This is a genomic window from Limosilactobacillus fermentum (genome assembly GCF_013394085.1).
Lineage (GTDB): Bacteria > Bacillota > Bacilli > Lactobacillales > Lactobacillaceae > Limosilactobacillus > Limosilactobacillus fermentum.
This window is the reverse complement of sequence record NZ_CP040910.1, coordinates 1449411-1504048: the sequence shown is the minus strand read 5'-3', so window position 1 is coordinate 1504048 and position 54638 is coordinate 1449411. Positions and strand designations below refer to the sequence as shown.

49 protein-coding genes, 11 tRNA genes, 3 rRNA genes and 2 pseudogenes (1 of these 65 only partly in view) are annotated in these 54638 nt (G+C 49.4%); 53 read left to right on the top strand and 12 right to left on the bottom strand.

From position 1 onward, the window contains the following. Window positions 1–894: 894 nt before the first annotated feature. Window positions 895–2148 (top strand): LTA synthase family protein, encoded by a 1254-nt coding sequence (locus FG166_RS09660; RefSeq protein ID WP_262350942.1) that lies wholly within the window; start codon window positions 895–897, stop codon window positions 2146–2148. 128 nt (window positions 2149–2276) lie between these two features. Further along, a complete protein-coding gene (locus FG166_RS07560) occupies window positions 2277–3173 on the top strand; it encodes a YihY/virulence factor BrkB family protein (protein ID WP_080543057.1) in 897 nt (298 codons plus the stop codon). 180 nt (window positions 3174–3353) lie between these two features. Here FG166_RS07560 and FG166_RS07555 read toward each other — a convergent pair whose 3' ends face one another. Then, on the bottom strand, window positions 3354–3569 hold the full coding sequence (locus FG166_RS07555) for a DUF2922 domain-containing protein (protein WP_003684127.1): 216 nt from the start codon (window positions 3567–3569) through the stop codon (window positions 3354–3356). A gap of 35 nt (window positions 3570–3604) precedes the next feature. Then, window positions 3605–3811 carry a DUF1659 domain-containing protein gene (locus FG166_RS07550; RefSeq protein ID WP_003684128.1) on the bottom strand — a complete coding sequence of 69 codons (207 nt, stop codon included), beginning with the start codon at window positions 3809–3811 and terminating at the stop codon, window positions 3605–3607. A 93-nt stretch (window positions 3812–3904) separates the two neighbouring features. Here FG166_RS07550 and recX point away from each other — a divergent pair, with 93 nt between their 5' ends. The 27 genes and pseudogenes from recX to FG166_RS07425 all read left to right on the top strand — a co-directional run bounded on the left by recX (window position 3905) and on the right by FG166_RS07425 (window position 29547). Further along, window positions 3905–4723: a recombination regulator RecX gene (recX, locus tag FG166_RS07545; protein ID WP_003684129.1), complete on the top strand. Its 819-nt coding sequence runs from the start codon at window positions 3905–3907 to the stop codon at window positions 4721–4723. A 169-nt stretch (window positions 4724–4892) separates the two neighbouring features. Next, window positions 4893–5546, top strand: coding sequence for a sugar transferase (locus tag FG166_RS07540; protein WP_003684130.1), 654 nt, complete (start codon window positions 4893–4895; stop codon window positions 5544–5546). An 11-nt stretch (window positions 5547–5557) separates the two neighbouring features. Then, a complete protein-coding gene (locus tag FG166_RS07535; RefSeq protein ID WP_035431232.1) occupies window positions 5558–6319 on the top strand; it encodes a DUF4422 domain-containing protein in 762 nt (253 codons plus the stop codon). 10 nt (window positions 6320–6329) lie between these two features. Beyond that, window positions 6330–7553, top strand: a complete 1224-nt coding sequence (locus FG166_RS07530; protein WP_003684135.1) for a hypothetical protein — start codon at window positions 6330–6332, stop codon at window positions 7551–7553. Further along, complete coding sequence (locus FG166_RS07525) at window positions 7528–8145, top strand: YveK family protein (protein WP_004563039.1); 618 nt, start codon at window positions 7528–7530, stop codon at window positions 8143–8145. The genes FG166_RS07530 and FG166_RS07525 overlap by 26 nt, the downstream gene beginning before the upstream one ends. A 114-nt stretch (window positions 8146–8259) precedes the next feature. Continuing rightward, a complete protein-coding gene (gene glf, locus FG166_RS07520; protein WP_003684138.1) occupies window positions 8260–9381 on the top strand; it encodes a UDP-galactopyranose mutase in 1122 nt (373 codons plus the stop codon). A gap of 2 nt (window positions 9382–9383) precedes the next feature. Then, window positions 9384–10802 carry a flippase gene (locus FG166_RS07515; RefSeq protein WP_003684139.1) on the top strand — a complete coding sequence of 473 codons (1419 nt, stop codon included), beginning with the start codon at window positions 9384–9386 and terminating at the stop codon, window positions 10800–10802. A 9-nt stretch (window positions 10803–10811) separates the two neighbouring features. Then, window positions 10812–11870, top strand: coding sequence for an acyltransferase (locus FG166_RS07510; protein WP_003684140.1), 1059 nt, complete (start codon window positions 10812–10814; stop codon window positions 11868–11870). A gap of 145 nt (window positions 11871–12015) precedes the next feature. Next, a pseudogene (locus FG166_RS09785) lies at window positions 12016–12087 on the top strand (KxYKxGKxW signal peptide domain-containing protein); the annotation flags it as partial. Window positions 12088–12576: 489 nt separating this feature from the next. Next, window positions 12577–13866 carry a glucosaminidase domain-containing protein gene (locus FG166_RS07505; protein WP_306387723.1) on the top strand — a complete coding sequence of 430 codons (1290 nt, stop codon included), beginning with the start codon at window positions 12577–12579 and terminating at the stop codon, window positions 13864–13866. 136 nt (window positions 13867–14002) lie between these two features. Beyond that, window positions 14003–14275: a KxYKxGKxW signal peptide domain-containing protein gene (locus tag FG166_RS07500; protein WP_003684147.1), complete on the top strand. Its 273-nt coding sequence runs from the start codon at window positions 14003–14005 to the stop codon at window positions 14273–14275. Window positions 14276–14469: 194 nt separating this feature from the next. Further along, window positions 14470–14940 (top strand): peptidoglycan recognition protein family protein, encoded by a 471-nt coding sequence (locus FG166_RS09650; RefSeq protein ID WP_003684149.1) that lies wholly within the window; start codon window positions 14470–14472, stop codon window positions 14938–14940. A gap of 247 nt (window positions 14941–15187) precedes the next feature. Next, a pseudogene (locus FG166_RS09780) lies at window positions 15188–15256 on the top strand (KxYKxGKxW signal peptide domain-containing protein); the annotation flags it as partial. Window positions 15257–15658: 402 nt separating this feature from the next. Continuing rightward, window positions 15659–16783, top strand: coding sequence for an NlpC/P60 family protein (locus FG166_RS07490; RefSeq protein WP_003684155.1), 1125 nt, complete (start codon window positions 15659–15661; stop codon window positions 16781–16783). Window positions 16784–16925: 142 nt separating this feature from the next. After that, complete coding sequence (locus FG166_RS07485) at window positions 16926–17489, top strand: hypothetical protein (RefSeq protein WP_003684156.1); 564 nt, start codon at window positions 16926–16928, stop codon at window positions 17487–17489. A gap of 89 nt (window positions 17490–17578) precedes the next feature. After that, the gene (locus FG166_RS07480; protein WP_003684159.1) at window positions 17579–18511 is read left to right on the top strand and encodes a glycosyltransferase family 2 protein; all 933 of its coding nucleotides are present in this window, start codon (window positions 17579–17581) and stop codon (window positions 18509–18511) included. Further along, window positions 18511–19620, top strand: coding sequence for an AI-2E family transporter (locus FG166_RS07475; protein ID WP_003684161.1), 1110 nt, complete (start codon window positions 18511–18513; stop codon window positions 19618–19620). Before FG166_RS07480 ends, FG166_RS07475 begins: the two co-directional genes overlap by 1 nt. An 88-nt stretch (window positions 19621–19708) precedes the next feature. Beyond that, the gene (locus FG166_RS07470) at window positions 19709–20686 is read left to right on the top strand and encodes a glycosyltransferase family 2 protein (protein ID WP_035431237.1); all 978 of its coding nucleotides are present in this window, start codon (window positions 19709–19711) and stop codon (window positions 20684–20686) included. Between the two features lie 218 nt (window positions 20687–20904). Beyond that, window positions 20905–22485 carry a peptide chain release factor 3 gene (locus FG166_RS07465; RefSeq protein ID WP_003684164.1) on the top strand — a complete coding sequence of 527 codons (1581 nt, stop codon included), beginning with the start codon at window positions 20905–20907 and terminating at the stop codon, window positions 22483–22485. Between the two features lie 17 nt (window positions 22486–22502). Continuing rightward, window positions 22503–23555: a glycosyltransferase gene (locus FG166_RS07460; RefSeq protein WP_003684167.1), complete on the top strand. Its 1053-nt coding sequence runs from the start codon at window positions 22503–22505 to the stop codon at window positions 23553–23555. 17 nt (window positions 23556–23572) lie between these two features. Beyond that, window positions 23573–24481, top strand: coding sequence for a glycosyltransferase family 2 protein (locus FG166_RS07455; RefSeq protein WP_035431241.1), 909 nt, complete (start codon window positions 23573–23575; stop codon window positions 24479–24481). A 45-nt stretch (window positions 24482–24526) separates the two neighbouring features. After that, entirely contained in the window at window positions 24527–26272 is a 1746-nt protein-coding gene (locus FG166_RS07450) for a hypothetical protein (RefSeq protein WP_003684172.1), read from the top strand. 27 nt (window positions 26273–26299) lie between these two features. Then, the gene (rfbB, locus tag FG166_RS07445; RefSeq protein WP_003684174.1) at window positions 26300–27232 is read left to right on the top strand and encodes a dTDP-glucose 4,6-dehydratase; all 933 of its coding nucleotides are present in this window, start codon (window positions 26300–26302) and stop codon (window positions 27230–27232) included. A 109-nt stretch (window positions 27233–27341) separates the two neighbouring features. Next, on the top strand, window positions 27342–27719 hold the full coding sequence (locus tag FG166_RS07440; RefSeq protein WP_003684176.1) for a GntR family transcriptional regulator: 378 nt from the start codon (window positions 27342–27344) through the stop codon (window positions 27717–27719). Next, window positions 27706–28566 (top strand): ABC transporter ATP-binding protein, encoded by an 861-nt coding sequence (locus tag FG166_RS07435; RefSeq protein ID WP_003684178.1) that lies wholly within the window; start codon window positions 27706–27708, stop codon window positions 28564–28566. Before FG166_RS07440 ends, FG166_RS07435 begins: the two co-directional genes overlap by 14 nt. A 12-nt stretch (window positions 28567–28578) precedes the next feature. After that, a complete protein-coding gene (locus tag FG166_RS07430) occupies window positions 28579–29277 on the top strand; it encodes a hypothetical protein (RefSeq protein WP_003684180.1) in 699 nt (232 codons plus the stop codon). Window positions 29278–29403: 126 nt separating this feature from the next. Continuing rightward, the gene (locus FG166_RS07425; RefSeq protein ID WP_003684182.1) at window positions 29404–29547 is read left to right on the top strand and encodes a hypothetical protein; all 144 of its coding nucleotides are present in this window, start codon (window positions 29404–29406) and stop codon (window positions 29545–29547) included. 307 nt (window positions 29548–29854) lie between these two features. On the opposite strand, the gene FG166_RS07420 is transcribed toward FG166_RS07425, so the two are convergent. The 4 genes from FG166_RS07420 to FG166_RS07405 all read right to left on the bottom strand — a co-directional run bounded on the left by FG166_RS07420 (window position 29855) and on the right by FG166_RS07405 (window position 33570). Continuing rightward, window positions 29855–31096 (bottom strand): carboxylate--amine ligase, encoded by a 1242-nt coding sequence (locus FG166_RS07420; RefSeq protein WP_003684184.1) that lies wholly within the window; start codon window positions 31094–31096, stop codon window positions 29855–29857. An 81-nt stretch (window positions 31097–31177) separates the two neighbouring features. Then, window positions 31178–32062: a DMT family transporter gene (locus tag FG166_RS07415; protein ID WP_003684185.1), complete on the bottom strand. Its 885-nt coding sequence runs from the start codon at window positions 32060–32062 to the stop codon at window positions 31178–31180. Then, window positions 32052–32840, bottom strand: coding sequence for a pyrroline-5-carboxylate reductase (gene proC, locus FG166_RS07410; protein ID WP_003684186.1), 789 nt, complete (start codon window positions 32838–32840; stop codon window positions 32052–32054). Before proC ends, FG166_RS07415 begins: the two co-directional genes overlap by 11 nt. Window positions 32841–32850: 10 nt before the next feature. Beyond that, entirely contained in the window at window positions 32851–33570 is a 720-nt protein-coding gene (locus FG166_RS07405; protein ID WP_003684188.1) for a MucBP domain-containing protein, read from the bottom strand. A 155-nt stretch (window positions 33571–33725) separates the two neighbouring features. Between FG166_RS07405 and FG166_RS07400 the strand changes: the two genes are divergently transcribed. Next, a complete protein-coding gene (locus tag FG166_RS07400) occupies window positions 33726–34319 on the top strand; it encodes an ECF transporter S component (protein ID WP_003684189.1) in 594 nt (197 codons plus the stop codon). A gap of 286 nt (window positions 34320–34605) precedes the next feature. Here FG166_RS07400 and FG166_RS07395 read toward each other — a convergent pair whose 3' ends face one another. The 4 genes from FG166_RS07395 to FG166_RS07380 all read right to left on the bottom strand — a co-directional run bounded on the left by FG166_RS07395 (window position 34606) and on the right by FG166_RS07380 (window position 39934). Continuing rightward, window positions 34606–36033 (bottom strand): nicotinate phosphoribosyltransferase, encoded by a 1428-nt coding sequence (locus tag FG166_RS07395; protein ID WP_003684191.1) that lies wholly within the window; start codon window positions 36031–36033, stop codon window positions 34606–34608. Continuing rightward, window positions 36026–36601 (bottom strand): cysteine hydrolase family protein, encoded by a 576-nt coding sequence (locus tag FG166_RS07390; protein WP_003684192.1) that lies wholly within the window; start codon window positions 36599–36601, stop codon window positions 36026–36028. Before FG166_RS07390 ends, FG166_RS07395 begins: the two co-directional genes overlap by 8 nt. A gap of 126 nt (window positions 36602–36727) precedes the next feature. Further along, window positions 36728–37435: an NUDIX hydrolase gene (locus tag FG166_RS07385; protein WP_003684196.1), complete on the bottom strand. Its 708-nt coding sequence runs from the start codon at window positions 37433–37435 to the stop codon at window positions 36728–36730. 252 nt (window positions 37436–37687) lie between these two features. Further along, complete coding sequence (locus FG166_RS07380) at window positions 37688–39934, bottom strand: ATP-dependent Clp protease ATP-binding subunit (protein ID WP_003684198.1); 2247 nt, start codon at window positions 39932–39934, stop codon at window positions 37688–37690. Between the two features lie 227 nt (window positions 39935–40161). Between FG166_RS07380 and FG166_RS07375 the strand changes: the two genes are divergently transcribed. From FG166_RS07375 to FG166_RS07275, 21 genes are all read left to right on the top strand, one after another. Beyond that, window positions 40162–40350 (top strand): hypothetical protein, encoded by a 189-nt coding sequence (locus FG166_RS07375; protein WP_015639290.1) that lies wholly within the window; start codon window positions 40162–40164, stop codon window positions 40348–40350. Window positions 40351–40479: 129 nt separating this feature from the next. Then, entirely contained in the window at window positions 40480–40746 is a 267-nt protein-coding gene (locus FG166_RS07370; RefSeq protein WP_035431250.1) for a phosphocarrier protein HPr, read from the top strand. A 1-nt stretch (window position 40747) separates the two neighbouring features. After that, window positions 40748–42478 carry a phosphoenolpyruvate--protein phosphotransferase gene (gene ptsP, locus FG166_RS07365; protein WP_003684205.1) on the top strand — a complete coding sequence of 577 codons (1731 nt, stop codon included), beginning with the start codon at window positions 40748–40750 and terminating at the stop codon, window positions 42476–42478. A gap of 215 nt (window positions 42479–42693) precedes the next feature. Then, entirely contained in the window at window positions 42694–43911 is a 1218-nt protein-coding gene (locus FG166_RS07360; RefSeq protein WP_035431252.1) for a glycosyltransferase family 4 protein, read from the top strand. Beyond that, a complete protein-coding gene (locus FG166_RS07355; RefSeq protein ID WP_003684207.1) occupies window positions 43904–44929 on the top strand; it encodes a glycosyltransferase family 4 protein in 1026 nt (341 codons plus the stop codon). Before FG166_RS07360 ends, FG166_RS07355 begins: the two co-directional genes overlap by 8 nt. A 1-nt stretch (window position 44930) precedes the next feature. Then, entirely contained in the window at window positions 44931–45950 is a 1020-nt protein-coding gene (locus FG166_RS07350) for a lysylphosphatidylglycerol synthase transmembrane domain-containing protein (RefSeq protein WP_003684209.1), read from the top strand. A gap of 333 nt (window positions 45951–46283) precedes the next feature. After that, window positions 46284–46532 carry a DUF1797 family protein gene (locus FG166_RS07345; protein WP_003684211.1) on the top strand — a complete coding sequence of 83 codons (249 nt, stop codon included), beginning with the start codon at window positions 46284–46286 and terminating at the stop codon, window positions 46530–46532. Between the two features lie 392 nt (window positions 46533–46924). Next, window positions 46925–48500 (top strand): 16S ribosomal RNA (locus tag FG166_RS07340). Between the two features lie 89 nt (window positions 48501–48589). Then, window positions 48590–48663: transfer RNA gene (locus FG166_RS07335), tRNA-Ile, on the top strand. A gap of 4 nt (window positions 48664–48667) precedes the next feature. Next, a tRNA-Ala gene (locus FG166_RS07330) sits at window positions 48668–48740 on the top strand. 152 nt (window positions 48741–48892) lie between these two features. Then, a 23S ribosomal RNA gene (locus tag FG166_RS07325) occupies window positions 48893–51813 on the top strand. 65 nt (window positions 51814–51878) lie between these two features. Beyond that, window positions 51879–51995: ribosomal RNA gene (gene rrf, locus FG166_RS07320) — 5S ribosomal RNA — on the top strand. Together the 16S, 23S and 5S rRNA genes with 11 tRNA genes alongside form the textbook arrangement of a ribosomal RNA operon. 5 nt (window positions 51996–52000) lie before the next feature. Continuing rightward, window positions 52001–52092 (top strand) — tRNA-Ser (locus tag FG166_RS07315). Between the two features lie 5 nt (window positions 52093–52097). Further along, window positions 52098–52169 (top strand) — tRNA-Glu (locus FG166_RS07310). A gap of 6 nt (window positions 52170–52175) precedes the next feature. Next, window positions 52176–52248: transfer RNA gene (locus FG166_RS07305), tRNA-Val, on the top strand. Between the two features lie 34 nt (window positions 52249–52282). Then, a tRNA-Phe gene (locus FG166_RS07300) sits at window positions 52283–52355 on the top strand. A 5-nt stretch (window positions 52356–52360) separates the two neighbouring features. Next, window positions 52361–52443, top strand: a tRNA-Tyr gene (locus FG166_RS07295). A 9-nt stretch (window positions 52444–52452) separates the two neighbouring features. Next, a tRNA-Trp gene (locus tag FG166_RS07290) sits at window positions 52453–52523 on the top strand. A gap of 17 nt (window positions 52524–52540) precedes the next feature. Further along, window positions 52541–52615, top strand: a tRNA-His gene (locus FG166_RS07285). 60 nt (window positions 52616–52675) lie between these two features. Beyond that, window positions 52676–52746, top strand: a tRNA-Cys gene (locus FG166_RS07280). Window positions 52747–52756: 10 nt separating this feature from the next. Then, window positions 52757–52840, top strand: a tRNA-Leu gene (locus FG166_RS07275). 149 nt (window positions 52841–52989) lie between these two features. On the opposite strand, the gene FG166_RS07270 is transcribed toward FG166_RS07275, so the two are convergent. Next, the gene (locus tag FG166_RS07270; protein WP_003683584.1) at window positions 52990–53370 is read right to left on the bottom strand and encodes a hypothetical protein; all 381 of its coding nucleotides are present in this window, start codon (window positions 53368–53370) and stop codon (window positions 52990–52992) included. 16 nt (window positions 53371–53386) lie between these two features. Further along, window positions 53387–53536 carry a hypothetical protein gene (locus FG166_RS07265; RefSeq protein WP_003683586.1) on the bottom strand — a complete coding sequence of 50 codons (150 nt, stop codon included), beginning with the start codon at window positions 53534–53536 and terminating at the stop codon, window positions 53387–53389. A 147-nt stretch (window positions 53537–53683) separates the two neighbouring features. On the opposite strand from FG166_RS07265, the gene FG166_RS09775 reads away from it, so the two are divergent. Then, window positions 53684–54004, top strand: a complete 321-nt coding sequence (locus FG166_RS09775) for a DMT family transporter (RefSeq protein ID WP_003683588.1) — start codon at window positions 53684–53686, stop codon at window positions 54002–54004. A 264-nt stretch (window positions 54005–54268) separates the two neighbouring features. Beyond that, window positions 54269–54638: the 5' portion of an ABC transporter substrate-binding protein gene (locus tag FG166_RS07255; protein ID WP_003683590.1), read on the top strand. It continues 452 nt past the right edge of the window; only the first 370 of its 822 coding nucleotides appear in the window; the start codon lies at window positions 54269–54271; its stop codon lies beyond the right edge, outside the window.

Here is a 54638-nt window from a genome sequence, read left to right as displayed (position 1 = left end):
GGAGGGATCTACAGTAGCCTTGTTTTGGCAGGACTGCCTTTATTGCGGAGCCATTATGTTGGCTTTGCCGCTGGCCACGTCGGTAATCTGGGCTTGAAGATCCTTTTGGTAGCGATCATTGCGGGTGCCGTTATGGCGGTCGGATTCGTGGCTAATTGGTGCTTAAGAAGGCTCTTTTCATCTTTAGCGATCACCCAACATTACGAGCGGTGGGTTGAGGAGCTGCCGTCCCACTTGATGGGGTGGCCAGCGTGGCTGAAGAAGTTTTGCCATCGTCACTGGCCAGCGTTGACGGCGGTCGGGGCCTCATATCTACTAGCGATTATCGGTTTATGGTTAACGTTCTCAGGCCTTGCATTAGGACCTGCTAATCCCGAGTACAATAGCTTTAGTTACCAAGTTTTGAACCGCCAGGGAACCCTAATTTTTACCACTATTTTGATTTGGCTGTTCTTTAAAATCCTACAATCGATTACAAGCAAGTACTGGTTGTCGCTTTGTCTGACAAGTGGTCTTATGTTGGTCTTTTTTATCGCCGATCACATTAAGTTAGGATTGCGTGATGAGCCAATCCTTCTGGCCGATGTAACTTCTGTTCAGACCTTTGGAGAAATTCTTAAGTTTGTTAGCGTTTGGGTGGTGATTGCTGGAGTTGCAGGGGTACTCCTTTTAGTTATTATCGGTTTGATCCTTGACCATAGGTATCGAGTTCCTAGCCCGAATGTCAAGCGTCGATTACTTTGGACGGTACTAACGGTCTGTTTCTTTGGGAGTAGCGCTCTATGGAATCACACTAATTCTAGAATTAGTTCATTTCTTACTGGATTAGGTAATTACCCGCTCTTTTACAGCCAAATAGAAGGAGCACACCAGAATGGTCCAATTATCCAGTTTATGAACAACATTGACGTTACCGTGATGGAAAAGCCAGCCGGCTATTCAAGAGCCCGGATGGAAAAGATTGTTAAGGAATATCAAGTGGTGGCAAAGGAGATAAACAAAGATCGGAAAAATTCGCTGTCGTCGCAAACAATCATGTTTAACCTGAGTGAAAGCTTCTCTAACCCCAAGCGGGTGCCGGGAGTTAAGATCAAGGGAAACCCGATCCCATATATTCTTTCCCTGAAGAAAACGACCACTAGTGGCCTGATGATGTCCTCAGGTTACGGTGGGGGGACGGCCAATATGGAATACATGACCTTAACCGGGTTGGCAACGGCTAACTTCTCGTCAACCATGCAAACTCCATTTTCGCAATTGGTTCCTGGTTTAGCTAGAAACTGGACCTTTAATAAGCTCTTTAATTACGCAGTTAGTGTTCACCCTTATCAAGGTATTTTTTATAGCCGGATTACAGCTTATGCTAAATTTGGCTTTAATCGTTTTTACTACTTAGGTAGCAAGTACAAGATTACGGATCAAAAACGGATTAAAAATAACCCATTTCTCTCTGATGAAACAGCTTATACTAATGCCCTTCGGCAACTTAAAAATGACGAGAGTGGAACTTTTATTAACTTAGTTACAATTCAAAATCATATGCCGTATATGACTACCGATTATAAAAACTACTCCAAGTGGCTCCCAACTTCGGTAAGTGAAGGGACAGATAAGGGGACGGTTGCAACGTATACAACGGGGCTTACCTACACCGACAAAGCAGTTAAGCAGTTCATCAAGCAGATTAACAAGATCCAAAAGCCAATCACGGTTGTCTTCTATGGTGACCATCTGCCGGGGATTTACAACAACAGCATGGCAAAGGATGGGACCAAGCTGCATGAAACGGATTACTTCATCTACTCCAACACCTACGCCCGTGAACACGGTGCCCGGACTTTGACCAGTAACACTAAGGTGGTTAGCCCGAATGACTTCATGGCGATGGTAGCGGAACAAACTAATTCCAAGGTCACGCCATACCTTGCTTTGATGACAAAGGTATATGAGGACTTACCAGCCGTTTCCATTAACACTGGTCAAAACAATAGTACTGCTAGCCTCCAGTTCACAAACAGTAAGGGGCAAGTGGTTAAGTACAGCCAGTTAACTAAGAAGCAAAAACGACTCTGGCAAGATTACAAGCTGGTTCAATACGATTTGACGGCCGGTAAGCAGTACCTGTACCAGTTGCACATGATGAAGTAGGAAAGTGAGCGGAATCGTCAAGAAATAATGCACAGCTAGAAAGACAAAAGAGTTCCTCACGGGAGTTCTTTTTGTTTTCGCCGTTAGAAACTGCTAAAATGGGCCTATTAACGTGTGGGAGGGCCATGATGAAATTTATTGGCACCAAATTGAAGCGCTTTGTGACGGTCTTTGCCGAACACTTCCAAATGGCGCAAGTAACAACTTCGGCGGCCGTGCTGGCCTACTATACCTTACTTTCCATTTTCCCGGCGGTGCTAGTGGTGGGAAACCTCTTACCGATGCTGGGGTTAGATGCAAAAACGGTCCTCCCGTATCTGCAATCGGCAATCCCTAGTTCGGTCTACCAATTTATCCGGCCGATCATTTTTGATTTCTTACGCCGGGGGAGTGGGGGGATCCTGACTACCGGGGCCTTGGTGGCCCTGTGGTCAACTAGCCAAGGAATTGCGGCCTTTCAACGCTCCGTCAACGGTGCCTATGGGGTGGCTAAGAACCAAAATCCGATCATTAACCGGGTCCTGTCCTTTATTTGGATGATCATCGTCATCATGATTATCTTTGCCTTAGTGATTATGTATGGGCTCGGGGAACAGGTGCTAGAAGCCTTACAGCCAATCTTGCACTTCCCAATTAATTACGTCACCCTCTTTAGTAGCCTGCGGTGGCCAGTGACCTTTGGCGGGCTCTTTATCTTCTTAACCCTGCTCTATTACTTCGTTCCTAACGCCCGGGTGCGCCTGCGGTACGTGGTAATTGGCGCCCTGGTTGCCACCTTGCTGTGGATGGGCCTATCGCGCCTCTTCTCCTATTACGCCGTCGTATTCGCCCAACGGTTAAATTCCTACAAGACGATCGGGGCCTTCATTTTGATGATGATGTGGTTGGACTTTTCCGGGATGATTGTGATGATCGGGGCGATTGTCAACGCTACCTGCCAGGTGCTGGTGGATGGACCAGTTAGCCAACGCCCCTACTTTTGGCAGTGGGTTCATGAACGAATCAAAAAAGCGGGTGGGAAATAACCTACTCGGCAGGTCGTATGACTAAGCTAGGACGAACGGTTAGTGCAGTATGCACTGTTCTTCGGCCGTACTTAGGCACTAGACCTGCGGTTATTTTCCACATTTCCTGCCTAACTTTCGTGAATACAGCAAAAGGCTAGGAGAAAACACGGTTTTCTCCTAGCCTCTGGTCGTTAGCAATTAAGCAAAGAGTACTTCTTCGTCGGTGTTGACCACCTTAGCGGAAACGGGCGTGACGAACAGATCTTCTTCGCCCTTCTTAAACAGCTTTAGGTTGGCGATCTGGGTCATGGCTTGGCGAACGGTTGCTTCGTCCAGTTGGCCATTGGCGTAGTTGATCTTCAAGATGTGCGTCTTGTTCAGGCTGCCCTTGTAGGTGAGGTTTAAGGTCTTCATTTAAGTACTTCCTTTCGGTTGGCTAGTGGTTATGGCTATTCGTTAGTTAAAGTCGTGGCGGTCGTCAGGGTGGCTTCTTGGACGGTACCCCCGGCTAATCCTTCAAGGATGGTTTGGAAGCTGGCGATCTGCTCATCACTCGGTTGGGCAACCAGGTTGTTAAAGACCCGGTTCAAACCTTCGGGGTGATCGCCATCGATTAAGGTAACTTGAAGCTTAGTGGATTTGACGTTATGAAGCATGTTGATATCTCCTTTAAATTTGATTGGTGTAAGTTGTGATCACTGCTTACACCTTATACATAGAAACCAAGCGAAAATTTGTAAGGGTGGATCATGGAAAAAGAATCGCAAATTCGACAAATTACCGCCATTGTGGCCCAAAAACGACCGGGGCGCTTTAACGTCTTTTTAAACGGTCAGTACGCCTTTCCGGTGGCCGAGAGTGTCTTGATCAAGTACCGTCTTTATAAGGGGATGGAGGTCGATCAGAAATTACTACAGCAGATCTCAAACGATGATCAGGTGGCGCAAGCCTATAATAAGATGCTGGATTACTTGTCCCACCAACTGCGGACCGAACACGAGGTGGAACAAAAGCTAGTGGAGATTGACACCCCACCGGAGTTTGTCCCGGTGGTGATGGCCAAGTTGCGGGAAAACCGCTTGTTGGATGACCGGGAGTACGCGGCTGCTTACGTGCGGACGGAGATGAATACCGGTTTGAAGGGACCGGGGGTGATTCGCCAAAAACTTCGTCAAAAGCGGGTGGGCGAGTTTTTAATTGACGACGCCCTTACCCAGTTCACCACGGAACAACAGGTTGAAAATGCCGCCAAACTGGTGCAAAAGCTGGCCAAGCGTTACCTGAACCAACCGGCACGGCGCCGAAGCGAAAAAATCCACCAGGGGGTGCTAACCCAAGGGTACGGCGATGAAGTTTACCAACTGGTGAAGGAAAACGAAATCCCGTCCCAAACGGAGGATCGCCAGGCGGAATTACTGGAACGGGAAGCGGAAAAAGCTTGGCACCGTTACCGCCGGTTTGAAGGTTATGAACGAAAGATGAAGACTAAGCAGGCCCTTTACCGCAAGGGGTTTGACCTCGATGAAATTGATCAGTGGCTGGCCAAGCAAGAAAACCTTAATAACTGATGAAAGGGGTTCCGGACGAAAAGTTCTTTTTAACGCCCTAATTTATTGGTATCATTAGAGGAGTATTTGTAAATAGAATCTATTTACAATGGGTTGCGGTTATCAACAATGAAGTGAAAAATGGGGCGACTAGAGAGCCCAAGTTAATTTGAAATCGAGAGAAACGCTAATGGTTGAAAACATGATTCACATTGATGCGGAACGATTAAACCGCCAATACTTTTACCGGGGGATCAAGCGTCTGTTTGACGTGGTGGCCTCGGCAATCGGGGTGGTGGTCATCAGTCCAGTACTGTTAATTATTGCAATTTGCATCAAAGTTGATGATCCCCACGGGCCGGTGTTTTACACCCAAACCCGGGTGGGGAAGGACGGACACGAATTCAAAATCATCAAGTTCCGCTCAATGGTTAGTAACGCAGATGAGCTCCTCGCCAAATTACAAGATCAAAACGAGGTTGATGGGGCGATGTTTAAAATGAAGGATGACCCCCGAATCACTCGGGTTGGTCGTGTGATTCGCAAGTACAGCTTGGATGAGTTACCACAGTTAATTAACGTGGTGACTGGATCAATGAGTATCGTTGGGCCCCGGCCGCCGCTGGTTTCGGAGGTGGAGCAGTACACGGAGTACGACAAGCAACGCCTTTTAGTGACCCCCGGGGCCACCGGGATGTGGCAAGTGGGGGGCCGAAACGACGTGGACTTTGACGAAATGGTCCGCCTCGACCTAACCTACATTCAAAACCGCTCCGTCTGGTTGGATTTAAAGATCATGCTTGAAACTGTGAAAGTAATGATCAAACCAAACGGAGCCTACTAAAGGAGAACATTGTGCGAGTAAAAGTATTAGTTGCCGCCCACAAAAATTACGAGATGCCGACAGATCCAATGTATCTGCCGGTTTTTGTGGGTAAGGACCTACACCCAGATGTTAACCACACCTTCCAAGGGGATAACACGGGCGATAACATTTCTCAAAAGAACCCTACCTACAATGAGTTAACTGCCATTTACTGGGGCTGGAAGAACTTAGACGTTGATGCCATGGGTTTGGTGCACTACCGCCGTTATTTAAGCCTACGCCACCAAAAGGCGCTTCAAACGGTGTTGTCGGAAAAAGAGACCGTGGCGCTACTAGAAGATTACGATATTATCCTGCCATCCAAGCGGAAGTACTACATCGAAACTAACGAATCGCATTACTTACATGCTCACCACCACGAACCATTTGAGGTGATGCGCCAGGTGATACAAGAGCAATACCCAGAGTATGCACCAGCCTTTGAGCTAGTGATGAAGCGGACTTGGGCACACATGTTTAACATGTTCATTATGAAGAAAAAGCCCCTCAATGAGTACTGCACTTGGATGTACGACGTTTTAGCTAAAGTGGAAGCCCAAACTGATATCTCTAACTACTCAACCTACGAACAGCGGGTCTACGGATTCTTGAGCGAGCTACTCTTGGACGTATGGTTGGAGGTCCACCCAGAGTACAAGACCAAAGAAGTTAACTACGTCTTTATGGAGCATACCAACTGGTTGAAAAAGGGTGGTAAGTTTATCCAACGTAAGATCACGGGACACGCATAGGAATTGAAGAATGAAAGCAAGAATAGCTGAAATTTGGCGGGCACCGATTCAGGGGCAGCATGTTTACTTACTGGCCTTCAGTCTATACTTTGTCCCCGCCTTCTTAATTGATTCAACCTATACAACCTTGCTGAGTTGGTCCGAGTTACGCTTAATTACTTACCTCGTCATCCCGTTGCTAATTTTTAAAATTTACGTGATGGATGAATGGCAAGTGTCCGGTAAATTAGTAATAACAGCATTATTGGTTGCTAGTATTATTTCTTGGCGAACGGCCCAGTATCCGGAACTAATGGTAACAATGGCCTTCGTGCTAGGGGCGCGTGGCGTTGACTTTAAACAGGTGGCTAGGTGGTACTTATACCTATCGGTGACTCTATTACTTGTGATTGCCGCCACTTCATTGGTGAATATTGTTCCTAACTTAGTCTATGTTTCTAATCTACGTCCGAACCGCTATGGGCTTGGGATGGCTTATACAACCTTTGTGGCGTCCCACCTGTTTTTCTCGGCACTAGCATATTGCTACGTTCGCTTTGGCAAGCTTAAGTGGTTTGATTACATTGGGATTGCGGTTGTTGCAACAATTGCGATGGTTTATACCGATACCCGGCTAGACTTCTATGCAATGCTGTTGATGATTCCGGTGATGTGGGTCACGCAACGAGCTGCAGAAGGGAAAAGATTCTCAAGGATGATTGCTTCCTTTTGGTGGATGGCAATGCCGGTGTTGGCTGTGATCACGATTACGGCTGCCTACTTCTTTGATGACAGTAACCATATCTACCGGAAATTCAACGAGCTGCTGTCTGGCCGACTAAGTTTGAGTAGAAAGGCCTTCCGGTTGTATGATCCAAATTTAATTGGACGTTTTATCCACGAAAAATCATTTGGTGGTGTGAAGGGGAAGACCTTTGCTAACCAAAACCAAAATGGATTGAGTGCGGACTACTTTTATATCGATTCGTCCTTTGTTCGGATGCTTCTATTATGGGGGTTAATCATCTTCGTGCTCTTTATTGTGATCATGACCTTCATCGCAATTGTTAGCACGGTTCAAAAGGAGTACGCCCTATCGGCAATCGTAATGTTAGTTGCCATCAATTCGATGGTTGAACCACACGCCGTCCAATTGATTTACAACGTCTTTATTCTCGCAAGTATTCCACAGTTAGAATGGGTTTTGAAAAATATAAGGGGAAAGAAATATGGCAATGAAAATATCGCTGAGTAACCTTACTAAAGTGGTCTGGAAGAACATTTTAGTAATCTTGATCTTTGCAGTTTTGGGTGGGGCCGCTGGTGGCTTTTATGCTCACACCAAAAAGCACACTACGTACACCGCGAGCCGTTCCTTAATGGTTGCTCACCGTTATAATAACAGCACGGCTAACGAACAAGTCCAAGCAGACCTAAGCTTGACTAACACGTATAAGGATATGATTGAAAGTAGTGATGTGGCGGCGGCTGCGCAAAAAGAACTGCCGAAAAAGCTTCGTAAGCAATACAGTACGGAAGACATCTTATCCATGATCAAGGTTAAGACCGTTATGCAAAGCTTAGTTCTCACGGTTTCTGTAGAGGCGGGGAATGCCAAGGAGGCAACGCAAGTAGTTAACGCTGTTGTTGATGCCGCAAAGACCGAATTACCGAAGATTTCACCGTCAACCGGAACAATTTCAACCTTTGCCAAGGCTAAGGTTAAAGACGCCGATAGCCAAACTAGTCCTTCAACAAAGAAGTACCTATTAGCAGGGGTGGCAGTTGGGTTAATCGTTGGGATGGTGTTAGCATTTACTGTGACGACTTGGCGAAACCTTATTTAAAAAACACTTAATAAGCTCTAGATTAGCTACTAATAGATCATAATGGATATTGTTGTAAAGCTTAATTTGGGCTATGATTGTTTAAACTAATTACACGTGTGAAAGGAATATACAATGTCTAAGTACGATTATCTTGTAGTTGGGGCCGGTTTATTCGGTGCCACCTTTGCTTACGAAGCTGCCAAACGTGGCAAGCGGGTGAAAGTGATTGAAAAGCGTGATCACATCGCCGGAAACATCTTCACCAAAGAAGTTGATGGGATCCAAGTGCACCAATACGGGGCCCACATTTTCCACACTTCCAATAAGGAAATCTGGGATTACGTTAACCAGTTCGCAACCTTTAACCGTTATACTAACAGCCCGGTAGCCAACTACAAGGGAACGATGTACAACCTTCCGTTCAACATGAACACCTTCAACAAGATGTGGGGCGTTCGGACGCCGCAAGAGGCAATGGACAAGATCAATGAACAACGCCAAGAAATGGCCGGCAAGACGCCGCAAAACTTGGAAGAACAAGCCATCTCATTGATTGGTCGTGACATCTACGAAAAGCTGGTGAAGGGCTACACGGAAAAGCAATGGGGGCAAAAGGCAACCGAATTGCCGGCCTTCATTATTCGTCGCCTGCCAGTTCGCTTGACTTACGATAACAACTACTTCAACGATGACTTCCAAGGGATTCCGGTTGGTGGTTACACACAAATCGTTGAAAAGATGTTAGCCTCCGATTTGATTGATGTGGAAACGGGTGTGGACTTCTTTGCCAAGCGCGAAGAATACCTGGCTAACTATCCGAAGGTCGTCTTCACCGGAATGATCGATGAATTCTTTGATTACCAACTGGGGGAACTTCAATACCGGAGCTTGCGGTTTGAAACCGAAGAACTGGATGTTGATAACTACCAAGGGAACGCCGTTATCAATTACACCGATGCGGAAACACCATACACCCGGGTGATTGAACACAAGCATTTTGAGTTTGGTAAGGGTGACAAGGATAAGACGATCGTGACCCGGGAATACCCAGCTGACTGGCACCGCGGTGATGAACCATACTACCCAGTTAACAACCAACAAAATAATGATTTGTACAAGCAATATGCTAAGCTTGCCCAGGAAAAGGAAGCCAATGTGATCTTTGGTGGCCGGTTGGGCCAATACCGCTACTATGACATGGACCAAGTACTTCACGCGGCCCTTGTATGCGTAGAAAAGGAGTTTAATAAGTAAGCATGAAAGTGATCCGAAACTATTTGTATAACGCGGGCTATCAGATTCTTTTGATGATTGCCCCCTTAGTGACGACCCCTTATGTGTCCCGCGCCTTGGGTGCACACGCCAGTGGGATCAACACTTATACAAATGGGTGGGTCACTGTTTTTTATTTAGTCGGTCAAATGGGGATTGGCTTATACGGAAACCGAGAAGTTGCCTATCACCGGGATGATAAGCGGGAACGCTCGCGAATCTTTTGGGGAATTGAAGCACTTCAACTGTGCACGATTAGCATCTCTTTAGTTGCCTACCTCGTGGCGGTGTTCTTATTTTCGACAACCTTCCGGGAATACTACCTTCTTCAAACGCTTTGGATCGTTGCCTGTGGGATCGATGTTTCCTGGTACTTCATGGGGATGGAGGACTTTAAAAAGACGGTCGTCCGGAATACAATCGTCAAGTTAATCATGATTGTATTGATCTTTACTCTGGTTAAGACGGAAGCTGATCTTTGGAAGTACATCCTGTTGATTGGGGTTGCCCAGTTAAGCGGAAACTTAACCCTATGGCCGTATCTAAAGTCCAATATCCAGTGGGTGTCACCAAAAGAATGGCATCCCCTCCGACACCTTTACCCCTCCTTACTCCTCTTTATTCCAACGATTACGACCCAAATCTACTTGGTGGTTAACAAGTTAATGCTAGGGAAGATTGGTCAACCAACGGCCTTAGGGCAGTTTGACTATGCGGATCGCCTGGTCAAACTAGTCTTAGCGATCGTAACGGCTACGGGGACGGTTATGCTTCCCCACATTGCCAATAAGTTTGCTAAGGGTGATTTGAAGGGGGTTCGGGAAAGCCTCTACAATTCCTTCGACTTTGTAACGGCGATGGCAGTTCCAATGATGTTTGGTCTAATGGCAATTTCGGAAAAATTCGCCCCGTGGTTCTTAGGGAATGGGTACCAAGATGCCGGTAAGATTATTTTCTTCGAGGCCCCAGCAATTGTCTTCATTGCGTGGAGTAACGTAACTGGTGACCAATACTTGATGCCAATTGACCGGGTTAAGGAGTACACGGTTTCCGTTTCAATTGGGGCGGTGGTTAACGTGATTGCCAACATCCTCTTGATTCCATTTTATTCGGCCAACGGAGCGGCGTTAGCAACCGTTATTGCCGAGTTCAGTGTGATGGCAGTACAGATGAATTTTGTTCGTTCAACCATTCGGCGACGCCAATTGTTTAGAAGTAGTTGGCGGTACTTCTTAGGGGGACTAGTGATGTTCCTTGTAGTTAACCGAATCTGTGACGTAATGACAATGAATATTGTTAACATGGCGATTCAGATCTTTGTGGGGACGGTTATTTATGTTGCCTGCCTCTTTATTCTTAAGGCGCCGGTGATTGAGCAAGCAAAACAAGTTTTAGGAAAGTAATGTTTTAATATGGAAAAGAAACGCTATCTTTATATCGACATACTGAATTGCATGGCAATTTTCGCCGTTTTAGTCCAACATACTGCCCAGATCGCCCATCAGGGGAATCCAAACGAACAAATTACAATCATTGGAAATATTCTGCAAACGATCTTCCTACCTGCGGTGGGGATCTTTTTTATGAATTCTGGTGCAATGTTGCTAGATTATCGCTATCGTCAATCCACGAAAGAGTTTTTTAAAAAGAGATTCCTTAGGGTCGTGGTACCGTTTTTAATCTGGTCGGTTTTCTACTATTGGTATAGCTACCACTATTATGCTTTCCCAGGGATTTTCCACCGGAATGTTTTTTCCCTACGTGACTTTGTTCAATCATTTGTGGATGATAAGATCAATAGTTTGTTCTGGTTCTTCTTTTCGATCATTCAGCTCTACTTGGCCACCCCAGTCTTTGCGGTGTTAGCGAAAAAATATAAAGATATACTTGCTTATGTGGTCGTGGTAGGAGTAGCTTACGGGATTGTGGTGCCTTATATTGCAGCACTCAAGGGTGTTAATCTCAGTAGCGGCAATATTAATGTGCCTCTATTAAATTCGTCGTGGATAACATACTATGTGATGGGCTATCTAATTAAGGAAGATTATCTATCGGATAAAATTCAGATGACGATCATTGCTTTAGGTACTTTAAACTTAGGAATTGATATCTTAAATGATATCTTCGTGAATAAGATTGTTTACTTTAACAACCTAGGAACGATGTTCTATACCTTTGGCCTATATATTTTAATTAAGCGACTTACCAATCATGCCCGATCAGAAAGGGTGACGAAGTTCTTTGCGGTGTTGTCTTCAGCATCACTAGGGATTTACGTGTTGCACCCGCTTTTTATCCAGTTATTTGACTGGTATCTATTCCATGTAACACCAAAGGTATGGGATAGTTACTTTGAGGTATTGCAAAACCCAATTCATATATACGTATACCCGTTTGTTCTCTATCTTGTTATGGCACCGATCGTTTTGCTTATAAAGAAATTCAAACTCATGAAGTACATCTTGCCGTAACCTTTTTCAAGAATGAATATTTCCAAAAGATGTCAAACATTATCGTTTGTTGACAACTTGGGGTTAAGTAAAACTTGCTGAATATAAAGTGTTAAAGTAGATAACAGTGATAAAGAATTAACATATTTAATAAAAAGGTAAGGTCATGGAAAGTAAAAAGCACTATAAGTTATATAAAAGTGGAAAACAATGGAAGACACTCGCCATTACTGCAGCGGTTGCGGTAGCTGGGGTGGTTTCCCTTAACAATGTAACTGCAAATGCCGATGTTACCTCATCTGCGGTTGCAACTGTGGCAGTAGCACAAACTAGCAGTGCCTCCTCAGTAGTACTGGAAAGCAGCACTTCAGCCGTAGCTACGTCGTCAACTTCAGAAGCTAGTGCTGCAGCTTCAAGTGCTGTTGTCTCTTCATCAGCATCCAGTTCTGTAACTAGCGCTACTTCATCCGTGGTAGACGCTGCTAGCGCAAGTACGGTTGCAAGTTCAGCTGACACTGCTGCAACTAGTGCAACGTCAAGCTCTGAAGTGAGTGTAACTTCTGCATCATCAGAAGTAAGTACCGTTAGCGATTCGTCTTCGGTTGCAACTTCTACTACTTCTTTAACAAGCCAATCAACCGAAAGTGCTACAAGCGATAGTGCTGATTCATCAGCAACTTCAACTCAAGATAGTAGCGTAACTTCTGCGGAAGTAGTTACGCGTGAAGTGGCAGCGGTAGCTACGAGCTCAACTAAAAACGGTTGGGTTAGTGAGAACGGTACCTACACATACTACACGAATGGGAAAGTTGCTAGCGGTGAAAACTACTCCTATTTACCATCAATTAGTGGGACTGGCTACAACTGGTACCTAGTTAAGGATGGTGTAGCGTTATCTGGTGTTCAAAAGTGGTACGGGAGTTACTACTACTTTGATCCAACTACTTACTTGAAGTTAGATCACCAAGACTACGTTAAGTCCCAATGGGGGGACTGGTACATGGTGGGTAGCGATGGGATTGTCCAATCAGGGGTTCAAAAGTGGTACGGTAAGTACTACTACTTCGATCCAGTAACCTACTTAAAATTAGATCACCAAGACTACGTTAAGTCCCAATGGGGGGACTGGTACATGGTGGGTAGCGATGGGATTGTCCAATCAGGGGTTCAAAAGTGGTACGGTAAGTACTACTACTTCGATCCAGTAACCTACTTAAAATTAGATCACCAAGACTACGTTAAGTCCCAATGGGGGCTTTGGTACATGGTAGGTAGTGATGGGATAGTTCAATCAGGGGTTCAAAAGTGGTATGGTAAGTATTACTACTTCGATCCAGTGACCTACTTAAAGTTGGACCACCAAGATTATGTTAAGTCCCAATGGGGGGACTGGTACATGGTAGGTAGTGATGGGATCGTTCAATCTGGGTTAGTTCAATGGTATGGTCATTACTACTACTTCAACCCAGTAACGTATCTAAAGGCAACTAACACGACGTTTAGTTACAATGGAATATCATTAACTGCCGATAATACTGGTATTATTACCGGGACTACGACTTCTTCACAATTCCTATTAAAGATTTACCAGGCAACCCTTGATGGTTGGAAGGAATATGGTGTGTTACCATCCGTGACGGCTGCTCAAGCAATCCTTGAAAGTGGTTGGGGGCAATCAGCCTTAGCTACTGAAGCCAACAACTTATTTGGGATTAAAGGATCATATAATGGTCAATACGTTATCATGTCGACTGCGGAATATGGTAGCGGTGGTTACTACTATGTAAATGCAGAATTCCGGAAATACCCAAGCTTCTATGAAAGTGTTGTTGACCACGGATACTTCTTGTACAGCAATAGTCGCTACAGTAACTTGTTACATCAAACTAGCTACGCTACTGTAACTTCGTTATTACAATCTGATGGATATGCAACTTCACCGACGTATGCTTCGAGCCTTAATAATGTGATTACAACTTATGGGTTGCAATCATGGGATACGGCAGCTGGAGTATAGAAACTAATTAACTTATAATCCCCCTAGGGGTAGCAAGCGCCACAATAGTTTGTTCTCCTTAAGGGGATTTTAATTTACCTAATTATAAGTAAGGAATTAAATCAATAAGTTGGAAAATAGATAGGGAGGATCAATTATGGGGGAGAAAAAGCAACACTATAAGCTTTATAAGAGTGGAAAACAATGGAAGACATTGGCAATCACTGCTGTAGTGGCTATTGCAGGAGTATTGTCGTTCAATGATGTAACGGCCAATGCTGATGTAACTTCAGCTACGATTGCAGCTACAGAAGTAACACAAACTGGTAGTAAAGTTGGTACATGGTTGGCAGTGATGGAATTGTTCAATCTGGGATTATCAGATGGTACGGGTCACTTTATTACTTTGACCCAACAACCTACTTACTAAAAACTAGTGGTTACGTTGTGTCAAACGGTGTTGCATATATTGCGGGTAGTGACGGGAAACTTACGGCAGTAACGAATGCAGTTAATAGCTACATTCTTAAGAATTATCTAGGTCACGCCGCAATCACATAAGATTACGTAATCCCTTCGGATGTTACAGACACCTATAGTGATACCTCAGATGGAAAACCAAACATGATTGTTGTTCATGAGACGGCCGATGATGCAACAATTTGGGAAGAAATTAATTACGAGAAGAATACTTATGAGGATGCCTTTGTTCATGCCTTTGTAGATGGAAATAATATTATTGTTATTTCAAACACTGATCACGAAGCATGGGGGGCTGGATATCCAGCAAATGGACGAGCCGTTCAATTTGAACAAATTGAGGTTACCGGAGCAAGTAACTTTACGAAGGAAATTTCAAATGCGGCATACTTTACAGCCTATATGATGAAAAAGTATGGGCTAATTCCGTCACTGGCCCAGTCGAATGGGACGGGAACATTATGGTCGCACTATAATGTATCGCAATATTTGGGCGGTACTGACCATACCGATCCCGATGGTTACTGGTACAACCGAGCAAGCACGTATTTTGGAACGACATACACTATGTCGAATTTCTGTCAGTTGGTAAGCCTTTACTACAACACGCTATAGAACCTCCCTGTAACGTAACGAAAATCGAAACGTTCCGTCGACTGATTGCCAATTAAGCAATTGGTTGGCGTTTTTTTAGTTGCAAAGATTTCTTACAATGTTGCAAAAAGGTGACAAACGTTATTCTTAGTTAACAGATCATCAAATATTGTAGAAAGATGAACTTTTTATGATATGGTATTAAACGTAAACTTTTAAATTAAACATAATTAACTAAAAACCAAAAACTACGGAAGGATTTAGGTTGATGGAAAGTAAAAAGCACTACAAGTTATACAAGAGCGGGAAGCAGTGGAAGACGCTAGCGATTACCGCTGCAGTTGCCATCGCCGGGGTTGTCTCTTTTGATAACGCAACGGCAAATGCGGATGTTGCTTCATCTGCCATTGCTACTACGGAAGTTTCACAAACGACTAACGATTCCTCAGCGGTACAAAGTGATGCCACGAGTGCAACGGTTGTGGTTGCTTCAATTAACAGTACGGAAGTTTCCAGCACTGCATCCGCAGCTAGTTCTGAAACGGTTGTTGCTCCGGTCTCAGCTGAATCCGTTAGTGTTAGTGCAGTTGCCTCATCTGCAACTAGTTCAGCGTCTAGTGTGGCCCAGAGTACCGCAGCTGTGGCAACCGAAGCTAGCTCGGCGATTAGTGCCACGTCTGCTGTGTCGTCATCTGTTGCAACTACGACTAGTGAAGCAACTGTAAGTGCAACTAGCTCTATGAATGACAGTAACTTGTCAGATGCAACCTCTACTCAGGATAGTGCAGCTTCTTCAGCAGCCGAGATCCGTGCCGTTGCTGCAGCCGTTAGCTCTACTAAAAATGGCTGGGTAAATGAAAACGGAACGTACACTTACTACACTAATGGTAAGGTAGCTAGTGGTGAAAGTTACTCGTACTTGCCGACGATTAACGGAACGGGTCACAATTGGTACTTGGTTAATGATGGTGTTGTCCAATCAGGTGTCCAACAATGGTACGGAAGCTACTACTACTTCAACCCGACAAACTACCTGAAATTAGATCACCAAGATTACGTTCAGTCCCAATGGGGGAGTTGGTACATGGTCGGCAGTGATGGAATCGTTAAATCCGGTGTTCAAAAGTGGTATGGCAAGTACTATTACTTTGATCCAACTACTTACTTGAAGTTAGATCACCAAGACTACGTACGGTCTCAGTGGGGAGATTGGTACATGGTCGGCAGTGATGGGATTGTTCAATCCGGTGTTCAAAAGTGGTATGGTAAGTACTATTACTTTGATCCAACTACTTACTTGAAGTTAGATCACCAAGACTACGTACGGTCTCAGTGGGGAGATTGGTACATGGTTGGTAGTGATGGGGTTGTTCAGTCAGGGCTTGTTAGTTGGAAGGGATCAACTTATTACTTCGATTCTTCAACTTACTTGAAGGTAACTAACAAGACGTTTACTGTTGGGAATACAACCTATAAGGCAGACGGTAATGGTGTTGTTACGGTAGTCAATGACTTTAACGCTAAGGTTAACAAGGCCTTAGGCGAAATCGGGGTACCATACGTTTGGGGTGGTAACTCTCCTTCCGTTGGGTTTGACTGCTCTGGGTTAGTTCAATGGGCTTACGGCCTGAGTTCTAGTTACCGGACGACTTACCAACAACAAACGCTTGGGACGCACGTTTACTCCAACGTCTCTAGTTCGCCAAAGGGTGCGCTGTTGTTCTTCGGTAGTGATTCCGCTCCGTACCACGTGGCCATCTCATTAGGTGACGGTTCTTACGTTCACGCCCCAACGGTCGGTGAAAACGTCAAGATTGGTTACCAAAAGTACTTCACACCTAGCTACTACATCGTCTTAAGCTAGTTAATATAAGGAGAAGCCTTAGGGATATCCTGGGGCTTTTTCAAAATATTAGGGAATTGTGAAGTTATGACTAATCATCGAACAAAGACTTTGTTATAATGTGATTAAGAATCAGAGTTCGAGATATTGAGAGGAAAAAATTATGAAAGCTAACAAGCTATTAACTTCAATTGTTGCTGGGGCGATGCTTCTTTCATTAGCGGCCTGCAGCAGTAGTAAATCTGCGAGTGGGAGTGATACTACGGACAGCGTAAGCGCAAGTAGTAAGGCGGCCTCAAAGAAGAACTCCACGACGAAGAAGCAACAAGTAAAGACGGTTTCTGATGATTCCAGTTCTTCATCTAGTAAATCTTCCAGTTCAGCAACCGCTGCTAACTCATCAACGTCTTCGTCAAGTGCTTCCCGGGGAGCGGCAGCCGCAACCGCCTCGAATTCTAGCTCTTCTAACGGAAGTAGCTCTTCATCAAGTGCCTCAACGGCTACTTTAACTCAGACCCAAGCCTTGGATCTTTTAAAGGAACGTCTCGGAGCTAACTTGAACAATGCTGGGACGTCAGGTCAATCAATGCCAGTTCAACCATCAGCTACCGATGTTGATTCCTTTACCGCTACGCAAACGGGAACGAACAGCTGGCAATTTACTGGAACGGTAAACGGTAAGACTTACACTTACAATGTTTCACCAACTTCCATTACTGAGAACTAGTCAAAGTTCATTGTTAGATAGTGTATAATGAAAACCGGTGCTGCTAAGCGGTGCCGGTTTTTCATTATTTAAATTTAAGAGGATTAAAAATGCCAAAGTTATCAATTGTCGTTCCCTGTTATAACGAACAGGAAGCCCTCCCGCTCTTTTACCCAGCTGTAGAAGAGGTGGTCCAAAGAATAGATGGTTTAAAAACGGAATATTGGTTAGTAGATGATGGTTCTGCAGACCAAACGTTAGCGGAAATGCGAAAGTTGCATTCGATTGATCCTGAACGGGTACATTACCTAACCTTTTCCCGGAACTTTGGGAAGGAGAGTGCCCTCTATGCTGGTCTGGAAGCAGCTACCGGTGATTACGTGGTGGTAATGGATGCGGACTTGCAAGATCCGCCGTCCTTTCTTCCCCAAATGTATTCCATCCTCCAGGAAGGTGAATACGATTGTGTAGGGACCCGGCGGACCGACCGGAAGGGAGAAGCCAAGATAAAATCCTTCCTCAGTGACCAATTTTATAAAGTTATTAACCGTGTATCGCAAACCAATATCGTTCCAGGAGCTCGTGACTTTCGGATGATGACCCGCCAAATGGTCGATGCCATTCTTTCAATGAAGGAATACAGCCGTTTTTCCAAGGGAATTTTCTCCTGGGTCGGTTTTAAAACCAAGTATTTAGAGTACAAAAACGTTGAGCGGGTGGCCGGAACCACTGATTGGTCAACTTGGAAACTATTTAAGTATGCAATGGACGGAATTGCCGACTTCTCACAGGCACCATTATCATTAGCAGTTTGGCTAGGAACGACCTCCTTTATTATTTCAATCATTGGGTTGATTTTTGTGGTGATCCGCCGACTGATAGAACCAACGAGTAGTGCCTTTGGCTGGGCCTCGATGGTTTGCATCATTCTTTTACTAGGGGGACTACAGCTGCTCTGCATTGGGATTGTCGGGAAATACATCGGTCGTATCTACATGCAAGTTAAGAACAGACCGATTTACATCATTAAGGAAAAGAAATAATGCCAAAAAGTTATCAAAAAGCGCTCTTTTGGTCGTTTGAATTACTGATTATTGCGAGTTTAATCTGGGTCTGCACCCAGATTAACTTTGTCTTTACCCCTTTGCTGGTCTTCGTTTCCGTGGTAATCACCCCGCTGATCATCTCGCTCTTTTTGTACTACATGTTAAACCCACTCTTTCGCTTATTAATGAAGATCAAGGTTTACAAATGGCACATGAAACGGGGGATTGCGAGCTTGGTGGTGGTGATCGGGCTCGTCTTGATTGTGGCTGGTGGGATTTCGGCGTTAATTCCATCGGTGCTCAATGAGTTAAACCAAGTAATTCATTGGCTCCCCCAGGCTGCCAAGGAGATCCAAAAAATGATTCAAGAGATCTCGGAACACCCGTGGGTGCGAAAACTCCACTTATCTACTTACTACGGTCAAATTAACGATCAAGTTTCTAAGTACGTTCGCCAGATTGTCACTGGTTTAACCTCAAGTGCGGGAACAATTATTGGGACGATTACGAGTACGGTCATTGTGGCCATCACCGTCCCCGTAATGCTTTTTTACATGTTTAAGGATGGTAACCGACTAGTACCGAGCGTGCAAAAGCTTTTTCCGGAAAGTAGTCAGGATGAGGTTGGTGAACTGTTACGAAAGATGAGTAAGACCCTTTCATCCTACATTTCAGGGCAAGCCATTGAGTGTCTGTTCGTGGCGATTGCAACTTCGATCGGCTATCTGATCATTGGCCAGCCCTTAGCCGTGGTTCTCGGTGTGGTGGCGGGAATCGCCAACATGATCCCGTATGTAGGGCCCTATATCGGAATTACACCGTCCTTAATGGTTTCGATTGCGGTGGCGCCAGAAAAGATTATTTGGGTGATTGTAGTGGTTGTGATCGTTCAACAAATTGACGGTAACATTATCTACCCGAATATCATTGGCAAAACCCTGCAGATCCACCCATTAACGATCATAATGCTCTTATTAGCTGCGGGGAATATCGCTGGGATTCCAGGGATGATCCTTTGTATTCCGTGCTATGCAGTTGTTAAGACGGTGGTAACTTACTTAATAAGTATTTACAATCTGAGGAAACGAGGAGAAAATAACGGCTAGTTAGACATAACATTGTTATAATCTAGGGTATTCATGGGGAAGATTTAGCGTAGTGGGTAAATCTTAATTATGATGGAGGCGCATGGGTATGTTAAAGACATTAACAATTGTCGTACCGTGCTATAACGAAGAAGAAGTGCTCCCGGAAACAGTTAAAGAAATTGGTACAATTATCGAAGATTTGATTGCTCAAGCAAAGATTAGCACTAAGAGTAAGATCCTCTTTGTTAATGACGGGAGTAAGGATCGCACCTGGGAGTTAATCTCTGAGTATAGCGAGAAGTACTCCTACGTTTCGGGGATTAAGTTTACCCGTAACTATGGTCACCAAAACGCCTTATTAGCCGGAATGACGGTAGCAGTTAAGTATTCGGATATGATCATCACCATCGATGCGGACCTCCAAGACGACGTCAACGCCATTTACCAGATGGTTGATAAGTACTTAGAAGGAATTGATGTGGTTTACGGGGTTCGTAATAGCCGGGAGACGGATTCCTTCTTTAAACGGCGGACAGCGCTAGCCTATTATGGGCTAATGAAACGCTTGGGTGTGAATCTCGTTCCAGATTCCGCCGACTACCGCTTGCTCAGTAAGCGGGCAACGGAAGCCCTGCTTCAATACAAAGAGCACAACTTGTTTTTACGGGGGATGGTTCCGTTAGTGGGGTATCCTTCGGCTAAGGTGTACTATCCCCGTAAGGAGCGCTTCGCCGGTAAATCGAAGTACCCACTCGGGAAGATGTTACACTTTGCTTTTGATGGGATTTCTTCCTTTTCAATTGCCCCGATTCAATTAATTTTGATCTTAGGGATCTTGACCACTTCGATTAGCATCATCATGATGATCTATGTTTTAGTAGAAAAAATATTAGGTCATGCTCTAACCGGTTGGGCATCCTTGATGATCTCAATCTGGTTGCTTGGTGGAATTCAGCTAATTTCAGTCAGTGTAATCGGTGAGTACGTAGGGAAGATCTTTACCGAAGTTAAGCATCGGCCACGCTTTAATATCGAAACGGAAGACTACACTGAAAAAATGGTCAAGGATAAAAACGGTTACTAATAATAAAGCCCTAGGGTCCGCGTGACAACGGATGCTAGGGCTTTAAATTAGGGTGAATCTAGCTAGCTGAGATGTGATAAAATTTAAAGGATAGTGTGTAGAACGCCATCGCTTAAAGCGAGTGGCAGAAACGCGACCAGTTGTGGGTTTTAAAACTAAATTGGCTCTGACCGAATGATAACTGGAGCACCATAACAGAGAACGAAAGGAATTCAAGATTGGCAACTAAACAACAATTAGAAGATGCAGTAAGTAAGCGCCGGACCTTTGCGATCATTTCGCACCCCGACGCCGGGAAGACGACAATTACGGAACAGCTCCTCCTCTTTGGGGGCGTCGTTCGGGAAGCCGGAACGGTTAAGGGACGGGGCAGCTCGAACTTCGCCAAGTCCGACTGGATGGAAATCGAACAAAAGCGGGGGATCTCCGTTACCTCTTCCGTGATGCAATTTGATTACGATGGCAAGCGGATCAACATTTTGGATACCCCGGGGCACGAAGATTTCTCTGAAGACACCTACCGGACTTTGATGGCGGTGGACTCAGCGGTCATGGTGATTGACGGGGCCAAGGGGATTGAACCCCAGACCCGCAAGCTCTTCCAAATTTGTAAGATGCGGGGGATTCCGATTTTCACTTTCATCAATAAGTACGACCGGGACGCGCGGGAACCACTCGATTTGATGAATGAAATCGAAGAAACCCTCGGGATCGAAACTTACCCGATGGACTGGCCAATCGGAATGGGCCGTCAGTTCATGGGGGTTTACGATCGCCATAACCACCGGGTGGCCTTAACTCACCCGGCCGATGAAAGCAAGCCGTACTTACCGTTAGATGAAAACGGGGAAGTGATTGGGGAGAACCCGTTGGCTGGCGAAGGGGAATGGGAAGACGCCCTGGAAGGGATGGAATTGATCTCTGAAGCCGGCAGTGAATTCTCAGCAGAAAAGGTGGCGGCCGGGGATCAAACCCCAGTCTTCTTTGGTTCAGCCCTAACTAACTTCGGGGTCAAGACCTTCTTGGAAACCTACCTGAAGTACGCCCCGGCACCGAGTGCGCACAAGACGGAGGAAGGGAAGGCGATTGACCCGCTCTCCCCGGAATTCTCTGGTTTCGTCTTTAAAATCCAGGCCAACATGAACCCGAAGCACCGGGACCGGATTGCCTTTGTCCGGGTTTGCTCAGGTGAATTTGACCGCGGGATGGACGTTACCCTGGAACGGACGAAGAAGCCACTCCGGCTGTCGAACGTGACCGAATTCATGGCCAACACCCGGGAAAACGTGGAAAAGGCCGTTGCCGGCGATATCATCGGTTTATACGATACCGGAAACTTCCAAATTGGGGATTCCATTTACACTGGTAAGGAAGACATTAAGTTTGAAAAGCTGCCGCAGTTTACGCCGGAACTCTTTGTTCGGGTCTCGGCCAAGAACGTGATGAAGCAAAAGTCCTTCCACAAGGGGATCAATCAACTAGTCCAAGAAGGGGCGGTCCAGCTTTACCAAAATTACAACACTAACGATTACATCTTAGGGGCCGTGGGACAGCTGCAATTTGAAGTCTTTAAGTTCCGGATGCAAAACGAATACAATTCCGAAGTCATCATGGAACCAATGGGCAAGAAGACGGCCCGCTGGATCAACCCGGACCAATTGGACCCGAAGATGTCATCTTCTCGCAACATCTTGGTCAAGGACATGCAGGGCGAACCGCTCTTCTTGTTTGAAAATCAATTTGCGGAAAACTGGTTTAAGCAAAAGTATCCGGATGTTGAATTAACGTCGAAGCTATAGGCGAAAGGAACGCAAACGTGGAAAATTACATCATTTCATTGAAGGACCCCTCTGGTAACGTTGGGGGCCCGAAGGCAAATATGGATAACATCAAGTTCTTAAAGGAACAGATGGGCTTTAAGGAATTATGGCTTGATTATGGTTGGAAGGACGGCTTCTGGTGGCACCACAACTTGTGGGACTGGATCAACACCCGCATTCACAAGTATCAACTATCCCGCTCCGTATTACCAAAGTTCTTCAAGGAACACCCGGACATTGACAATGTGGTGATTCAATACCCGCTCTACTCCAATAAGCTGATCAAACAAATTACAGACAGTGTGCACCAAAATAGTCACGCTAAGCTATACTTCATCATCCACGATGCTGAAATGATTCGCTTGTATGCGGATGAACCAAAGCGAGCCCAAGGGGAATTAGATTCCTTTAACCTTTCGGATGGGATCATCGGCCACAATGCTAAGATGAATAAATTCCTGAAGGAACAAGGGGTGAAGGTCCCGCTAGTTGACCTGGGGATCTTTGATTACGATAACCCGCAACCACTTCAGGAATACAAGGGCTACGATAAGTCGGTTTGCTACGCGGGGAACTTAATTGACGCAGAATTCCTGCAGGATGTTCACCCAACTAACCGCTTTGACCTCTTTGGACCGAACCCGGCGGAAAGTTACAACGAAGGGTTGAACTACAAGGGACAGTTTTCACCAACGGACTTACCTGCCCACATGGACGAAAACTTTGGCCTGGTTTGGCACGGGACGAGCGTCGACACCTGTGATGGGGTCTTTGGTCGTTACCTGAAGTGGAATAACCCGCACAAGACGTCTCTTTACCTTAGTTCGGGACTGCCGGTCATTATTTGGGACCAGGCCGCTCTGGCTGATTTTGTGCTTGAAAACGGGGTTGGGATTACGATTAGTAGCCTTAATGACTTAAACGATAAGTTAGACGCCCTGACCGAAGAAGAGTACCGTCAGATGCACGATAACGTTCAAAAGGTTGCTAACCAAATGCGGACCGGGTACTACATTACCCACGCAATGGAAAAAATGATCAATAACTAGTTAATTAGGAGCGAATGATGAATAAGATATGCGCCATTATGGTTACTTATAACCGCAAGATTCTGTTAAAGCAATCACTACAAGCCTTACTAGACCAAACCGTCACTGACTTTGACATTCTGGTGGTGGATAACGCCAGCACGGATAACACCCGGGAATACATTGATGACCTCTTACAAGAAGAGCGAATTGATTACGTCAACACGGGAGCCAACCTTGGTGGGTCAGGGGGCTTTAACCACGGTCTAAAGGTTGCTTGCAAGCGGGGCTACCAGTACGTCTGGATGATGGATGACGATACCATGCCGACCCCAACTGCCCTAGAAAAGATTTTAGAGGCTGACAAGATCTTGGGTGGTAACTACGGGTACTTGGCTAGCGAAGTACTCTTTACTGATGGTCAACCGTGCAAGATGAACGGCCAAAAGGTACTCAAGAAATGGTTTGACGAATCCCAATACTTAAAGAACGGGATTTTACGGACAACGCGGGCGACCTTTGTTTCCTTCTTCGTACGGACCGCAGTAGTGGAGAAGGTGGGGCTTTCCTACAAGGAATTCTTCATTTGGGGTGATGATATGGAGTACTCCAACCGGATTTCCAAGCAGTTCCCGTGTTACATGGTGGCGCAAAGTATTGTTGTTCACCACACTAAGAACAATGATGGTTCAAGTATCGCTAAGGACGATGGCTCCCGGCTATGGCAATACAAGTTTGCTTACCGGAACGAATGTGTAATTGCACGCGATGATGGTTTATATGGGCGTTGCTACCAATTTGCAAAGGTGAACTGGAACATTCTAAAGGTTATTGGTTCGCACAAACCACTAAAGCTCAAGAAAATTTGGATTCTGATCTCCGCTTCAATTCGGGGGATCTTCTTCCGGCCGAAGATTGAATACATTAAGCTTGATTCGGATAAATAAAAGATATAAAGGGGGGCACCTTATTTTAGTAGGTGAACAGGGATAATGAAGAAAATAGAAAAGTACAAATACAGATCAGACCTCGTTGCCATATTTATATTTTTGGTTGTTACGTTTACTATGACGTACCCATTATGGCATTCCCACCAATTATTTATTGCTAACGACTGGTCCTTTCACGTATCTCGGGTCGAAGAAATTTATGATAATTTGAAGGATGGGCATTTATTTACTTACATTGCAACCCATACTTTTCAAAAAACAGGGGTCGCAAATTTTCTTTTTTATCCAACCATTTTCCTTTATCCTTGGGCATTGCTCCGCTTTATATTTAGTCCGGTAACTGCTTTTTATGGCTGGTACGCACTGATCAATTTTTGTACATTAGTGATTGCTTATCTTTGTGCTAAAAAAGTGTCAAATAGCAGTATCAAGGCGATTTTAGCGTCGCTCCTATACACTTTAATGCCTTACCATATGTTTGTCGGTACTGGTGTGTTTGGTGAATTCGTTGCAATGGCCTTTATCCCGATGGTTATTTTAGGAGGATATGAATTATTTTTTGCTGATGATCACCGGTGGCAACTGTTAGCAATTGGGTTAGCATTGGTAAGTTATTGTCATATTTTAAGTACACTATTATGTATAGAAATCTTATCAATTCTATTTATCATTTCACTCTTTGCCAAAAAATGGTCTAATATTGATCGAATAAAAGCACTTTTGAAGAGTGTAGTACTGACTATATCCTTAGTTGCTATGATGGTAGGTCCATTTGTGTCTGACTATATTGGACAAAAGATCTCCTCAACAAATTCAGAGATTAACTTTAATATGATCTTAAAGTTAAAGGACTTTATTTTCAGCTCTTTTAGTGGTAGTTATGGTCAAAACCTGGGCTTCGTGCTAGTAATTGCATTACTTACCGGATATATTTACTTTAACAATCGTTTCGTAATTACGGTCTGGTTATTAGGGAGTACATTGGCTCTCGTTACAACCGATTTTTTCCCTTGGGAAAAGCTTCAAAATATAGTTCCAGCTTTAGGGGTTATTCAGTTTCCTTACCGTTACTTAAGCTATGCGGGACTGTTTTTGGCCCTAATTGCTTCTGAGGCAATAGGTAGCTCAATACTGAAATTAGAAAAAAGAAAACAATTAGTTGCAATGGTTGCTGTTCTAGTTGTTGCAGCGGTTTATCCTTTGTCAGTTTTGCATACGAGGGATTGGCGAACGGACAGTAGCTTGGATACGATATCCGTTAAGGTTCAACAATCAGGTCCTCAAGGAACACCAGTTGCATACAAGGTTAACAATCAAACTTACAGTGAGATTTTTTCACATGGTGTTCTGTACGGTGAAGCAGACTACTTCCCTAAACAATCATGGGGAGGAAATTCGGCAGCTTACTACGGCATTGTTATCAATAACCCCAAGTTACGCTCGATTATTGATAGTTACGCATATATTGACGGTCAAAAGACTAAAATTAGTAAGAAGTCAGGCCCCAATAAACTTGAGATGAGTCTCAATGATGTAAAGGGAAAGAAGATTAACCTACCAGTGGTTGCGTACCGGAACACATACTTACAGGTAAATGGTAAGAATGTTAACTACCAAAAGAGTAGCCGTGGAACGGTTCAATTTACGTCTCAAAGTAAAAAGGTCAATATTGTAGTTGGCTTTAAGCCTTCTATGGTTATGATTATCGGTTATATTGTTTCATCGCTCGGTTGGCTGTTTGTGTTGTTAATGCTAATTCGAAGTTTACGTTCTAAGATTAAGCAGTAGATTTAGCCCAAAAAGGAGGCCCCACTCATGAATATATTAGTCACCGGTGGTGCCGGCTTCATCGGTAGCCACTTCTTGCGCTACCAGCTAAGTCACTACCCAGCTGATCGAGTGGTGAACCTCGATTGTCTGACCTACGCCGGCAACTTGGCGAACGTGGCGGATTTAGCTTCTAACCCCCGCTACCACTTTATCCAGGGTGATATCCGGGATGCCGCTACCGTTAGCGAAGTTCTTACCACGCACCAAATTGACGTGGTGGTTAACTTTGCGGCCGAGTCGCACGTCGATCGTTCAATTGAAGATCCGGCGCCCTTTGTTTCGACGAACGTAGTGGGGGTGCAGGTCCTCTTGGATGCCTGCCGGAGGGCGCGGGTCCGCCTAGTGCAGGTTTCGACCGATGAGGTGTACGGGTCAATTGCGGCAGGGCGGGCGGATGAAGAAGCGCCCCTCCAGCCGAGTTCTCCGTACGCGGCGACGAAGGCTTCCGCCGACCTGTTGGCAATGGCGGCCCACCACACCTTTGGCCAGGACGTCGTGATCACCCGGTCCGCTAATAACTACGGGCCCAATCAGCACCCGGAAAAGCTGGTGCCGATGATCATCACTAATGCCCGTCAGCAGCGACCGCTCACCATTCAAGGCACCGGCGATGACATCCGCGATTGGCTGTACGTGGTCGATAATTGCCAGGCCATTGACTTGGTAATGCGCAAGGGCGTGGCGGGGGAAGTCTATAACATTGGCGGCTTTGAACGCCGCACGGTGTTAGAAGTTGTGGCCAGCCTGCAAGCGTTGCTCGGCTTCCCCGCTTCCCAAGTGGTTCACGTGGCTGAGCGGCTCGGCCACGATCACCGCTACGCCGTCGATGATACCAAGTTACGCCGGGCGTTGGGCTGGCGGCCATCCACCAGCCTCGCCGCCGGTTTAACCAAGACCGTCAGGGCGTTGCAACATTAATCAAAAAGGTCCCTTACAAGGGGCCTTTTTTTGTTGACAGGGAACTTAGTTGGTTATATAGTTAGTTGCACAAGTAATTAACTAACTAAGTTGCCGAAAGGAGGGGCCCATGAACTTCGAATTTGATCAGGACAGCCCGCTGTACCAGCAGATTGCCAACCAATTGGCGGAGATGATCTTTACCGGCGTCTACCAGGCTGGCGACCAGGTGCCATCGACCACCCAACTGTCCGCCAGCTTGAACATCAACCCGGCGACGGTTTTGAAGGGTATGAATCAGCTGGTGGCCTTGGGCCTGTTAGAAAAGCGGCGCGGGCGGGGGATGTTTGTCACCCCGGGCGCCCAGGAACAACTGGCCACCAAGCACCGCGATGACTTCTACCGCAATTACGTGGTGGCGATGGTCGCCGAAGCCAAGAAGCTGGGCATCAAAGAGGAGCACTTACAGGAACTAATCAAACGGGGGTATCAAGATGACGGTCAATGAACTAATGATTAACCACGTCACCAAGCGTTACCGGCGCCACACGGTGATCGATGAAGTGAGTTTCAACCTGGCACCGGCCAAGATTTACGGCCTGCTGGGACGGAACGGGGCGGGGAAGAGCACCCTGTTAAACATCATCACCAACCGGATTTTCCCCACCAGCGGGATGGTGGCGATGGGGCCACAAAACGTTAATAACAACGATGAAGAGCTGGGGAAGATTTACCTGATGAGCGAATCCAACATGTACCCGAAGACGACCCGGGTGAAAAGAATGTTGGCCGATGCTGACCGCTTCTACGGCAAGTTTGACTTCGCTAACGCCCGCCGGATGCTGGGGCAGTTTGGGATCAACGAGAAGGCCCGCTTCTCCAACCTCTCAACCGGGCAAAAGACGGCCGTTAAGATCACAATTGCCCTAAACGTCAACGCTCAGTACGTTCTCCTGGACGAACCTACCTTAGGCCTAGACGTTAACTACCGGGAAACCTTTTACCGTGAGCTGTTGCGGACTTACAGCGAAAAGCCGCGGACCTTTGTCCTATCGACCCACTTGATCAGTGAGGTTCAACAGCTAGTCGAAGACGTTTTGATCCTCCACGAGGGGAAGATCATCGTCAACGAACCAGTGGAAGAATTGTTGGGCCGGGCCTTCCTGGTGTCGGGGCCGGCCCAGTTGGTGGACGAATACACCGCCGGGCAAACCACGGCCGACAGCCAAACGATCGGCAACCTGAAGGAAACGGCCGTGATTGGAGAGCTAGACGCCCTGCGTCCGATCCCCGACCAGGTGCAAATCAAGCACTTAGACCTGCAGCGGGCGTTCACCGCCCTAACTAACCACTAAGGGGGGAGTAACATGGAAAAGTTAAATAAGCAATACTTAAAGCAGCTGAGCCACTACAGCTGGCTAACCCTGATCGCCATTATCAGTATCCTCGGTGTCTCGGCGGTCTTCTACTTGCTAGCAATCCTCTTCAGTGGTCACATTGAGGTAGAGGCGGGCAGCATTAGCATAGATGGTGGAAACTTAGTTTCCATGCTGGCCTTTTTAAGCGACATGATGGTGTTGGTACTCGTTTTCTTCAGTATCTGCACCCCCTACCAGATCTTTAAAGAAGCAATTGCCAACGGGGTGTCGCGCTGGACGAACTGGCTGGCCCACCACCTGATGGTGATCACGGTCCTGGTGGTCGCCTGGTTGATGAACGCCCTGATCGAGTTGCTCCAAAGTGGCACCGTCACTTGGAGCCAGCAGTGGGCCATCATCATCTCGATGCTGATCGGGGTGACGACGGCCGGGGCCCTGGGGAACCTCTACGGGCTGATGAGCATGCGGTGGAAGATCATCCTAACGATTGCCCTGCTCGCCAGTTTTTTCGTCCTCTGCTGGTTGGCGGTGCGCCTGGTCTTGCTGGTCACCCCTGAGCGGGCGGTCATGATGATCCAATCAATTAACCACCCGATTGTTTGGAACGGCCTCGGCCTGATCTGGGTCGCCTTGATGGTCGGCATTGACTACCTGTGCGCCATGCACATGCAGCTGCGCAGGGACTAATACCGGTTATTGACCACGTTTTTGGTTTAACATTCAAAAAGACAATAAGAGCCTACGAGAAAAGCGTGTTTTCTCGCAGGCTCTTATGCTTTGTTAAAATGAAACTAAGGGAAAGGAGGGCTGCCGGTGGAACCAGAAAAGAAGCAGGATTCATTCTTGGCTTCCCCGGAAGCCTTGGCGGCTAAACAAGTGGTTGAAGCGGTGGAGACCGAAGTGATTGGGTCGCTAACAGATTTTAACTGGCTGAGTGACGAACTCGCTGCTAAGTAAATGAATATCTTCACCATTAACCGAGTATCTTGGTCATTTTGCCTTAAATGACCAAGATACTTTGCTTATGACTAAGATACGCAAAATCCCGGTGGGGGTCAATCGGAAGTTGATTGAGAGAGTGGGAAATAACCTACTCGGCAGGTCGTATGGCTAAGCTAGGACGAATGGTTGATGCGGTACGCATCGTTCTTCGTCCGTACTTAGACACTAGACCTGCGGTTATTTACCACGTTTTCTGTCTAACATTCGGGAATAAAAATAAGAGGCTGGGAAAACAGAGTTTTTCCCGGCCTCTTGTTGGCCCTTATTTCTTTTCGACGAAGAACTTGGCGAAGTTTTTAGCGTAGGAGCGGTTGATCCGCTTTTCCATGATCCAGCGCTTGAGGTTCATGTCCTCAGCGTAGTGGAAGGTCGTCCCCCACTTGCCGGCCTTTAAGAGTTGCTTAGCGACTTCCTTGGCCTCGTTTTCGCGGGCGTACTTGAGGAAGGTTTGCTTAGAAACTCCTAACCACAGTTGGTACTTGCTTTCGTCCTTGAAGGCCAGCACCGGTTCCTTATCCTTTAAGGTCTTGGTGATGTAGTCTTCAACCGGGTAGGACGGCAGGTTGTAGCCGTTTAAAGAAACGAAGTAGGAGCTGCGGCCCTGGCGCGGGTTCAAGTCAAAGACCTTGAACTTGTTATCGCGGTGGTCGAACTTGAGGTCGAAGTTGACGTAGCCGGTGAAGTCGACTTGTTCTAAGAACTGCTTGATGTCGTGGTAAATTTGCTCGTTATACTCGGGCAAGATCGCCACGTAATTGCCGACGTTGAGCGGGTTGCAATCCTCTAACAAGGGATTACCTAGCGCCATGAGTTTCACCTGGTGGTACTGGTCAACGTAACAGTTGATCGTGCGCATGTTGGAGTCATCGCCAGGAATGTATTCTTGGACAATCACGTCGCCCTTATACGGGCTGTGTTGGTAGATAATCTCGAGAACTTCGTGTAAGCGGGCCTGGTCGTTAATGATGTAGGCCTTTTCGTAACCTTCAAAGTTCCCCTTATGCCACTCGACGGCGTCGGCGGCCTTGAGGGCGATCGGGAAGCCAAACGGCGACTGGTAGTTTTGCCAGTCGGTGTCCGGCTTTAGAATCGAGGTCTTCGGGTACGGCAGTCCGTACTTTTCACAGGCCTCGTAGAAGGTTTCCTTGTCGGTTAAGTCGCTGACCGTTTCGTAGTCGGCGTAGGGCGTAACCATGTGGTCGACCAGTTGCTTGCGGTTTTTGGCCACTAGCTCGGTGTAATCGTCGCCACAAGAGATCAACAAAGGGGTGATCCCCTTTTCTTGGTATTGATCGGCGATATCGATGATCGTCTTGGTGAAGGTGCTAGCGTTCATCAAGTCCGGGACGTGGTGGAAATTGATGATTTTAGAATACTTGGTTGGTGCGAGGCTCCCCTGGGCGTAAACTTCGGACTGGACCCCGTAAGCCTTGTACAGCTCGCGGGCCATTCCGTACGCGTTAAAGTCGCTCCCCAGAATCAGTGGAACAAATTTTGCATCCACGATGGTTCCTCCTCTAAGTTAATTATTTGTAAGACACAAGGGACATTTTACCATTCTTTGCTAGTGAAGGGTAGCCCGCCGTCAGTGGCTGAAGCGGGAAAAGTTAATTTGCGAGATCAGGTTGGCCACGACCAAGAGACCGCCACCAATGATCAGCGACCAGGTCAGCCGGTCAAAGCCCAAGAGGACCGAAAAGAGGCTGGAAAACAGCGATTCGGTCATCATGATCATCCCGGCGGTCGTGGCGCTGGTCAAACGCTGGGCGTAAATCTGCAACAGCTGGGTCATCAGGGTCACTAATAAAGCGACGGTCAGTAACGGTGGCAGCGCCCTTCCCCATTCGATGCCGGGCCACTGGCTACGCTCGAATAAGACCGAGTAGCTCATCCCGCCAATGCCCTGCAACAAGCTGACCCAAAAGACCATCACCCAGGGCGAGACTTTGGTGGCCGCACCGCCGTAGTACAGGATCTGAATGGCGTAAAAGAAGGCCGCCACTAAGACGATTAGGTCGCCGAAGTGAAGGGTGAATCCGGTCTGGACCAACCGGGTTAAGATCACCATCCCGATGATGGCGACGCCGACCGCCCAGAAGTCCTGGCGGCGGGGCCGTTGGTGGCCCAGCCAAGCTAGGAAGGGGACCATGGCGACGTAGGTGGCGGTTAAAAAGGCGTTGTTGGCCGGGGTGGTGTAAAAGAGGCCGATCGTGCCACACTGAAAGGCGATGTAGTTGATGATTCCGGCGACGATGCCGACGTGAACGTCGTGGGCGCTCATGTGGCGCAACTTTTTAAAAAAGATTAGGCCGACGAAGCTGGCGGCGATCAAGCCCCGCCAGCCGTTGATCATTCCGGCCGGCATCTGGGCGTTAGTGACCATCTTCATCAAGACGTAGGAGCTCCCCCAGATCGCGGCGACGACCCAGAGGATCGTGTTACCGACCAGGCGCGGGTGCTTAATCGACATAGTGGCCCCCGGAAGCCTGGTCGACGGCCTCAATCAAGCCGGCCCGGAAGCCGTGCTGTTCGAGGGCGTCAATCCCGCGGATCGTGGTGCCACCCGGCGAGGCGACTTGGTCGCGCAAGAGGGCCGGGGCCAGGCCGGTCTCCAGGGCTAGTTTCCCGGTCCCGGCGACCATGGCGGCGATGACTTGGTAGGCGACTTGGCGGTTGAGCCCGTGCTTGACCGCCCCGTCGGACAGGGCGTCCATCATCACGTCGACAAAGGCCGGACCGCAACCGCCGATCACGCCCACGACGTCAAGGTCTGCTTCCTTAACTTCAATCACCGTGCCCAGGCTGCCCAAGACCTCCTTAATCAGGGTGCCGGCCGGTTCAACCATCTCTTGCGGTAGGGCGAGGCCGATCGCCCCGGCGTTAACGGCGACCGGGGTGTTGGGGATCATGGTGGCCAGCGGGCGGTCACCGAGGACCGCTTGTAGCTGCTCTTGGGTGATCCCGGCGGCGGCCGAAACCACCGGGGTGGTGGTTGGTAGGTTCGCCAGCGACCGGGCGGTGGCGACGGTCAAGGGCGCCGGGGTGGTGAGGATAACCAAGCCCGGGGCTAAGTTGACCAAGGCGGCCGGATCGTTAACCACCGTCATCTCCAGGTCCTCGGCCAGCTGAGTGACCCGCGGGTTAACCGGGTTTAACCCCAGTAATTGGTATTGTTTAGTGTTATATAGCCCCTTGGCGATCGCGCCCCCCATGGCGCCTACGCCGACAATTGCGATTTTTTCTGTCATCTTCTTCTCCTTAATCTTCTTCCAGTTTTAAGTAGGAACCGTTGATGTAGCCGTGATCGACGGCCTCGTACCAAACGACCCCGTTATCATCCATAATTTTACCAGTCAGGATCAGTTTCTGACCGTCAGCCACCTGACCGATTTCCGTTCCGTAGGCCTGGTCGTAAACGGCGACCTTACCGTTGGGCACAAAGTCGACCGTCGCCGGCAAGTGGTTCAACTTGAGGTAGGTGAAGTCGCTCTCCAGGTTGGCCCGGACCGGCGACGGCTCATCGGCGTAAGGGTCGTGGGCCAACACCCGCAGATGGTCGCCCTCCTTAACCCAGCGGTCGGCGTTAATCTGGTACCAGAGGACGTGGTTGGTGGTTTCGATTAGCTGGAAGGCCCGCAAAAATAGCCCGGCCGGCATGGGTGATTCCACCGGCATCCCGTCCACTTGGTCGAAGAGGGTGGTCGGGGCCATCGTTTGTAAGTACAGGTTCACGTCTTTGATCTTGTGCCAAGTTTGCTTCCGGTAGTACAAGTGGACCGTCTTTTGGCGGTCGTCAAAGGTGCCGGTCAAAGGACCAGTCGCCTTAAAGAATTTATAGCGCGGGATGTCCAATTGGTGCACCACATACTGTTCGCCCGCCATGCCCTTTAAGAGGGTTGGCACGCGCAGGTTGATACCGGTATCAACGTCGGTGTAGTAAACCCAAATTGGATTGCCGGTCCGAAAATTTACGCCCATAATTTTTCACCCCATCAGTTTTTCGTTTTTCACCAAGTATACCGCAATAAAGCGCATAAAGTCGCCTGATCGCCCGGAAAAGAGCCCGCAAAGTTAGGAACTGTGGTAAAATATTAAAGATTATTTAACTGAGAATGGTATAGAGGAGAAATGGAATGCAAAATCGTCAACAGATTCAGCGCTTGACCACGCAGGCCCTGCTGATTGTGATCATCGTCTTACAAGACCTGATCCCGATGATTGGAAACCTCCCGCTCGGTCCCTTATCGATTACCACCTTACCGATTACCGTCGGGGTGGTGGCCGTTGTCTGGGGGCCGCGGGAAGGGATGGTTGTCGGCGGTGTCTGGGGCCTGTTGACCTGGGTGCGGGCCTTTGTTTACCCGTCCAGCCCGCTAGCGCCGTTGATTTTCACTAACCCGCTCATTTCGTTTGTGCCCCGGCTCTTAATCGGGCTGGTGGCCGGCTGGGTCTTTATCGGCCTCAAAAAGGTGGTCTCACCAAGTTTGGCGGCCTGCTTTGCCGGGCTAATGGGCTCGGTCACCAACACCGTTTTGGTGCTCGGCGGTATTTACCTGTTCGCTAACACCCCGGCGGTGGCGAGTGCCTATCACGCCACCACCAGCAACCTGGCGACCGCCCTGCTAGCGGTGGTAACCACTAACGGCCTGGTTGAAATGCTGGTCACCGCCCTGGTGGTCCCGGCGATCGCCCTGCCGGTCGTGCACGCGTTAAAAAAGGATCAATAAATAAAAAATGCTGGAGGGAATTCATTTCCTTCCAGCTTTTTTAGTTAGCGTGGTGGCCAAGGGAGACACGACAAATCTAAAATTGGGCGCAAAAAAGAGTGCTCCTCAATCTATCAAACAGGCCTAGCTTAGTCATACGGTTTGTCGAGGAGGTTGGTCCGCACTTTCCCATAACGTGCTCCCCAACCGCAGGCCTAGTGGCTAAGTCTGGCCGAAGAACGGTGCTGGCGCACCAACCGTTCGCCCTAGCTTAGCCATACGGCCTATCGAGGAGGTTGGATCGCACTCACTGCTGGTGCTCCTTCATTAACTCCTGTTGCAAGGCGGCCAACTTAGGGGAGATGTAGACCGGGTAAGCGTCCGGGTTGACCAAGCGCTTGGTGGCGGCCGGTAACTGGGCTAATTGTTTCTGGGTTCGTTCCTGGATCGCCAGCACGTCGGTTTCCACCGGTTGGGCGTCCTTACTAACCACCGGGACTTGCAGCGGCTGGGCCACAAAGTCGGTTAGGGTGAGTTGGCTGAATGTGGAGAGCGGGTCGACGTTGGTGACCGTTAGCGGGGCGGTGAGTTCTTCGTCGGCCAGGGTAATCACGTCGGCGAAGGCGGTTTTGGAATGGGGGTGGAAGAGGCGGTAGGTCTGTTTCTTACCCGGCAGGGTGATCTTGGACCGTGAGTTGGAGAGTTTGATCTTGGGCTGCCACCGGCCGTTTTCGGTCAGGGCGGCCATTTTATAAACCCCGCTTAGCACTGGAGCCGAACCGCTGGTGATCAACTTGTCGCCAACCCCGAAGTTATCTAAGGGCGCTCCTTGTTCAAGCAAGGAGGAGATGACGCCTTCGTCTAGCGAATTGGAGGCGGTGATCTTAGCGTTCGGGAAGCCGGCTTGGTCGAGCAGTTGGCGGGCGGCCGTAGCAAGTTGGGCGATGTCACCGGAGTCAATCCGGATCCCGACGGGCTGGTGGCCAGTGGCTTGCAGCTCCTTGAAGACCGTGATGGCGTTGGGGATCCCGGACTTTAAGACGTCGTAGGTGTCGACCAACAGCGAGGCGCTGTCCGGGTAGACCTTGGCCCAGGACCGAAAGGCGGTCAGTTCGTCGTTAAAGGACTGGACCCAGGCGTGGGCCATCGTGCCGGCAACCGGTAGTTGGAAGAGCTGGCCGGCCAAGACGTTGGAGGTGCTAGCACAGCCCCCGATCACGGCGGCCCGGGCGCCATAGGTAGCGGCGTCGGGACCCTGGGCACGGCGGGCACCGAATTCCATCACCGGACGGCCCGCCGCTGCCGCCACGATCCGCCGCGCCTTGGTGGCGATCAGGGACTGGTGGTTTAAGATGTTGAGCAGCCAGGTTTCGATCAGCTGGCACTGGATCAGGGGGGCGCAAACGGTCAACAGCGGTTCGCGGGCAAAGACCGGGGTCCCCTCCGGCATGGCGCTGACGGTCCCGGTAAAGTGGAAGTGGGCCAGGTAGTCAAGAAAGTCTGGTTGGTAGAGGCCCAGTGACTGGAGGTAGGCCAGGTCAGCGGCGGTAAAGTGCAGGTCCTTGAGTTGATCGACGACCTGGGCCAGCCCGGCGGCGATCACGAAGCTGCCGTCGTCGGGAACGGTCCGGAAAAAGACGTCAAAGACCGCCCAGCGATCATCGGGCAGGGTGGCCAGGTAACCGTTGGCCATCGAAAATTCGTAGAGGTCGGTTAACAGGGCGTGGTTATTCATTTGGTTCACCCCCCAAAAGGACTTCGGCGCCTAAAACGGTTTGAAAATGTTGGAGCGCCCATTCTTGGCCGGTGGGAGTCAGGGCGGCAACGGCATCCTGGTAGACCGTTAGTTTGTAGCCCCGGTTGTAGGCGTCGACGGCGGTGTGGAGGATGCAGATGTCGGTACAGACCCCGGTTAGGGCGAGGTGACGGATGCCGCGCTCCTGCAAGAAGAGTTGGAGACGGGTGCCGCAAAAGGCCGAGTAACGGGTCTTATCGAGCAGCACAACGTGGTCGTTAGCCTGGTGGGCTTGGTACCATTCCTTAAGCGGGCCGTAGAACTGGCGCCCCCAGGTATTGCGTTGGTTGTGGGGTGGGAAGAGCTTGCTCTCCGGGTGGTAGGGGTCGTGTGGCTGGTGGACGTCGGTCGGCAAGATGACCCACTGACCGGCTTTGAGGGCCCGGTCAGCCAGGCTAACGATGGTGGTAGCGATTTGCTGGGCCGGTTGGCCACAGGTCAGGGCGCCACGCTCGTCAACGAAGTCGTTAGTGTAATCGATAATCAAAAGGGCAGTTGGTGACTGCATGCTGAAAACCTCCTTGGTGAGGGTGTTGCGTGATTAAAGTAAAAAATACCTAAACATGAGTAAAAATAAAAGTAGGAATGACTTTTATTCCTTGCAGTCAATCCTACTCCTTTGCTGGGGACTTGGCTAGCCCCGGAGCCGATATATTTTGGGCGGACGGCCGCTTTGCTTGGGGGTGGCGGTGCCGCACTCTTCAAACAGGTGGGCGTGGGTCTTGCGGAAGTTGGAATTATCAATCGCCGCCGGGGTGGTTTTCAAAAAGGTGGCGTAAACGTTGCGGGCCTCCTTTAAGGTGAACTGCTGACCCAGGATCCTCAAGACGGTCGGTTGGTAATCGAGCTTATTTTGGATCCGGGTCAGGGCGGTGGCGATGATTTGATCGTGGTCAAAGGCCAGTGCCGGACGATTTAAAATAAAGGTGCGGCGCCCATTTTGCAAGGTGTCTTGCTCGGCGGTCCGCTGGAGGGTAAACCAAGCGACCTCGCTGGCCCCGTAGCCCGGGGTCAAAGCGGGCATCGAGGGTAAAAAGGTCATGTAAGCCAGGGCCAGGGCCCGCTCGCCGGGGACGCGGTCGGGGGCGGTGAAGGTGGCCAACTGTTCGGTGGCCGCCAGGCTCAGCTCCAGGCCAATCTTATCCTTGATCAGGCGGATTGCGGCGTCATCAGCGCTTTCGTGGCGCCGTAATAAGGTTTCAGGCAGGGCCCAGGAGTCGGCAAACGGTTCTTGGTCGCGGCGGACCAAGAGGAGCTGGACCGTCTGGCTGGTGGCGTCAAAGGACCAGATCAGGTTGGTGACCGTGATTAGCGGCCGGGTGAGGAGTTGTTCGTCGCTCACGAAATCATTCCCTTCGGAGAGTGGGAAATAACCTCCTTGGCAGGTCGTATGACTAAGCTGAGCCGAACGGTTGATGCGGGACGCATCGTTCTTCGGCCTGCTTAAGCACTAGACCTGCGGTTATTTTCCACGTTTTTTGTCTTACATTCGAAAAATGAAATAAGAAGCTGGGGCAAACAGATTTTTCCCTGCTTCATTTTAGCATAAAAAAAGGCCCCACTTTTGGAGGCAAAGCGGGACCCAATTGGTGCGTTATTCTTCCGTCTTAGCGTCGGTGGCGGCGTCCATTGGTGCGGCGATCGCCTTTGGCGTGGCGGCCACGGTGATCTTGCCGGCTTCATCGACTTGGGCCACCAGGTTGGTAGCGTCCGGGTGGTCGAGGACGTAATCGGCGATTTGGTCTTCGATGTGTTCTTGGATGACCCGCCGCAGTGGCCGGGCCCCCATCTTCGGGTCAAAACCGAGGTCAACTAAGCGTTCCTTAACGGCGTCTGGCACTTCGATGTAGAGCTTGCGGTCGGCTAACATGTTGTTAACGTCGTCGATCATCAGGCCGACAATCTTCATTAAGTCGTCCTTGGTCAGGGCGTTGAATTCCACGATGTCATCGAACCGGTTCAAGAATTCCGGCTTGAAGTAGTTGGTCAGCTTGGAGATGACCGACTTGGTTTGGCCGGCCGCCTCGGCGCCAAAGCCGACGGAGGCGACCATGTCACCAGTCCCGGCGTTCGAGGTCATGATGATGATCGTGTCCTTAAAGGAAACCGTCCGCCCTTGCGAATCGGTCAAGCGGCCGTCGTCGAGGATCTGTAAGAACATGTGCATGACGTCTGGGTGGGCCTTTTCCACCTCATCCAAAAGGATCAGGCTGTACGGGTGGCGGCGAACTTGTTCGGTCAACTGGCCGGCCTCTTCGTAACCGACGTAACCCGGGGCGGCCCCAATCAACTTGGAAGTTGAGGTCTTATCCATGTATTCGGACATGTCAAAGCGGATCATGGCGTCCTTGGAACCAAAGAGCAGCTTAGACAGTTGCTTAGCGGTTTCGGTCTTCCCAACCCCGGTTGGCCCGACGAAGAGGAAGGAGCCGATTGGCCGGCCGGACTTGTTTAAACCAATCCGGTTCCGGCGAATGGCGCGGGCGATCTTGTCAACGGCTTCGTTTTGGCCGATGACGTGGTCTTCGAGCTGCTTATCGAGGTTCTTGAGTTGGTTTTGCTCTTGCTTTTGCAGGTCGCTGACCGGGATGTTGGTCATCTCTTCGACGATCTTTTGCATGTCGGCGGCCGTGACCGTGGCGGCTTGGTCGGTGTGGTTTTCCTCGGCGTCCTTCTTGGCCTTGGTCAACCTATAAACCTGGTCGCGGTAGAAGGCGGCCTTTTCGTAGTCTTGTGATTCAACGGCCTGTTGCTTGTGGGCTTCGGCGGTGTGAATCTCATTTTCGATAGTGTGCGGGTCGGCGGTCTTTAAGGTTAGGTTCTTGCGTGAACCGGCTTCGTCCAAGAGGTCGATCGCCTTGTCCGGCAAGAAGCGGTCCTGGATGTAGCGATCGGATAGCTTAGCAGCCGCCTCGATGGCGTCGTTAGTGTAGGTAACGTGGTGGTAATCCTGGTAGCGGCCCTTGATCCCGTTTAGGATCTGGATCGTTTCGTCGACGGACGGTTGTTCAACTTCGACCGGTTGGAACCGCCGGGCCAAAGCGGCGTCCTTTTCGATCTTGCGGTATTCGTTGAGGGTGGTGGCCCCGATCAGTTGGAACTCACCCCGGGCCAGGGCCGGCTTCAAGACGTTACCGGCGTCCATGCCGCCCTCGGCGTTGCCGGCACCCATAATTTCGTGGATTTCGTCGATGAAGAGGATCACGTTTTCGTCCTTAGAAACCTCTTGGATCAACTGTTGCATCCGCTGTTCAAACTGACCGCGGATTCCGGTTCCTTGGACCAGGGAGACGACGTCTAAGCGAATAACTTCCTTATTAGCTAGCTTTTCTGGTACCTGACCGGAAACGATGGCTTGGGCCAGCCCTTCGACAACGGCGGTCTTACCAACCCCGGCTTCCCCGATCAGGACCGGGTTGTTCTTGGTCCGCCGGTTTAAGATTTCGACGACCCGGGCGATTTCCTTATCGCGGCCGATTACCGGGTCGATCTTGCCTTGGCGGGCCAGCTCGGTCATGTTAATCCCGAACTGGGCTAACAGTCCCTTGCCGTTGCCGCGGCCGCCGCCTTGGCGTTGGTTTTGATTTAGGTTGGCTTGTTGGCCTTCGTTGTTGTTATTGGCTTGTTGGTTTTGCATGTTGTTCATGGCGTTCATGAAGTCTTCCAGACTCCCAAAGCCGAATCCATTATTCATATCACTGCCCCCGTTCAACAGGTTCATTTGCATGTTTTGCATTTTTTGGTAGCAATCCTGACATAAGTCGATTTGCATTTTTTGCCCGTTCATCATCATTTGGAGATGAATCGTGGCTTGGTTTTGTTGACAAACTTGACAGAGCATCAATTAATCCCCCTTCGTTTGGGTCAACCTTTGACTTTTCTTGACCATTGCCTATATTATACTTACTTTTCGTGGGACCGCAAGTCATTTCAACCGTAATTGAAAGGGTGCACCCCTTCAAATAAAAAAATTGAACATGTAAGGGCTCCCGTTACCGAAAATTTTAGCACTGATTGGCAACTAATGCTAAAATGAGTGCTAGCCACAGTATAAGAGGGGGCATCAACTTGGCAACTAAGGAAGACTTTGTACGTCAATTAGCCGATTTGCGTGACGGAAAAATTGAAGAACTACTCGTCGAACCAGATAACTTTATGGCCTTTCAGCAGGCTTACCGGGAGAGTTCCTTTCGCAGCCAGATTGAAGGGCAAGCCGGACGGGGCGGTCAAATTCACTACCGCTTCAAAACTGACTAAAAGTTCTGGTGGTTCGCCTTGTATTTACCGCTTACAATCGCTATAATTAAGTAAATAGTGAGTGTTGGCCAAATGAGATGGTGTCTTATGTTTGCCAACGCTAAATCAACACTAAGGAGATTGATTATAATGGAAAAACGCGACTTTACGATTACTGCCGAAGCTGGGCTTCACGCCCGTCCTGCAACGATCCTCGTTCAAACGGCATCCAAGTTCACTTCAGACATTTCCCTTGCTTACAACGGCAAGAGCGTTAACCTGAAGTCCATCATGGGGGTTATGTCCCTCGGGGTTGGCCAAAACGCCGACGTTACCATCACTGCCGAAGGTGACGACGAAGCGAAGGCCATCGAAGCCATTGCCGAAACCATGACTAAGGAAGGCCTGACTGACTAAAATGGTCACCGTACTCGACGGCGTGGCCGCCGGCGGTGGGATTGCCATCGCCCCGGTCTACCGGTTGGGTGAATCGCGGTTTACGGTTAAAGCTAAATACACCGATAATGTGAATCATGAGGTCAGCCGGCTTCATGATTCTTTTTCGTTAGCAAGACGTGAATTGACGGACCTTCGTCGGCAGGCTCACCAAAAGATGGGGGAGAAGGCCGCCACCGTGATTGACGCCCAATTAGCAATTGCTAAGGACCAAAGTTTTGAAGGGGAGATCACCGACGCCATCCAACGCTACTCGACGACGGCGGCCTGGACGGCGACCCAGCGGATTGACCACTACCTAAACGTCTTCAAGCGCCAATCCGGCGGGGCGGATTACTACCACGCACGGGGGCTGGCGCTGCAGGACTTCAAAAAGCGCCTCTTGGCCCACCTATTAGATGAAGAATTGCCGGACCTGGCTAAGTTGGATCACCGGGCGATCATCGTCGCCCACCAACTGACGCCGACCGACATCATTCGCTTGAACCCACACCTAGTCGCCGGGATTGTGACCGACCTGGGTGGCCGGACCGCCCACTTCTTGGTGATGAGCAAGGAGATGCGCTTTCCCACCGTGGTCGACACCAAGACGGTGACCGAACACGCCGATGACGACATGGTTGCCATCATCGACGGTACCCACGGGCGGGTGATCTTGCAACCGACCCCTCAGCAAATCGATCAGTACCAACGGCTGGCTAGCCGGGAGAGTGCCCGCCTGCGCGAACTGGGCGTCTTAAAGCACCAAGACACCGTTAGCGCCGATGGTCACCACTTTGAAGTGGCCGCCAACGTCGCTTTGCCACGCGAAAGCGACGAACTGGCCACCAGCGGGGCCGAGGGGGTCGGTCTCTTTCGTAGTGAATTTCTTTTCTTACACCAAGACACCCTACCGGACGAAGAAACCCAGTTTCAGGCCTACCGGAAGCTGCTCTTGGCTGCCAACAACCACCGGGTGGTGGTGCGCACGCTCGACATCGGCGGCGATAAGCAACTCGCCCAGGTGCCCCTGGAACGGGAGAACAACCCCTTCTTGGGCCTGCGCGGCCTGCGGGTTAGCCTGGCCTACCCGGGGCTATTTCGGACCCAGTTGCGGGCGCTCTTGCGGGCCTCGGCGTACGGCCAGCTAGCGATCATGTTCCCGATGGTGGCGACCGTTGACGAGTTCCAGCAGGCCCAGCGGATGGTCGATCAGGAGAAAAACCGGCTGACCCAGGAGGGAATCCCGGTCGGCAAGGAGTATGAGGTCGGGGCGATGGTTGAAATCCCGGCCGCCGTGGCGATGGCCGACCAGTTGGCCCAGTACGCCGACTTCTTTTCGATCGGCACCAACGATTTGATCCAATACCTCTTTGCCGTCGACCGGGGCAACGGGCAGGTGGCGAGCCTCTACCAGTCCCTGCACCCGGCCGTCTTGCGGGCGGTTAAGCAGACAATTGATTGTGCCCACGCGGAAGGCAAGTGGGTCGGGTTGTGTGGCGAAATGGCGACCATTCCGACCGCCGTGCCATTGTTAGCGGCGATGGGCCTAGATGAGTTTTCGGTCCCGCTAAGCCAGGTCCTGCCGGTTCGCTCGCAGATCCGCCGCCTCAAGGTGCGGCAACTGCAGCCGCTGATTCACCAGGCCCTGGCTGCCCACAGCCCGGCCGAAGTCAGGGCGCTGGTCGATCAATTAACCAGTCACATGAAGTAATCAACATATTAAGGAAAGCTTAACCTGCCTACCAACGACCAGGAAGCTGGAAAAAATAGAAACGGGGTGTCGGGCCGAAGGAGCCGGGCACCCCGTTTATGATCTGACTTGCCCCGGGGATAGGAACGGGGCTAAAATAGCCTAAATTGCGCCTGAAAATTCCCTTTAGTATAATTAACCGTAGTTTATTGCGAAGAATTAAAGGAGCCGAAGCTTTGAAAATTGGTTTGTTTACAGATACGTATTTCCCCCAGGTGAGTGGGGTGGCCACCTCGATTAAGACCCTGCGCGATCAATTAACCGCGCTGGGCCACCAGGTGTACATTTTTACAACCACCGACCCGGCGGCTGATCCCGTTTCGGACCAGGCGGAGGGAATTTACCGCTTTGCTAGCATTCCCTTTGTCTCCTTTACCGACCGGCGGATTGCCGTTAGCGGGTGGCTGAAGGTGTTGCGGTTAGCTAAGAAGCTCGACTTAGACGTGGTCCACAACCAGACCGAGTTTTCGCTGGGGATGATGGGGAAGATGGTCGCCCGGGAAATGAAGATCCCGTGCCTACACACCTACCACACCATGTACCAGGACTACCTCCACTACATCGCTAACGGGCGGGTCTTAAAGCCGCGAGACGTTGCCCACCTGGCTCATTTTTACTTAAAGAACATGACCGGGGTAATCGCCCCGTCTGAACGGGTCTTAGACACCCTCTTGTCCTACGGGGTGGAAGCGCCGATCCGGGTGATTCCAACCGGGGTTAACCTACAAGTCTTCCAAACGCCGGATAGTAAAGAAGAGATCAGCGCCCTGCGCCAAAAGCTTGGTTACACCGATCAAACGCCGGTCCTCTTGTCGCTGTCGCGGGTGGCCTTTGAAAAGAACATCCACGCCCTCGTGGAAGCCATGCCGGACATTTTGGAAAAAGAGCCCGCCGCCCAACTTTTAATCGTGGGGGAGGGGCCGGCGCGGCCAACCCTGGAGCGCCAGGTGCGCGAAATGGGGTTGCAAGACCACGTATCCTTTACCGGCCAAGTGGATAACGATCAGGTTTGTCACTACTACCAAATGGCCGACGTCTTCGTTTCGGCTAGCGATTCGGAAACCCAGGGGCTGACTTACGATGAGGCCTTGGCCAGCGACTTGCCGATTGTCGTCATGCGTTCCGAGTATACGGACGAGCTAATCGATGACCCGGCGATTGGGCGTTCCTTTCAAAAGCGCACCGACCTGGTTGACGGGGTACTGGAATACTTGGCCACCCCGCCAAGCCCGGAGGCGATCGCCAAGCGCCGCGAGAAACTGCACGATATCTCCGCGGAGGTGTTTGGGCAGCGGGTGCTTGATTTCTACCGGGTCTGCCAAGAGGAAGTGGCGGAAAAAAAGCGGCCGGGCTTTGGGCGTCGTTTTCGTCATTTGAGGGACCAAAATGATTAAAATTACCATGTATTCGTCGGCTGACAAGGTGGCGGGGCAGGGGGTCGGGAGCGCCTACGCGGAGCTGATGACCCTGTTAAAGGACCGCTTTGCTTCCCAGTTCGATATTCAAATTAATGAGTTTAGCCGCCAAAATGACATCAGCCACTACCACACGATCGACCCCCGTTTTTTTGTGTCGACCTTTTCCAAGAAACGGGGCCAAAAGATCGGCTACGTGCACTTCCTTCCCGAGACGATGGAAGGCAGCCTGAAGATCCCCCAACCGTTTCGGGGGCTTTTTTATCGTTACCTGATTGCCTTTTACAAGCGGATGGATCACCTGGTCGTGGTTAACCCGACCTTTATCCCCAAGCTGGTGGCCTACGGGATCCCACAAGAACGGGTGACCTACATCCCCAATTTCGTCGATGACCAGCGCTTTTACCCGGTCTCGGCGGCCAAGCGGTGGGAACTGTACCGGCGGTGGAAACTGGATCCCGAGCGCTTCACGGTCGTCGGTAGCGGTCAAATCCAAGAACGGAAGGGCGTCTTTGATTTCATCAAACTAGCCAAACAAAACCCCCACTTTCAATTCATCTGGGCCGGGGGCTTTTCCTTTGGCCGGATCACCGATGGCTACCAAGAGCTCAAGAAGGTTGTCGCTAACCCGCCGGCCAACCTCTTGTTCCCGGGGATCGTTACCCGCGACCAGATTGCCGAGTTAAACAACATCGCCGACCTATTTTTATTGCCTTCCTATAACGAGCTCTTCCCGATGTCGGTACTTGAAGCCTTTTCGTGTGGGACCCCGGTCATGTTGCGCGACCTCGATTTGTACCACTCAATCATCGGCGGCTACTACCAACCGGCTAAAGACGTCGACCAAATGCAAGCAGAACTAGTGCGGATTGCCCAGGATCCGGTCGCCCTAGCTGACCTAAAGCAAAAGTCACTAACGGCCGCCCAACGCTACTCCAAGGACCACCTAGCTAATGAGTGGTACCACTTTTATCGAACGCAAACGGGGAGGGAATAGGATGTCGCGAAAAAACTGGGTCGTTTTGATCTTGATGCTCGTTGCCGGCACCGGCATCTTCACCTTTTCGTTGCGCAACACCGATTTACATCAGTTAAGCATTGACCTCGCCAACCTCAACTGGGGCTGGTTTAGCGTGGCCGTCTTATGTATTTGCCTTTACCTGGGGCTGGAAGGGGTCGTTACCAAGCTCTTCATGGCCGACCGTTACCCGGACTTTAGCTGGAAAAACACCATGCGGGTGCCGCTGGTCGAACAACTCTTCAACGGGATTACTCCCTTTTCCACCGGGGGCCAACCCGCCCAACTAGTGGCGATGCTCCAGGCTGGGGTCGATGGCGGCCGGGCCAGCTCGGTCCTCTTGATGAAGTTCGTCGTCTTTCAGGGGATGATCGTAATTAACTTCATTATCAGCATGCTGATTGGCTTTCACTACATTGCCACCAAGCTCCAGGCCCTGTCCTTGCTGGTGGTCTTTGGCTTTGTCATTCACCTGAGCGTGATCGTCGCCTTGCTCTTAGTCATGTACTGGCACTCCTTTACCAAGCGGGCCACCAACCTCTTATTAAGGCCGGTGCGTTGGTTTGTTAAAGAGAACCGTTACCAGAACTGGCAGCGGGTCTTAGACGAGCGGATTGACTCCTTTTACCAGGAGAGCTTGAAGATGCGTCAGGAGTACGGCAAGCTCGCTAAGGTCTCGGTGGTGACCTTAGTCCAGTTGGCCTTTTACTACCTAATTCCCTACTTCATTCTCTTGGCGCTGGGGGTGCAAAACCTTAACGTGGTGATGATCGTTTCCTTAAACGTCTTGATCTTTATGATTACCTCGCTCTTCCCGATTCCCGGGGGGACTGGGGGGGCCGAGTATTCCTTTACCGTCCTCTTTGCCAGCTTCATTACCTCCAACGCTAAGCTAGTCTTGGCCATGCTCTTGTGGCGGATTCTCACCTACTACTTCGGCATGTTTGCCGGGATGGTGGCCCTCGTCTTAAAGCCCGATCCGGTGAAGCCCTATGAATGATTAACTGAGTGGCGCCGTTAAGTAGCCGTTGAAAAGTAAGGGGAACCGTCTCCCCTTAGTAAAACAGATTAACTTAGACCCCCATAGTCGCTGGCCGGCTGTGGGGGCCTTATTTATATCGGCCCTTTGTCAAATCCTGTTGATGAGATTGTTTTAGGCGGCGCCAGGTGCTAGCACCTGGCGCCAACGCCTTGGGGAAAGCGAGCTAAGTTCGGCGCCCTTAGCTGGTTAATTAACCGGGGTAAGGTAGTGGTTTAGGCTAGCGCTACCGCCCCGTTTTGCCTTTAAGTAGTTAGAAGGGTAAAATAGATAAGATAACAAGGAGGGAAGACAATGGTTAATTCGAATCTACGTCGGATCATCAAACGCTTGGAGGCGATGGTGGTGGACGGGGCGGGGCCCTTGCAGGTTCGGACCTTCGAACGGTATGGGATTGCGGTGTGCGACGTCCTCTTCAATCAGGAGAGCGGGGAGTTTGTCGTTAAGCGAATTGAACCAGGTGACGTGATGGTGTTCGATCAACTCGACTTGGCGGCCATTGAGGTCTATGACTGTCTAGAAGATTTTCGCCAACGTTTTTAACTTTTTTGCCAAAAAGCGTTGACGATTTAAAAAGTCACTGGTATAGTATTTAATCGTTGTGATAAGCAAGGACGACATGAAGTTAACCTTGTAAAATCCTTCAAAAAACAGTGTTGACAGTTAATTGTCTGATATGATATATTGATTAAGCTGTTAAATCAGCGTTGCCAATGAGTTAAAAAAGAATTTAAAAAATATCTTGACAACACATTAGCTCTTATGATAAAATACTTAAGCCGGCTGGCTAAGCTGGTCGGCGGTAGACCTTTGAAAACTGAATAATGTTTCGACGAATCAAATGTGTAGGGTCCTTGATCTTAATGATCGAGGCAAAAACATTTGCGAAGTCAATTCGCTTAATTTATTAAAAAGAGCTATTCAAGCTTCTTATTTTATATGAGAGTTTGATCCTGGCTCAGGATGAACGCCGGCGGTGTGCCTAATACATGCAAGTCGAACGCGTTGGCCCAATTGATTGATGGTGCTTGCACCTGATTGATTTTGGTCGCCAACGAGTGGCGGACGGGTGAGTAACACGTAGGTAACCTGCCCAGAAGCGGGGGACAACATTTGGAAACAGATGCTAATACCGCATAACAGCGTTGTTCGCATGAACAACGCTTAAAAGATGGCTTCTCGCTATCACTTCTGGATGGACCTGCGGTGCATTAGCTTGTTGGTGGGGTAACGGCCTACCAAGGCGATGATGCATAGCCGAGTTGAGAGACTGATCGGCCACAATGGGACTGAGACACGGCCCATACTCCTACGGGAGGCAGCAGTAGGGAATCTTCCACAATGGGCGCAAGCCTGATGGAGCAACACCGCGTGAGTGAAGAAGGGTTTCGGCTCGTAAAGCTCTGTTGTTAAAGAAGAACACGTATGAGAGTAACTGTTCATACGTTGACGGTATTTAACCAGAAAGTCACGGCTAACTACGTGCCAGCAGCCGCGGTAATACGTAGGTGGCAAGCGTTATCCGGATTTATTGGGCGTAAAGAGAGTGCAGGCGGTTTTCTAAGTCTGATGTGAAAGCCTTCGGCTTAACCGGAGAAGTGCATCGGAAACTGGATAACTTGAGTGCAGAAGAGGGTAGTGGAACTCCATGTGTAGCGGTGGAATGCGTAGATATATGGAAGAACACCAGTGGCGAAGGCGGCTACCTGGTCTGCAACTGACGCTGAGACTCGAAAGCATGGGTAGCGAACAGGATTAGATACCCTGGTAGTCCATGCCGTAAACGATGAGTGCTAGGTGTTGGAGGGTTTCCGCCCTTCAGTGCCGGAGCTAACGCATTAAGCACTCCGCCTGGGGAGTACGACCGCAAGGTTGAAACTCAAAGGAATTGACGGGGGCCCGCACAAGCGGTGGAGCATGTGGTTTAATTCGAAGCTACGCGAAGAACCTTACCAGGTCTTGACATCTTGCGCCAACCCTAGAGATAGGGCGTTTCCTTCGGGAACGCAATGACAGGTGGTGCATGGTCGTCGTCAGCTCGTGTCGTGAGATGTTGGGTTAAGTCCCGCAACGAGCGCAACCCTTGTTACTAGTTGCCAGCATTAAGTTGGGCACTCTAGTGAGACTGCCGGTGACAAACCGGAGGAAGGTGGGGACGACGTCAGATCATCATGCCCCTTATGACCTGGGCTACACACGTGCTACAATGGACGGTACAACGAGTCGCGAACTCGCGAGGGCAAGCAAATCTCTTAAAACCGTTCTCAGTTCGGACTGTAGGCTGCAACTCGCCTGCACGAAGTCGGAATCGCTAGTAATCGCGGATCAGCATGCCGCGGTGAATACGTTCCCGGGCCTTGTACACACCGCCCGTCACACCATGAGAGTTTGTAACACCCAAAGTCGGTGGGGTAACCTTTTAGGAGCCAGCCGCCTAAGGTGGGACAGATGATTAGGGTGAAGTCGTAACAAGGTAGCCGTAGGAGAACCTGCGGCTGGATCACCTCCTTTCTAAGGAATTAATCGGAAACCTACACATTGTCGAAACAGTGTTCAGTTTTGAGAGGTTTACTTCTCAAGATGATTTATCATCGCTTATTGGGCCTATAGCTCAGTTGGTTAGAGCGCACGCCTGATAAGCGTGAGGTCGGTGGTTCGAGTCCACTTAGGCCCATCATGGGGAATTAGCTCAGCTGGGAGAGCACCTGCTTTGCAAGCAGGAGGTCATCGGTTCGATCCCGATATTCTCCATTGCTAGCCGCAAGGTTAGCGAGTTTGTACTTTGAAAACTAAATAATATCAATTTCTAATAAAATTAAGAAAACCGAGAACACCGCGTTATTTGAGTTTTTAACGAATTATAATCGCATACTCAACTAACTTGACTGATCTACGATCAGTAAGGTTAAGTTATGAAGGGCGCATGGTGAATGCCTTGGTACTAGGAGCCGATGAAGGACGGGACTAACACCGATATGCTTCGGGGAGTGGTAAGTACGCTTTGATCCGGAGATTTCCGAATGGGGAAACCCAATCATCTTAGTCGATGATTACTTGAGCAGTGAATTCATAGCTGCCAAGAGGTAGACGCAGTGAACTGAAACATCTTAGTAGCTGCAGGAAGAGAAAGAAAATTCGATTCCCTGAGTAGCGGCGAGCGAAACGGGAAGAGCCCAAACCACTGAGCTTGCTCAGTGGGGTTGTAGGACTGAACTTTGGAGTTACCAAAGAATCAGGTAGTCGAAGTGGCTGGGAAGCCACACCAGAGATGGTGATAGTCCAGTAGACGAAACCTGGTTCTCTCCGTTCAGGATCCTGAGTACGGCGGGACACGTGAAACCCCGTCGGAATCCGCGAGGACCATCTCGCAAGGCTAAATACTCCCTAGTGACCGATAGTGAACCAGTACCGTGAGGGAAAGGTGAAAAGCACCCCGGGAGGGGAGTGAAATAGTTCCTGAAACCATGTGCCTACAAGCTGTCGGAGCCCGTTAATGGGTGACGGCGTGCCTCTTGCAGAATGAACCGGCGAGTCATGATTACGTGCAAGGTTAAGGTGGAAAAACCGGAGCCGCAGCGAAAGCGAGTCTGAAATGGGCGTATGAAGTACGTAGTTATGTACCCGAAACCAGGTGACCTACCCATGTCCAGGGTGAAGGTGCGGTAAAACGCACTGGAGGCCCGAACCCGTGTCTGTTGAAAAAGGCTGGGATGAGGTGTGGGTAGCGGTGAAATTCCAAACGAACTTGGAGATAGCTGGTTCTCTCCGAAATCTCTTTAGGGGGAGCCTCGGAATCGAGAATCTTGGAGGTAGAGCACTGTTTGGACGAGGGGCCCGTCATGGGTTACCGACTTCAGATAAACTCCGAATGCCAATGATTTATGTCCGGGAGTCAGACGATGAGTGATAAGATCCACCGTCGAAAGGGGAACAGCCCAGATCACCAGTTAAGGTCCCTAAATATATGCTAAGTGGAAAAGGATGTGGAGTTGCATAGACAACTAGGATGTTGGCTCAGAAGCAGCCATCATTTAAAGAGTGCGTAATAGCTCACTAGTCGAGTGATTCTGCGCCGAAAATGTACCGGGGCTAAGCATATTACCGAAACTGTGGATGTGTCCTTTTGGACACGTGATAGGAGAGCGTTCTAAGGGCGACGAAGTTAGACCGTGAGGACTAGTGGAGCGCTTAGAAGTGAGAATGCCGGTATGAGTAGCGAAAGACAGGTGAGAATCCTGTCCACCGAATGACTAAGGTTTCCTGGGGAAGGCTCGTCCTCCCAGGGTAAGTCGGGACCTAAGGCGAGGCCGAGAGGCGTAGTCGATGGATAACAGGTTGAGATTCCTGTACCAGTTAAATGCGTTTGAATGATGGAGGGACGCAGGAGGCTAAGCAAACCAGACGATTGGAAGTGTCTGGCCAAGCAGTAAGTCAGGTTTAGAGTCAAATGCTTTAAGCCGGGTTGACAAGCTGTGATGGGGAGCGAAATTAAAGTAGCGAAGTTGCCGATGTCACACTGCCGAGAAAAGCTTCTAGTGAGTATTTAACTGCCCGTACCGCAAACCGACACAGGTAGTCGAGGAGAGAATCCTAAGGTGAGCGAGTGAACTCTCGTTAAGGAACTCGGCAAAATGACCCCGTAACTTCGGGAGAAGGGGTGCTGGTCGCAAGACCAGCCGCAGTGAAAAGGCCCAGGCGACTGTTTATCAAAAACACAGGTTTCTGCAAAATCGTAAGATGAAGTATAGGGGCTGACGCCTGCCCGGTGCTGGAAGGTTAAAAGGAAGAGTTAGCTTCGGCGAAGCCCTGAATTGAAGCCCCAGTAAACGGCGGCCGTAACTATAACGGTCCTAAGGTAGCGAAATTCCTTGTCGGGTAAGTTCCGACCCGCACGAAAGGCGTAACGATCTGGGCACTGTCTCAACGAGAGACTCGGTGAAATTGAATTGCCTGTGAAGATGCAGGCTACCCGCGACAGGACGGAAAGACCCCATGGAGCTTTACTGTAGCTTGATATTGAGTGTTTGTACTACTTGTACAGGATAGGTAGGAGCCGTAGAAACCGGGACGCTAGTTTCGGTGGAGGCATTGGTGGGATACTACCCTTGTATTATGACCACTCTAACCCGCACCACTGATCGTGGTGGGAGACAGTGTCAGGTGGGCAGTTTGACTGGGGCGGTCGCCTCCCAAAAGGTAACGGAGGCGCCCAAAGGTTCGCTCAGAATGGTTGGAAATCATTCGCAGAGTGTAAAGGCACAAGCGAGCTTGACTGCGAGACAGACAGGTCGAGCAGGGACGAAAGTCGGGCTTAGTGATCCGGTGGTTCCGCATGGAAGGGCCATCGCTCAACGGATAAAAGCTACCCTGGGGATAACAGGCTTATCTCCCCCAAGAGTCCACATCGACGGGGAGGTTTGGCACCTCGATGTCGGCTCATCGCATCCTGGGGCTGTAGTCGGTCCCAAGGGTTGGGCTGTTCGCCCATTAAAGCGGTACGCGAGCTGGGTTCAGAACGTCGTGAGACAGTTCGGTCCCTATCCGTCGCGGGCGTAGGAAATTTGAGAGGACCTGTCCTTAGTACGAGAGGACCGGGATGGACATACCGCTGGTGTACCAGTTGTTCCGCCAGGAGCATCGCTGGGTAGCTATGTATGGATGAGATAAACGCTGAAAGCATCTAAGTGTGAAACTCGCCTCAAGATGAGATTTCCCATTCCTTTGGAAGTAAGACCCCACAGAGATGATGTGGTAGATAGGATGGAAGTGGAAGTGCGGTGACGCATGGAGCGGACCATTACTAATCGGTCGAGGACTTAACCAAGTCAGGTGTGAGGATTCTTGATGAGAAAAGATATTGTTTAGTTTTGAAAGCACAAGCTTTCAAAGTGTGGTGATGATGGCCTGAAGGATACACCTGTTCCCATGCCGAACACAGAAGTTAAGCTTCAGCACGCCAAAAGTAGTTGGGGGATCGCCCCCTGCGAGGATAGGACGTTGCCACGCGAATTGGAGAGTTGTCCGAGCTGGCCGAAGGAGCAGCATTGGAAATGCTGTATACGGGTTAAAGCCTGTATCAAGGGTTCGAATCCCTTACTCTCCGTTTATGACCCGTTGGTCAAGTGGTTAAGACACCACCCTTTCACGGTGGTATCATGGGTTCGAATCCCGTACGGGTCACTTTTTGGAGGATTAGCTCAGTTGGGAGAGCGTCTGCCTTACAAGCAGAGGGTCACAGGTTCGAGCCCTGTATCCTCCATCGCAACCATTTGGTTGCAAACCTACACCACGATGGCTCAGTAGCTCAGTTGGTAGAGCAATGGATTGAAGCTCCATGTGTCGGCGGTTCGATTCCGTCCTGCGCCATTGATGGAGGAGTAGCGAAGTCTGGTTAAACGCGACGGTCTGTAAAACCGTTCCTCTTGGTTCGGTGGTTCGAATCCACTCTCCTCCACTTTATTATAGGGATATAGTTAAACGGTATAACTACGGTCTCCAAAACCGTCATTGTGGGTTCGATTCCTACTATCCCTGCTCAACTGAATATTTTGGCGGTATTGGTGAAGTTTGGTTAACACATCGGTTTGTGGGTCCGACATGCGTGGGTTCGAATCCCACATACCGCCCTTCTGATTAGACGGGGTAATGCCCGTCTAATTGTATGAATTGAATAGTAGATGCTCAATGGTGGTATAGCCAAGTGGTAAGGCACAGGTCTGCAAAACCTTCATCACCGGTTCGAATCCGGTTACCACCTTTGTTATCTTGCCTCTGTGGCGGAATTGGCAGACGCGCTGGACTCAAAATCCAGTTCCCGTTTGGGAGTGTGGGTTCGACCCCCACCGGAGGCATTCCATGGCTTATTGCCTTTAAGCATCTCGTGTAATATTCAGTTCCAAGGCGTCCTTCGGGGCGTCTTTTTTTGTGTCCTCAAAACCTAAAAATCCTGTCAACGAATTACCCCAATGGTAATCCAGCAACAGGATTTAGCGGGACGTCGTTATTGCCAGTGGTGACGAGCAATTGCGGCCAGGGACGTTGTTAGCTCAGTAACGCTAGCGTTGATGTTGCCCTTTTGCCAGTCAGTAAGAATGGTCAGTACCCCCGCTAGGTTGTAATTAATTTCCAGTTGGGTTGCTAAATCGTTTTGTCCCCCAAAATCAGCGACCTCGCTGAGGGTGACGGTGGTTTGAAAGGCGTGCGTTATTTCGGCCAGCGCCCGGGATTGGTTGTAGGCTTCGTGCATTAGGGCCTGAAGCTCCTGGTTGGTGGTTAGGTAGTTGATAATGGATGAAAACAAGGGGACAAAGTCATGCTTATCAAAGGCGGTTAGATAATGCCTTTTAAAGAGGGCCAGTAACGTATCGACGTGAGCAGCCAACTCCTGGTCGTAGAGGTCAAAGACATCGTGGTAATGGCCCCCGCCCCAGGTCAGCTTCCCGGGTGATTTCAGCCACCGTCAGGCGAAAGAGTGGTTTTTGGACGATGAGGCGGTAAAAGGCCTCTTTAATGAGACGTTGGCTCCGGCGACTGCGACGATCAACCATATTTTGCTCCCCTTTTTTAGCATAGATTTGCCAATCTGTCGGTTAACGAACGGTATGCCGCCCGTTACAGATGGTACTTAGGTGCTTTTACTGTAAACTATTATTGTTTGTTAAACAACATATGTTCATTAAAGGGAGGAAGAGAAAGTGGGATACGCACTATTAAGCCTGGCGATCGGATTTGAGATTTTAGGAACGAACCTCCTAAAACTCTCCGTTGGTTTCACACGGGTAGGGATCGGTATAACTAGTTTGGCGTGCTACGGGGTTAGTTTTTACCTAATGGCGTTGTCGTACCAAAAATTACCCCTAAGCGTAGCGGAGTCAATCTGGGCGGCGCTTGGAATTATAGCGGCGACGTTACTGGGGCAATTCGTGTACCACGAACGGGTGGCCCTAGCTCAGTGGTTAGGCGTCCGCTTGATAATAGTGGGGGTCCTTTTAGTAAGCTTTAACAACTCCAACTAGTAATTGGAACAACGGAGTGGTGATGAATAATCAATTAAGCACTATTTGGTGAATGAAAACGGTGTCGACGGGGATTGATGGTTATTTCGGGTTGAATTAAATTGTATATCACGGGATGAAATATACGTATTTATCGCATATTCACCGAAAAATGTCGTATTTTTATTAAAAAAGACTTGCCTCTTTGCAAGAAAGGCGGTACTATATAAAACATATTCAAGATATATACAATGATTATTCAATTGAGGAAAGAGGATCATTAATATGAAGGTTAATAAGAAATGGTTGGCGCTACTGTCGTTAGCATTCTTGGTGGTGATTGGGCTCGCCGGGTGTGGGAAGAAGAGCGACGATAGCCTGCAACAAATTAAGGACAAGAAGGTCTTGACGATGGGGACCTCCGCCGACTACGCCCCGTTTGAATTCACGATCATGAAGAACGGGAAGAAGGAATACGTCGGTTACGACATCATGGTTGCCCAAAAGATCGCTGACAGCCTCGGGGTTAAGCTCAAGGTGCAAAACATGGAATTCTCCTCCATTATTAGCGAGTTGCAAGATCACAAGGTCGACATCGCCCTGGCCGGGATGAACGTGACGCCACAACGGAAAAAGGCCGTGGACTTTTCTAAGC

Coding starts and splice junctions, on each gene's coding strand:
- FG166_RS07390 (WP_003684192.1), bottom strand. CDS start 36,601: ATGCAGTCACCAACTGCCCTTTTGATTATCGATTACACTAACGACTTC.
- FG166_RS07345 (WP_003684211.1), top strand. CDS start 46,284: ATGGTTAATTCGAATCTACGTCGGATCATCAAACGCTTGGAGGCGATG.
- glf (WP_003684138.1), top strand. CDS start 8,260: ATGTCTAAGTACGATTATCTTGTAGTTGGGGCCGGTTTATTCGGTGCC.
- FG166_RS07530 (WP_003684135.1), top strand. CDS start 6,330: ATGAAAGCAAGAATAGCTGAAATTTGGCGGGCACCGATTCAGGGGCAG.
- FG166_RS07480 (WP_003684159.1), top strand. CDS start 17,579: ATGCCAAAGTTATCAATTGTCGTTCCCTGTTATAACGAACAGGAAGCC.
- FG166_RS07450 (WP_003684172.1), top strand. CDS start 24,527: ATGAAGAAAATAGAAAAGTACAAATACAGATCAGACCTCGTTGCCATA.
- FG166_RS07555 (WP_003684127.1), bottom strand. CDS start 3,569: ATGAAGACCTTAAACCTCACCTACAAGGGCAGCCTGAACAAGACGCAC.
- recX (WP_003684129.1), top strand. CDS start 3,905: ATGGAAAAAGAATCGCAAATTCGACAAATTACCGCCATTGTGGCCCAA.
- FG166_RS07475 (WP_003684161.1), top strand. CDS start 18,511: ATGCCAAAAAGTTATCAAAAAGCGCTCTTTTGGTCGTTTGAATTACTG.
- FG166_RS07485 (WP_003684156.1), top strand. CDS start 16,926: ATGAAAGCTAACAAGCTATTAACTTCAATTGTTGCTGGGGCGATGCTT.
- FG166_RS07400 (WP_003684189.1), top strand. CDS start 33,726: ATGCAAAATCGTCAACAGATTCAGCGCTTGACCACGCAGGCCCTGCTG.
- FG166_RS07435 (WP_003684178.1), top strand. CDS start 27,706: ATGACGGTCAATGAACTAATGATTAACCACGTCACCAAGCGTTACCGG.
- FG166_RS09660 (WP_262350942.1), top strand. CDS start 895: ATGAACAACATTGACGTTACCGTGATGGAAAAGCCAGCCGGCTATTCA.
- FG166_RS07430 (WP_003684180.1), top strand. CDS start 28,579: ATGGAAAAGTTAAATAAGCAATACTTAAAGCAGCTGAGCCACTACAGC.
- ptsP (WP_003684205.1), top strand. CDS start 40,748: ATGGTCACCGTACTCGACGGCGTGGCCGCCGGCGGTGGGATTGCCATC.
- FG166_RS09650 (WP_003684149.1), top strand. CDS start 14,470: ATGATTGTTGTTCATGAGACGGCCGATGATGCAACAATTTGGGAAGAA.
- FG166_RS07455 (WP_035431241.1), top strand. CDS start 23,573: ATGAATAAGATATGCGCCATTATGGTTACTTATAACCGCAAGATTCTG.
- FG166_RS07370 (WP_035431250.1), top strand. CDS start 40,480: ATGGAAAAACGCGACTTTACGATTACTGCCGAAGCTGGGCTTCACGCC.
- FG166_RS07525 (WP_004563039.1), top strand. CDS start 7,528: ATGGCAATGAAAATATCGCTGAGTAACCTTACTAAAGTGGTCTGGAAG.
- FG166_RS07470 (WP_035431237.1), top strand. CDS start 19,709: ATGTTAAAGACATTAACAATTGTCGTACCGTGCTATAACGAAGAAGAA.
- FG166_RS07350 (WP_003684209.1), top strand. CDS start 44,931: ATGTCGCGAAAAAACTGGGTCGTTTTGATCTTGATGCTCGTTGCCGGC.
- FG166_RS07395 (WP_003684191.1), bottom strand. CDS start 36,033: ATGAATAACCACGCCCTGTTAACCGACCTCTACGAATTTTCGATGGCC.
- FG166_RS07540 (WP_003684130.1), top strand. CDS start 4,893: ATGGTTGAAAACATGATTCACATTGATGCGGAACGATTAAACCGCCAA.
- FG166_RS07550 (WP_003684128.1), bottom strand. CDS start 3,811: ATGCTTCATAACGTCAAATCCACTAAGCTTCAAGTTACCTTAATCGAT.
- FG166_RS07265 (WP_003683586.1), bottom strand. CDS start 53,536: ATGGTTGATCGTCGCAGTCGCCGGAGCCAACGTCTCATTAAAGAGGCC.
- FG166_RS07500 (WP_003684147.1), top strand. CDS start 14,003: ATGGGGGAGAAAAAGCAACACTATAAGCTTTATAAGAGTGGAAAACAA.
- FG166_RS07510 (WP_003684140.1), top strand. CDS start 10,812: ATGGAAAAGAAACGCTATCTTTATATCGACATACTGAATTGCATGGCA.
- rfbB (WP_003684174.1), top strand. CDS start 26,300: ATGAATATATTAGTCACCGGTGGTGCCGGCTTCATCGGTAGCCACTTC.
- FG166_RS07355 (WP_003684207.1), top strand. CDS start 43,904: ATGATTAAAATTACCATGTATTCGTCGGCTGACAAGGTGGCGGGGCAG.
- FG166_RS07440 (WP_003684176.1), top strand. CDS start 27,342: ATGAACTTCGAATTTGATCAGGACAGCCCGCTGTACCAGCAGATTGCC.
- FG166_RS07515 (WP_003684139.1), top strand. CDS start 9,384: ATGAAAGTGATCCGAAACTATTTGTATAACGCGGGCTATCAGATTCTT.
- FG166_RS07380 (WP_003684198.1), bottom strand. CDS start 39,934: ATGCTCTGTCAAGTTTGTCAACAAAACCAAGCCACGATTCATCTCCAA.
- FG166_RS07415 (WP_003684185.1), bottom strand. CDS start 32,062: ATGTCGATTAAGCACCCGCGCCTGGTCGGTAACACGATCCTCTGGGTC.
- FG166_RS07490 (WP_003684155.1), top strand. CDS start 15,659: ATGAATGACAGTAACTTGTCAGATGCAACCTCTACTCAGGATAGTGCA.
- FG166_RS07405 (WP_003684188.1), bottom strand. CDS start 33,570: ATGGGCGTAAATTTTCGGACCGGCAATCCAATTTGGGTTTACTACACC.
- FG166_RS07560 (WP_080543057.1), top strand. CDS start 2,277: ATGAAATTTATTGGCACCAAATTGAAGCGCTTTGTGACGGTCTTTGCC.
- proC (WP_003684186.1), bottom strand. CDS start 32,840: ATGACAGAAAAAATCGCAATTGTCGGCGTAGGCGCCATGGGGGGCGCG.